Origin of the sequence: Staphylococcus sp. GDY8P131P (assembly GCF_017891975.1) — a bacterium.
Taxonomy (GTDB): domain Bacteria; phylum Bacillota; class Bacilli; order Staphylococcales; family Staphylococcaceae; genus Staphylococcus; species Staphylococcus nepalensis.
Map to the genome: position 1 here is coordinate 115,343 of NZ_JAESKF010000010.1, position 57,671 is coordinate 173,013.

Consider the following 57,671-nt stretch of genomic DNA (forward strand, 5'->3'; position numbering starts at 1 on the left):
TCATCCACATGAATTATTTATACCGGCAGTTATTTTAAGTTTATTAATTTTATTTTTCTATCTATTTAGTGATGGATTACGGGATGCATTTGATCCTAAAATGCGTAAATAAAAAAGGGGGCAACATTTATGTCAGAAAGAATATTAGAAGTTAACGATTTGCATGTTTCCTTTGATATTGACGCAGGGGAAGTGCAGGCAGTACGTGGGGTGGATTTCTATCTAGATAAAGGAGAAACGCTTGCAATCGTTGGTGAATCTGGTTCAGGGAAATCAGTGACAACCAAAGCTATTACGAAACTATTCCAAGGTGATTCAGGAAGAATTAAAAAAGGCGCGATCAATTTTTTAGGTGAAGATTTAGCTGAAAAATCAGAAGAAGAATTAATTAAATTACGAGGTAAAGATATTTCTATGATATTTCAAGATCCAATGACTTCGCTCAACCCTACTATGAAAATAGGTAAGCAAGTCATGGAACCTTTGATTAAACACAAACATTACAATAAAGCAAATGCTAAAAAACGAGCATTAGAAATATTAAATTTAGTTGGATTACCCAATGCTGAAAAGCGTTTTAACGCGTACCCACATCAATTCTCAGGTGGACAAAGACAGAGAATTGTTATCGCAACTGCGCTTGCGTGTGAACCAAAGGTTTTAATTGCAGATGAGCCGACAACAGCGCTTGATGTGACAATGCAAGCACAAATATTAGAATTGATGAGAGAATTGCAAAGCAAAATCAGTACTTCGATTATTTTCATTACACACGACTTAGGTGTCGTTGCTAATATAGCAGACAGAGTAGCTGTTATGTATGGTGGACAAATGGTTGAAACAGGGGACGTAGATGAAATATTTTATGATTCTAAACATCCATATACATGGGGATTATTATCATCAATGCCTGATTTGACTACCGGTGTTGAAACAGAATTATTAGCCATTCCAGGCACGCCGCCAGATTTATTACATCCACCGAAGGGTGATGCTTTCGCTGAACGTAGTCAATATGCATTAGATATAGATTTTAAGACACCACCACCATGGTTCAAAGTGTCGGATACACACTTTGTAAAATCATGGTTACTTGACGAACGCGCGCCTTATATTGACCCACCAGAAATGGTGCAAAAACGTTTGCGTAAGATGCCTAATAATTACGATAAACCGCAACAGGTAGAAAGGGTGGCGTTTGATGATGCAAAATAAAGAGATACTCCTGCAAGTAAAAAATGTTAAACAGTATTTTAATGAAGGAAAACGTAACGAAGTACGCGCAATTGAAGATATATCATTTGATATATTTAAAGGGGAAACATTTGGCTTAGTAGGTGAATCGGGTTGTGGTAAATCTACAACCGGTAAAGCAATTATTAAGTTGAATGATATAACAGATGGAGAAATTCTTTACGAAGGGGTGGATATTCAAAAAATAAAAAATCGTAAAGATTCATTAAAATTCAACAAAAAGATGCAAATGATTTTTCAAGATCCATATGCTTCCTTAAACCCAAGATTAAAAGTCATGGATATTGTTGCAGAAGGCATAGATATTCATAAGCTTACAAGTAGCGTAAAAGATCGTAAGAAGAGAGTATATGATTTATTAGAAACAGTAGGACTTAGTAAAGAACATGCTAATCGTTACCCCCATGAATTTTCTGGTGGTCAAAGACAACGTATTGGTATTGCCCGTGCTTTAGCTGTGGAGCCTGAATTTATTATTGCAGATGAGCCTATATCAGCATTAGACGTATCAATTCAAGCCCAAGTTGTCAACTTATTATTGAAATTGCAGCAAGAACACAACATCACTTTTCTATTTATTGCCCATGACCTTTCCATGGTTAAGTATATTTCAGATAGAATCGCAGTTATGCACTTTGGTAAGATTGTTGAATTGGGTTCTGCAGATGAAATATATAACAATCCAATGCATCCATACACTAAATCTTTACTTTCAGCTGTGCCACAACCAGATCCTGAAAGCGAACGTTCACGTAAAAGAACAGTGTACAAAGAAGATATTTCAAACAATGATAAACGTTCATTAAATGAAATACAACCAGGACATTATGTATTTACAACAGATGAAGAAGCAGAGACGTTAAAATCTGAAACACACGCACCATCTGTTTAGGGAAGGGGGATTCATATGAAGAGGATTAAGCTATTGATAGCGCTACTGGCTTTAGCCGTAATTGCTGCGGGATGTAGTAGCGCTGAAGGTATTTATTCAGACAAAGGACAGGTATTTAGAAAAGTTATTCCACAAGACATTTCTTCTTTAGATACAGCCTTAGCAACAGATACGGTATCGTTTGATTTATATAATCAAGTGTATGAAGGATTATATACATTAGATAAAAATGATAAGGCGCAACCAGGCGTTGCTAAAGAGATGCCTAAGAAAAGTAACGGTGGCAAGACGTTAACTATCAATTTACGTAAAGATGCTAAATGGTCTAACGGAGACCCAGTTACGGCACATGATTTTGAATACGCTTGGAAAAGGGTTGTTGACCCAGATACAGCTGCAGAATATGCTTACATAATGTATGATATTAAAAATGCTGAAGACATTAATATGGGAAAAAAAGATATTGATGACTTAGGGGTAACAGCTTTGGACGATCATACGTTGAAGGTTGAATTAACAAAACCAATTCCATATATTAATGAAATGTTTGCTTTTGGGGCGTTTATGCCACAAAATGAAAAAGTTGTGAAAAAGAACGGCGAACAATATGCAACAACTGCAGATAAAACTGTCTTTAATGGCCCTTTTAAAGTTAAAGATTGGAAAGTGGAAGATAAAATACAACTTGTTAAAAATGAAGATTATTGGGATAAAAAGGCAGTTAAACTAGATCGAGTTAACTACAAAGTGTTAAAAGACCAACAAGCAGGCGCTTCTCTTTATGACACAGCATCTGTTGATGATACGACGATTACCGCTGATCAAGTAGATAAATACCAAGATAATCCAGGATTGAAAAAACGTTTATTAGCTAGTACATTCTATATTAAAATGAACCAAGACAATGTGCCTGAATTTAAAAATAAAGATTTGAGATTAGCCATTGCGCAATCTATCAATAAAGAGGGGTATGTGAATTCAGTAAAAAATAATGGTTCAGAAGCGACAGATGGGTTTACTGCTAAATTAACGGCAGACACACCAGATGGTAAAGATTTTGCTGATTCAATTGATTCACCGCTTACTTATAATCCAAAAGCAGCAAAGCAACATTTTGAAAAAGCGAAAAAGGACTTAGGAATTAAAGAATTAACATTTACGATGAATACTGAAGATACACCAGACGCAAAAATTTCAGCAGAATATATTAAAGCGCAAGTAGAAAGTACCTTACCAGGCGTCACTTTGAAGATTAAACAATTACCATTTAAACAACGTTTAAACCAAGAATCATCTGAAACGTTTGAAGCATCACTATCAGGTTGGGGGCCTGATTACCCAGATCCACTGACATTTTTAAATATTATGACAACGGGTAATGCGCAAAATAATACTGCATGGAGCAGTGAAAAATATGACCAACTCGTTAAAGATGCAAATGGTAAGTTATTGAAAAAACCTGAAGAACGGAACGCAGCGATGAAAGAAGCAGAAGAATTATTACTAAATGATGCCCCAGTTGCACCTGTTTATCAAAAAGGAGAAGCACACTTAACGAATCCACAAGTTAAAGGTTTGATTTATCATCAAATCGGTGGGGACACTTCATTAAAAGATGTGGAAATTGATAAGTCAATTGACCGTGAAACAGGTAAAAAGAAATAGACTGTAGATATCATAAAGACACGCAATCTTAAAAAGTGATTGCGTGTCTTTTCATTTAATTACAAGTTATCTTTTACGACCTAATCCCATAGCTTTTTCCATTTTTTTCAATGTTTTAAATGAAGCTTTTTGGGCTTTATCTCTACCATTATCTAAAATTGTATCTAGTTCATCAGAGTTAAAATAATACTCATATTTTTCTTGGAAATTCGTTAAAAAGTCTTTAACAATAGCTGCTAAATCAGCTTTGAATTCACCGTAATTAGAATCTTTATATTTTGTTTGAAGTGTTTCAATTGATGTATCAGTTAAACTTGAATAGATAGATAGTAGATTAGAAATACCTGGTTTATTATCACGATCAAATTTAATGATACCATCTGAATCAGTTACTGCACTTTTAATTTTTTTAGCGCCCACGTTAGGTTCATCTAATAATGAAATGTAATTTTTTTGGTTATCATCACTTTTACTCATTTTTTTAGTTGGATCTTGTAAGCTCATGACACGCCCGCCAACTTTAGGCATTCGTATTTCAGGCTTGATGAGTACATCGTTATAACGAGAATTAAATCGGTCTACTAAGTTTCTAGTTAATTCAATATGTTGTTTTTGGTCATCTCCAACAGGAACGATGTTTGTATTATAAATAACGATATCCGCTGCCATTAACGGTGGATATGTAAGCAATCCAGCAGGTATACCTTCAGTTTGTTTTACTGCTTTATCTTTAAATTGTGTCATACGTTCTAATTCGCCAATAGATGAGATAGTTGTTAACATCCAACTTGCTTGAACGTGCGCTGGGACCTCAGATTGTATAAACAACGTTGATTTTTCCGGATCAATACCTGAAGCTAGATAAATTGCTGCTAACTGTCTTGTTTGTTTACGTAGTTTTAAGCGATCTTGTGGGATCGTAATTGCATGTTGATCCACGATGCAGAAGAAACAATTGTAATCGTCTTGGACTTCACCAAATTGTTTCAACGCACCAATATAGTTACCAAGCGTTGGAATACCGCTGGGTTGGATACCAGAAAATAAAGTTTCCATTTTTTGATGCCTACCTTTTTAATAATTTAATTTTATATACTTTAGTATTAGTATAACAGTATTTCAATCATTTGTAAGTTATGTTAAACTATATACATATCAATATTTCTAACTAAATTGATTGGGAATTACGCCTATTTGAAATTTTTTTTAAAAAATTAGAGAATTCTCATTTAATTTTAATGTTGAAAGGGTATACTTTAATTGTAAGGTTAAGAGAGCTAAAAATCACTTAGAAGATTCTTAATCATATAAATATTGAAATCTAATGAATTCATATTCATGAAAAATAGGAGAGTGAGATGTATGGTAACATTATTTACTTCACCAAGTTGCACATCTTGCCGTAAAGCGAAAGCATGGTTACAAGAACATGACATTCCGTATACGGAGCGTAACATTTTTTCAGAACACTTAACAATTGATGAAATCAAACAAATTTTAAAAATGACTGAAGATGGAACAGACGAAATTATATCTACTCGTTCTAAAACGTACCAAAAATTAAATGTAGATATCGATGCTTTACCACTTCAAGACTTATATTCAATTATTCAAGATAACCCAGGCTTGCTAAGACGCCCGATTATCTTAGATGATAAGCGTTTACAAGTTGGCTATAACGAAGACGAAATTAGACGTTTTTTACCTAGAAAAGTACGTACCTTCCAATTGCAAGAAGCGCAACGTATGGTTGATTAAATTATAAATAGAACGAAGACGGCCATGAAGTAATGTTGACATAATATTACTTTGTGGTTTTGTTGTATTTACCATAACAGATAGCCATATACTTGCGTCAAACAAAGCGATTATTTAATTGTGAATAATTAGTGACATAAGTCAAACAGCACGCTGTATAAAGTGCTGTTTTTTTGGCTTCTAAAAGGGTATATGTTATTATAAGAGACCAAATAGAAAATAGTAAAAATTAATCAAACAAATCAATTGTAATTCTTACTAGGTTCTAATACAATAATGATTACTATTCATCGACTGTAAGGAGTGAGATGATATGAGAATAGAGCGAGTTGACGATACTACAGTTAAGCTATTTATAACGTATAGTGATATAGAGGCTAGAGGTTTCAAGCGCGAAGATTTATGGACTAACCGAAAGCGTGGGGAAGAATTCTTTTGGAACATGATGGAAGAGGTTAACGAAGAAGAAGATTTTGTTGTAGAAGGTCCATTATGGATTCAAGTACATGCTTTTGAAAAAGGCGTTGAAGTCACAATTTCTAAATCTAAAAATGAAGATCTTATCAATATGTCTGAGGAAGATAATGATCAATTAGATCATCAAGTAAATGACTTGTTATCACAAACATTTGACCAAGATGAAAGTTTAGAAGATTTATTTGAACAGCGTCAAGAACAAAAAGAAAATAATCACGACCAAGAGCGTAACAATCGTAAACCACAAAATATACGTACCGTAATAGTTAAATTTAATGATTTAGAGGAAGTAATTGATTACGCTTATCATAACAACCAAAAAACGGATGAATTTGAAGATTTATTATATAGTCTTGATAATGTCTATTATTATGCTGTTCATTTTGATGAAACTGTTGGACAAGATGCAATTAACGATAGTTATAGTCAATTACTTGAGTTCGCATATCCTACTGATAAATCAGAAGTATATTTAAACGATTATGCTAAAATTATTATGAGTCACAACGTTGCGTCACAAGTACGTCGTTATTTTTCTAATACAGCAGAATAATGAGAAATGACATTAAACTAAAATAAGTTCAATTATGAACAAAAATGTATAATTAATTGCTTTGAGAGAAGTCATAGGTTAATTGGTAACAGTTAACTTATGGCTTTTTTATTTAGACTATCCATATATAGGATAAATACTTTAATAATCATGTAATCATGTAGTAATTAGGTCGACTTCTGCGTGTATATAAACGAGGTGAGGAGCCATGTTATATGCAAGGAATAGTCAAAATCAAAATGTTTGGGCTGGGTCTGCTCTAAAAGGAGACCAATACCGCTGTCCATTTTGTAATTGTGAAGTGCTATTAAAAAATGGGCAAATCATCACGCCACATTTCGCGCATTATAAAAGGAATCATTTATACTGTCAAAAAAGCGAAACTCATGAACATTATAATTTGAAATATTGTATTGCTCAGAAATTGAAAAAATTAAATTACAAAGTAAGCATTGAGCCATACATACCTGATAGTTATCAATATCCAGATTTGATTATTGATGATGCAATAGCAATTGAAATCCAATTTTCTAGTGAAGTGGTAGCACATATTGTAAGACGCAGTAGATCGTTGCAAAATATTGGTTATAAAGTGATTTGGATTATCAAAAATGTGAAATATAATATCAAAACATGCGTACTCTATCTATCAAATTATGAACGTAATTTTATAAATAGCCACAATAGATTGCTATTTTCGTGGGACGCTATTCATGATAAGTTTTATGTATATAGGATAGTTTATTTTTTGGGAGGACAGCGATTTATTGCCAAAAGATATCTACTAGAGATTGATGATTTAATCAATTTTATTCAGAGCGCAGAGGCATTTCAATGCCCAACTCAGTCGATTAAATTAACTCGAAAATCAATATATCATTATATTAACCAATGTCGTAAAGCGCGTTCTGTTTTGGAACCTAGCTTAAGTGTTATGTATAACTTACGCTTAACGGATGAATGGGTTAGTCGTTATTTAGGGATAGTTTTTCCGGAACAAATATTTATTAAATCCCATCCAATATATTGGCAATTACAGCTCATGTATTTTTTACGTAATCATACGCTACAAATTGGGGCATTTCAATCTTTACTGAAATTTAATAGGTTTTATAATGAAGATATAGATACAATGCAAATTACGTATAATGTTGTACAGTCTTTTAAGCAATTCTATGGTATCCATGGGTGTTATAGCGTGCAAAATTGACTATTACGTGAGAAAATTATACTAATGAATTTATAGGAGGTTTACTAGATATTATGACACAACAATTAACAAGAGAAGAGCAAGAACGTAAATATCCTGAATACACTTGGGATTTATCTACTATCTTTGAATCCGATGAAGCTTTTGAAAAAGCATTTAAAGAAGTGGAAGATAATATAGGTCAAGAACAACAATTTGTTGGCCATTTAGCAGATAATTCAACTACACTTTACAATGCTTTAGCACTTGAAGATGCATTAGGTTCTAAATTAGAAAAAGTGTATGTTTACGCGCACTTAAAGCAAGATCAAGATACTGCAAATGATAAATATACAGGTTTTGAGTCACGTGCACATCAATTAATCATAAAATTTAGTTCTGCTTGGAGTTTCCTAGTACCTGAAATTTTACAAATCGATGAAGCAACGATTCAATCATTTATTGAAGAAAATGAAGATTTGAAACGCTATCAATTTGATTTGAAATTAATTAATGAAAAAAGACCTCATGTGCTTAGCGCGGATAAAGAAAAATTATTGACTGAGGCACAAGATGCATTATCTACGCCTGATAATGTTTATGGTATGTTTAGCAATGCAGATTTAGAATTTGAAGATGCAATAGATAAAGATGGCCAGCGCCACGCTCTAACGCAAGGTACATTTATCAAATGTTTAGAATCAGATGATCGCGTTTTACGTCAGTCTGCATATGAAAACCTATATAAAGCATATGGTGCATACAATAATACGCTTAGCGCGACTTTAGCTGGAGAAGTTAAGAAAAATGTATTTAACGCAAAAACGCATCATTACAATACTGCAAGAGAAGCAGCTTTAAGCAATAATCACATTCCAGAAACGGTGTATGATAATTTAGTGAAAACAGTTCATAAATACTTACCTTTACTACATCGTTATACTAAGTTACGCAAAGAACTTTTAGGGTTAGAAGATATGAAAATGTATGACCTTTATACGCCTTTAGTTAAAGATGTTAAGTTTGAAATGCCATATGAAGAAGCTAAAGATTGGATGCTAAAAGCATTACAACCAATGGGCGAAGAATATATGAAAGTTGTTGAAGAAGGGCTAAATAATCGTTGGGTAGATGTATTTGAAAATAAAGGGAAACGTTCTGGCGGCTATTCTTCAGGCGCCCATTTAACGAATCCATTTATTTTATTAAATTGGTCAAATACAGTTTCAGACTTATATACTTTAGTTCATGAATTCGGACATTCTGCACATAGTTATTTCAGTCGCCAAAACCAGCCGTCGAACTTAAGTGACTATACTATTTTTGTAGCAGAAGTCGCGTCGACCTGTAACGAAGCTTTATTGAGTGACTATATGGATAAACACCTAGACGATAAACGTAGATTACTGTTATTAAATCAAGAACTTGAACGTTTCCGTGCGACATTATTTAGACAGACAATGTTTGCAGAATTTGAACATAAAATTCACCAAATAGAAGAAGCTGGAGAACCATTAACTGCAAACCGTATGAATGAAGTATATGCGGATTTAAATAGAAAATATTTTGGTGATTCCGTTGAAACGGATGAAAATATTAGTAAAGAGTGGTCAAGAATACCGCACTTCTATATGAATTATTATGTGTATCAATATGCAACCGGATACAGTGCAGCACAGAGCTTAAGTCATCAGATTTTAACAGAAGGTAAACCTGCTGTAGAACGTTATATTAATGAATTCTTGAAAAAAGGAAGCTCAGATTATCCAATTGAAATCTTAAAAAATGCAGGTGTAGATATGACGACACCAGAACCAATTGAACAAGCTTGCCAAGTATTTGAACAAAAATTAGACGTCTTTGAAAAACTAATGAAAGCTTAGTATGAATGTATTCGTTTACAATATGACAAGTTTGTGACAAAGTGGATTTATTTAATTTAAAAGGTTGAAAGGTATATATCAGCGTGTTATATTATATACATGAAATTAATCACATAACAAACATACCCCTTTGTTTGAAGTGAAAAATTTCTCCCATCCCCTTTGTTTAGCGCCGTGTAATCAGACACGGCGTTTTTTTTATACCTATTTTTAAAACTGTTACGTTATGTATAAGATATTGAATAACTATTCAGTTATTTTAGCATCACCAAACTGTATTTAATGTTTAAATAAATAAAGTAAAATAGAAGGGGTTAATGTAGTAAAAAGGAGCATTTGCTTATGCTATATTTAGACTTATTTTAACTGTTTAACTTTGCTTAATCATTGAGATCAGATCACAATAAATATTACATACAAAGAAGCACTGTCCATTTTTGGGCAGTGCTTCTTGTATTGGAACTAGGATATCGTGATTGTAAAATTGAAATGGTATTACATTTTTTGTTTTGAATATAAAATGGGATTCAAACTTTAGATTTCCAAAATTTACCATCAGGAGAGTGTAGTTTCTCTATTTTTTGTTGTAATGCTAATTTTTTCAGTTCTTTATTCAATAATTTTTCAGGCCATTCATAAATAGTCAGTAACTCTTCTTTGGTTACTAATTGTTGTTGTTGAATGTAAGATTCTAAACTTGGTGGAAGTTCTTTTTCAATTGGTGTACCAATAAGTTCATTTATGATATACGTATATATATGATAAGGGTATAAGCCTTCAACTTTTAAACCTTCTTCTTGTATATCTTCATTAAAGAAAACAAGGGACGGGGCTTCTTCAATTTCCATTTCTCGAGCAATATGCAAATCAACTTGTAAGCTTTCCTTTAAAGCACTTTTATGTAAGTCTTCTTTAAAGACTTCATAATCAAGACCTGCGTTACTAATGCAATTATTAACCATCTCTTCGGTGATAATATCACGCTTCGGTATAATCTCATTTTGAACAAGGTGTATAAAGCGTTCTGCTCGTATGCGTCCTTGGAGTTCGGCAGCTTTATAAGCTAAAGCAATATTATCTAGATTTGATGTGCTCTGTGCTTGGCATTTCGTCAATACCCTTAAGGAAGGATTCAAAATGTGTCTGATGCTAATATATTGTTTATATTCGAGACGTAATTTTGAAAGTATTGCTGACAATTTAAAGCATTCTTTACTGAATGGATCGAAAAAGGAATAAATTTCTATCTTACTCAAAGGTGAAAGATTTGCATCTTCACGACTATTAGCATTTATTAATTTTAATTCTTCAGCCATGTTTTTTTCACCTACAATTAATTTTCGGAATTAACCATGTGATTCGCTGTTAAACGTAATCGTTCATATAAATAATCCCCGACGCCCGCAGGAAAATGTGCTTGTTGAATTGCTTCGTACATATTTTCAAGCCATGCGTCACGTTCATCAGTTGTTATTACAAATTCTAAATGTCGTTTTTTTAACATTGGATGACCATGTTCTTCTGTGTATAGTTGCGGACCACCTAAAAATTGAGTTAAGAATTGCTTTTGTTTTCTACTTGTTTCTTCAAAATCCCCAGGAAACAAATGATTAATTCTATCATCACGTTCAACCATATAATAAAAATGGTCAATCATTTTAAATAAGGCATCTTGTCCAATAACCTCGTAAGGTGTTTGCGTCATAATATCACCATATTCTGCTAATATAATACTAATATAACATGAATTTTTACATTTGGAAGTAATTCGACTTCTTAATATTGTGCGCAACTAGTTGTTGCTTAATTTATATTTACGATTGAAAAATCTTTGAACTTTATTGTTTGGCATTTCATGTTTTATATTAAATTGATTAAGAATAGATTTGAATTGAATTAACCCTTCATTATAATCATCTACTTCATATTCAAGTTCAAAATCCTCAAAACCAAGATAACGATTTTTATCTAAGACAAGCAAATTGCCATCGATTTCCTTTTCGATGCGTTCAGTGGTTAAATCACCTAAAATGATTAATGAATCAATATCTATACCCATATTTAAAAGTTGATCTAATATATCTTCAGGTAAATCTTGACTTTCAATTTGTTTATTTAGTTTAGGCTCAATATTGGTTTCAAAGTTGTATTCTAGTAAACCAATTTCTGCAGGTACTTTTAAAGTCATTTCATAGGCATTGTTTTTAACTCTGATTCTCAATGCGGATTGATGTGATTTTAAATCGAAGTTTAATGTATCGATGTAATAATTGGTTTGGCTAAATGCTTTTTCATCTAAAAAATATTTGTCATAAATGTCCTGATAGTTTGCTTTAGATAGTAGTTGCTTAAATTCGATTTCGTTGTTCGTTGACACAATACACACTCCTTAAATATTTATGATAATTCATTTTAAAGGACTTGTAAGTTAATTTAAATTGAATTGCATCGCTAGGTGGAAATGATTATATTATATTAAAGTATATTGATGACATTATAATAGACATGTAACGTGTTATGTACGGGATAATTATGTTAAAATGATGAAGAATAAGGAGGAACAAGCATGCGTATTTATGTGAATGAAATTAAAGTAACAAAAGATAGTTTAAATTGTTATACAGAACAATCTACGGAAGGTTTACAAGAAGCAGGACAAATGCTTGTTGACAGTGATAATTATAGTTTTGCATATATCTTAGATGATGGCCAATCCTATTCCTATTTAATATTTGTTCAAGAAACATGGTCAATGTTACATGAAAATAAAAACAAGAAAATAATAATTAATGATCATTTAGAATTAAAACAATTCGGAAGAGAACTTAATTACATATTAGATAATATTCAAGGTAATTCAAACTATGGTAAGGCGTTTGTTTCTGTTGTGGAAGATACTTTCGAATTAGAGTGAAGCGGAGTGAAGCACAATGAATCAATGGGATCAGTTTTTATCTCCATATAGACAAGCAGTTGATGAATTAAAAGTTAAACTAAAAGGCCTAAGAAAGCAATACGATGTAGAAGATAATGCTTCACCGATTGAATTCGTAACAGGCCGCGTTAAGCCAATGACAAGTATTATTGATAAAGCGAATAAAAGACAAATTTCATTTGACCGTTTGCACGAAGAAATGTATGATATTGCAGGTCTGAGATTAATGTGTCAATTTGTAGATGATATTGATATTGTTGTTAATCTTTTGAGACAACGTCAAGATTTTAAAGTGGTAGAAGAGCGTGACTATATTAGTAACACGAAACAAAGTGGTTACCGTTCATATCATGTCATAATTGAATATCCAATCGAAACACTTAATGGCGAAAAATCAATTTTAGCTGAAATACAAATCAGAACATTAGCAATGAACTTTTGGGCAACGATTGAACACACCTTACGTTATAAATATGATGGAGATTATCCTCCAGAAATTCAGCACCGATTAGAACGAGCGGCTGAAGCGGCATTTTTACTTGATGAAGAAATGTCAGAAATTAAAGAAGAAATACAAGAAGCACAAAAATATTATTCTAAAAAACGCGCTAAAAAACATAATAATGATTAGGGGGTGTAATCATGCGATATACGATTTTGTCTAAAGGTGATTCCAAGTCTAACGCTTTAAAGCATAAGATGATTAATCATATGAAAGACTTTAAAATGATTGAAGACGCCGAAAATCCTGAAATTGTCATTTCCGTTGGTGGGGACGGTACATTATTACAAGCATTCCACCAATATAGCCATATGCTATCTCGGTGTGCTTTCGTTGGTGTACATACAGGTCATTTAGGATTTTACGCTGATTGGTTGCCACATGAAGTTGAAAAATTAATTATTGAAATTAATAATTCGGAATTCCAAGTGATAGAATATCCACTATTAGAAATTATTGTACGATACAATAACAATGGGTATGAAACAAGATACTTAGCATTAAATGAAGCAACGATGAAAACAGAGAATGGTTCAACGTTAGTTGTTGATGTCAATATTAGAGGTAATCAATTCGAACGCTTTAGAGGAGATGGACTTTGTGTTTCAACGCCATCAGGTTCAACTGCTTACAACAAGGCTTTAGGGGGCGCTTTGATACATCCATCTTTAGAAGCAATGCAAATTGCTGAAATAGCGTCTATTAACAATAGAGTTTTCAGAACAGTTGGTTCGCCTTTAGTGTTACCGAAGCATCACACATGTCTTATTACACCTGTAAATCATGATACAATTTTAACAACAATCGATCATGTCAGTATAAAACATAAAAATGTTAATGCAATTCAATTTAGAGTAGCGAATGAAAAAATTAGATTCGCTAGATTTAGACCATTTCCATTTTGGAAAAGAGTGCACGATTCGTTTATTTCCAGTGGGGACGACGAGTAATGCAATTCACTTATATTATTGGAAGCACGTGTATGTTAAAAACTTTTTTACAAGAACGTCAGTATTCCAAGAACACAATTAGCGCCATTAAACATAATGGCGCTTTAATAGTTAATGGGCAACCAGAAACCGTTCGAAAACAACTAGAAATAGGAGATATATTAAATGTACAATTAGGTCAAGAAACAGCAAGTTCTAATTTACACCCATTTAATCAACCTTTAAATATTTTATATGAAGATGATTACTTATTAATTGTATCTAAAGAAGCCAATCAAAATTGTGCGCCATCACGAGACCATAAACATTTTAGTTTAGTTGAACAAGCGCTAGGCTATTTTAAAGACACAAACCAATGGTTGGTCCCACATATTGTGACTAGAATTGACCGAAATACCTCAGGAATTGTGATCTTAGCAAAACACGGTTTTCTACATCATCTGATGTCTAAAACAGTAATAGATAAAACCTATTTATGTATATGTTATGGAAAAATAAGGAGTCAAGGCCTGATAGATGCGCCAATCGGTAGAGATCCTTCTAGTATTATTCAGCGACGCGTAGATATTGCTGGAAAACAAGCAAAAACAAAATATAAATGCTTACAATATGAAAATCATTCTAGTTTGTGCGAGATAACGTTACTAACGGGTAGAACACACCAAATACGTGTACATCTCCAACATATAGGGCACCCCATTGTAGGCGATGATTTATATGGTGGAACACATCCGATATATAAACATCAATTATTACGATGCAGTAAAGTGTCCTTTATACACCCAATTTACAACGAAACAATTGAAATTCAAGATAAATATGACGCAATAGAAAATATATTTAAAATGATATAATTTGACTAACCATGGAGGTGGGACTTTTGGCAAATGAAAAAGATCAAATCGTTTTAGAAGATGAACAAGTATATGATCAAGCAATGTTGGATAACTTGCTACATGAAAATCATATAGATGCGTTTAGAGAAGAATTCTTAGCGATGCACACATATGAACAAAGTGAATACTTTGAAGATAGCGACGAAGAGATTAGACAAAAAATATTTGAAGTATTGTCCCCTGAAGAAGTAGCAGATTTCTTCGAACAATTAGAAATTGATGAAGAAGATTATGAAGAGCTCTTTGATACCATGGATGCTACATATGCTAGTAAAGTGTTAGAGGACATGTCATACGATAATGCAGTTGACATTATGAACCAATTGTCTAAACAGAAAATAGTAAGCTTATTAACACTCATGAACCGTGATGAAGCTAAAGAAATTAAAGCTTTACTCCATTATGATGAAGACACTGCCGGCGGTATCATGACGACGGAATATATTTCATTAAAGTCAACTATGCCTGTCAAAGAGGCTTTAATGCATGTTAAAGAACAAGCGCCAGATGCAGAAACTATTTATGTCATATTTGCTGTTAATGAACATAAACAATTAGCTGGTGTCTTGTCTTTAAGAGATTTAATAGTGGCAGAAAATGATGCTTATATTGAAGATATTATGAGCGAACGTGTTATCAGCGCAAACGCAGCTGATGACCAAGAAGATGTAGCTCAAAAAATGCGTGATTATGACTTTATTGCTATGCCAGTTGTCGATTATCAAGATCATTTATTAGGGATTATAACTATTGATGATATTTTAGACGTTATAGATGAAGAAGCTAGTGAAGACTACTCACGTTTAGCAGGGGTTTCAGATGTCGATGCTACCAATGATTCAGTCATTAAAACTGCTAAGAAGCGTCTGCCGTGGCTTATCATTTTAACATTTTTAGGAATGATAACAGCAACGATATTAGGGTCATTTGAAGATACGTTGGGACAAGTTTCATTGTTAGCTGCATTTATTCCGATTATTAGTGGTATGTCTGGTAACTCTGGCACACAATCACTTGCCGTTTCTGTTCGTAATATTTCCACAGGTGAAATAGATGAACAAAGTAATTTTAAAGTGGCATTAAGAGAAGCGGGCAGTGGCTTTTTAAGTGGTTTAGTTTGCGCAATTTTATTATTTATTATTATACTCATCCTTTATGGACAACCTATATTAGCTACAATCGTTGCAAGTAGTTTAACGATTGCCATGACAGTTGGTACATTAGTAGGTTCAATGATACCTTTAGTAATGAATAAATTAAACATTGATCCAGCAGTAGCTAGTGGTCCATTTATAACTACAATTAATGATATTGTGAGTATGCTGATTTACTTTGGGTTAGCAACTTCATTCATGTCTTATTTACTTTAGGGGGATATATGGAATTTTTATCACTTGTCGTCGTTGTATTGGCAGCGTTCTTTACACCGATTTTAATAAATAGATTACGAATTACGTTTTTACCTGTTGTTGTGGCAGAAATATTAATGGGCATCATCATCGGTCATTCATTTTTAGATATTGTTGAACGTGATGCGATGTTAAATATTTTATCAACGCTAGGCTTTATTTTCTTAATGTTTTTAAGTGGTCTAGAAATTGATTTTAAAGCCTTTAAAAAAGAAAAAAACGTAACTAAAGATAAAGAAAAAAGCAAAGAGCCAGGACATTTACAATTAGCGCTCTTTGTATTTATGTTAATCATGATTATCTCAATTGCCCTAGCATATGCTTTCAAATGGTTTGGTTTAATTGACGATATCTTGCTTATGGTTATTATTATTTCAACTATTTCATTAGGCGTTGTTGTACCAACTTTAAAAGAAATGAATATTATGCGTACGACTATAGGTCAATTTATCTTGCTTGTTGCAGTTTTAGCTGACTTAGTTACGATGATATTATTAACTGTATATGGTGCTTTACATGCCTCAGGCGGCACCTCACTTTGGTTAATCGGTAGCTTGGTTGTATTTGCGATTATCTTCTATTTCTTAGGTGGTATATTTAAAAAAGCGCAATTCTTGCAGAAGTTAATGGATGGCACGACGCAAATTGGTATTCGTGCAGTATTTGCACTCATCATTATGTTGGTTGCTTTAGCAGAAGGTGTTGGTGCAGAAAATATTTTAGGTGCCTTCTTAGCTGGTGTAATCGTTTCATTATTAGGTCCAGATGAAGACATGGTAGAGAAATTAGATTCATTTGGTTATGGCTTCTTTATTCCAATCTTTTTTATAATGGTTGGTGTAGATTTAAATATACCTACGTTAATAAAAGAACCATCGTTATTAATCATTATTCCATTTTTAATATTAGCATTTTTAATATCTAAATTAATACCAGTGGTGTATATACGTAGATGGTTTGATATGAAAACAACGATTTCTTCAGCATTTCTATTAACTTCTACATTGTCTTTAGTGATTGCTTCGGCGAAGATTGCAGAACAACTAGGTACAATATCTTCAGAAATATCAGGTATTTTAATTTTAAGCGCAGTGATAACATGTGTTTTTGTACCGATTATATTTAAAAAGATGTTCCCAATGCCAGATGAAGCTACGAGACAAATTGAAGTGAGCTTAATTGGTAAAAACCAATTAACCATACCGATCGCTCAAAATTTAACATCGCAACTTTACCAAGTTTCGCTTTATTATCGAAATGATTTAAGTGATAAACGTAAATTATCCGATGCAATTTCAATGATTGAAATTGCCGACTATGAAGAAGGTTTATTAGAACGCTTAGGTTTATTTGAAAGAGATATCGTGGTTTGCTCTACAAACGACGATGATATTAACCGAAAAGTTGCATTAATGGCTAAAAACCACGGTGTGAACCGAGTTATTTGTAGATTAGAAGCAAGTACAGGTGATGAAGCTTTACAAAGCGAAGGTATCGAAGTGTTTAGTGGATTCATGAGTAACAAGATTCTATTGAAAGGTTTAATAGAAACACCTAATATGCTAAACCTTTTAAGTAACGTGGAAACATCATTATATGAAATTGCAATGTTAAACCATCAGTATGATCAGATTCAATTACGTAATTTCCCATTTGATGGCGACATTATTTTTGTAAGAATTATTAGAAATAATGAATCTATCGTACCTCATGGTGATACACAATTGCGTTATAAAGACCGAGTTATTGTGACAGGTTCAAAAGAATATGTTGATGAATTAAAACGTGAACTAGAATTTTATTATTAATATAAAGGGAGTGGGCAACGAAATCGTATTAGTAAGGTATGATTTCAATCCTACTCCTATTTAATTTAAATAGAAGTTAGTAAAATAAATTGTTTAAATAATGAAACCAATGTTAAAATGAAGTTTGTTAGAATTGGCATTGAGCAAAATGATTAGTGTATTGATTATAAATTCTCGAGCCAATTTAAAATGAAAATTAAAAAAGGAGTTATTTTCATGTTAAATTTAGAAAATAAAACATTCGTCATTATGGGTATTGCAAATAAACGTAGTATCGGTTTTGGTGTAGCTAAAGTATTAGACAAATTAGGTGCGAAATTAGTTTTTACATATCGTAAAGATCGTAGTAGAAAAGAAATGGAAAAACTTGTAGAACAATTGGATCAACAAACGCCACGTATGTACCAAATAGATGTGCAAAACGATGACGATGTAATCGATGGTTTTACCAAAATTGGTGAAGAAGTGGGGCATATTGATGGTGTTTACCATTCAATTGCATTTGCTAATATGGAAGATTTGAGAGGACGTTTTTCAGACACATCTCGAGATGGTTTCTTATTAGCCCAAGATATTAGCTCATATTCATTAACAATCGTTGCAAGAGAAGCTAAAAAAATTATGCCCGAAGGCGGCAGTATCGTTGCTACAACTTATTTAGGTGGCGAATTTGCAGTACAGAATTACAATGTAATGGGCGTAGCAAAAGCGAGTCTAGAAGCCAATGTACGTTATTTAGCATTGGATCTTGGTGAAGATAATATTCGTGTGAATGCAATCTCAGCTGGTCCAATCCGTACGCTAAGCGCTAAAGGCGTTGGTGGATTTAATACGATTATGAAAGAAATTGAAGAACGTGCGCCATTAAAACGTAATGTAGACCAAGAAGAAGTTGGTAAAACAGCAGCATATTTATTAAGTGATTTATCAAGCGGTGTTACAGGAGAAAATATTCATGTAGATAGTGGCTATCATATCGTTAAATAATTCGTGAGTAAACCAATATGATAAAAAATAATATTGCTTTATAATACCAATGTATCTCAACTATTTTCACGTATTAAATGTTTATTAAAATGCAAGATAGAAATTAATGTAGCAATGTTTGAATGCTATCTTGTGTTTGTTATCAAATACTATTTAAAAGCGAACATGTTTGGGATACAAATCCCAACATTCAGCCCCAAAAAGATTTCTAACTTAGAGTATCTTCTTGGGGCTCATTTTATAACAACACTTTGTATTATTTTACGCGCTTCGCGTAGATTTAACTTGAACCTGTAGTTTTAATGTACTGCTTTTGGTTGAAGGCATGTCGCAACTTCTACTACATTTACATATCATTTTAATCAACACCACTTAATTAAATTAACAAGGAAACTTATGATAGGTAATGGTTATAACAAGACATAAGATTACGCTGCAATGGACTTATGAAAGATAAAACCGCATTAGAAATTTAAAAATACTGATACAGATTTGGCACAATAACGCGTTGGATGAATTTAGAACACAATTTACGTAAAGGAACGAAGATTGAACCAAACCAAAAGAATGATTTAAAATTCAGAGCAATGTGGGGGACAAAGACAAACAAAAACTTGTATTTGCCCTAAAATCATACAATGTAAGAAAAATAGTAGCTCAACGAGATAAAATTTCATAAAAACAAGTAAAACGTCCATTGCTATATTATTTCAATAGAAATGGACGTTTATTCTTTAATCAGGCGGCAGAGATATTGATATCCTAGCTTTTTTATTATAGGCAAGACAAGCAACTTTTTATAATTAATTAGATTTACATATTGCTTTTGTTAATGTTTACCAATTATTTTATTCTTTTACATCGCTATTTGCTTTAGCGATAATATCTTGTCGATAACGGAACACGTTGCGAACTACAGTCTTAATTACCGCGTATAGTGGTACAGCTATTAAGATAAGGCCGAATCCACCTAGATTCCCAGCAGCTAAAATGACTACAATAATAGTTAATGGATGAATGCTAAGAGATTTACCCATTACATTAGGCGTAATCACGTTACCTTCAAGTTGTTGTGCAACAAGTGTGATGATACATACCCAAATGAATATAGTAGGACTTTGTATAATAGCAATGACCCCTGCAGGAACAAAAGCCATCCAAGGACCTAAGAAAGGAATCATATTAGCTACACAAGCGAACATAACAAGTAAAAGTGTATAATTTAGACCTACAATGGAATAACCAATATATAAAATAATTCCGAGAATAATACTAACTGTAACTTGCCCTTGAATATAAGATTTAACTGTTTCATTTAAATCCTTCAATAATTCTACAGTAAATACTTTTCTATCTCCTTTAAACAATCTTGCGATAAAAGGTATAAAACGTTCATGATCTTTTAACATATAAATCAAGAAGAACGGAACCATTATTAGTAAGAACAAAGTAGAAATAAATGATGTAAGGTATCCTAACGAGTTGGATAGAATGCCAGCGATGCTATCGCTCATAGACTGAACCATTTTATTAATTCTATCTGTTACGTCATTAGGTAATCTTTCCATCTGGTCTAACGCAAAGTTTATAATGTGTTGAGCTTCATGTTGTAAAGCTGGTATTTGATTTACTAAGTTTTCAATTTGTTCGGCAATTAACGGAGCTAACACGCCAATAACAATACCTATGATTATAATTAATCCTATAAAGATGATTGTGATACTACCCCAGCGCGGGATTTTATTTTTTTCAAGTATTTTTTGAAAAGGTAAACAAATATAAAATAAGAAGCCACTTAGTAACAATGGTAATAACACCGATTGAAGAATAATAATAAAAGGTGTAAAGATAGTGTGTACTTCCATTACTAATTTGACTAGTAAAAACAGGATTAATAAAGCGATTCCTGTTCTAAACCATACCTTGTTAAGCATAGGACGGTTCCTCCTAAAAACTTTATTTGAATTTACTATTCAGTATATCTTAAAAAAAGATAGAACAAAAGATAAAATTGTGAATCTACGCGTAGAAAATATATTTATAATAAAGGATTCGCATAATATGAATATATAAGAAATTTTAATAAATAGTGTGGTATTCGTTTTAATAAATATAATATTTATTAATATACTTTCTATAAAATTTCATAACTTAATATATAAATTGTGAAAATAATAACTAAAAAAATGCGTTGCGCGGAACCTAATATATGTGTATAATATGAAAAAATATCATTTTCTATAATGGTTAAACAAGGGGGATAAGTTATGATAGAAGGTTTTTTAACTTGGCTTTATGACATTGTTTGGAGCAAGCCTTTAGTTTACGGTTTACTTATCACGGGGATTTTATTTTCACTATTTATGAAATTTTTCCAAGTAAGACATTTTAAAGAAATGATAAGGTTGATGTTTCAAGGGGAAAAATCACCAACAGGTATTTCAAGTTTTCAAGCAATTGCATTATCTTTAGCCGGTCGTGTAGGTACTGGTAATATCGTAGGTGTATCTACAGCGATATTTATTGGAGGACCTGGCGCAGTATTTTGGATGTGGGCTACGTCTTTTCTAGGCGCGAGTAGTGCGTTTATTGAATCTACACTTGGCCAAATATATAAACGTGATGAAAAGGGTCAGTACCGAGGCGGGCCAGCTTTTTATATTGAATATGGCATTAAGGGGAAAACAGGGAAAATATATGGTTTGATTTTTGCGATTGTCACTGTTATTTCAGTAGGATTATTGTTGCCCGGTGTTCAATCAAACGCAATATCTAGTTCAATGAAAAATGCATTCCAGTTAAATCCTTGGGTGATTGCTATTTTCTTAGCAATCATTATTGGACTAATTATATTTGGCGGTATCAAGTGGATTGCTAATGCTGCAACTGCAGTGGTACCATTTATGGCAATAATATATATATTAATGGCAGTTATTATTATTATCATTAATATTGAAGCAGTGCCTGCACTCTTTGCATTAATATTTAAATCTGCATTTGGGATGGAAGCGGCGTTTGGTGGCATTGTAGGCGCTATGATTGAAATTGGTGTAAAAAGAGGACTCTATTCCAATGAAGCGGGCCAAGGGACTGGACCACACGCAGCAGCAGCAGCTGAAGTTTCACACCCAGCTAAGCAAGGTTTAGTTCAAGCTTTCTCAGTCTATATAGACACATTATTTGTTTGTACAGCTACTGCACTGATCATTTTACTTTCAGGTACTTACAATGTAACTGACGGTGGCAATACACCGAGTGATAAGGCAAGCTTAATTAAGGATAATGGTATTTTTGTGGAAATGTCTAATGGTGATAAAGATTATTCCGGTACAGCAATGTATGCACAGGCAGGTATAGATAAAGCGTTACAAGGAGGCAGTTACCACTTTGACCCTGCATTCTCTGGATTAGGCTCTTATTTTATAGCTATAGCATTGTTTTTCTTTGCTTTTACTACTATTTTGGCATATTACTATATCGCAGAGACGAATATTGCGTATTTAACAAGAAATGCAAATTTTAGAACTTCTTTTATGTTTATTAATATAACAAGAATTGTCTTGATTTTAGCTACAGTATACGGTGCTGTCAAAACAGCAGATATCGCGTGGTTAATGGGAGATTTAGGCGTAGGAATGATGGCGTGGCTTAATATTATTGCGATTTGGTTATTACACAAGCCTGCCATTAATGCATTAAAAGATTATGAAATGCAGAAAAAACAATTAGGTTCTGGTAAAAAAGCAATATATAAACCAGATCCTGAGGAAGTACCTAACGCTGTATTTTGGTTAAAAGATTACCCGGAACGTTTAAGAAAAGAAAACATAAATGATTAAAACTAAATATGGAAATTAGATGGATTTTAATCGATTTATTTTAAAATAATGCGTCTCTTGGTACAATGTCATTAAGACTACGAGGGGGCGCATTTTTTTATGGATCATTTTCAACCAGGAAGAATAAATAAGATAGATTTTCCTAGTAAAATATTAGATAGAGATGTAACATTGTCTATTTATTTACCTAAAGATTTTACAGAACTGTTTAAATATAAAGTTATCTTTTGTTTTGATGGTTTAGATTTTTTCAGTTTTGGGAAAATTCACAGAACATACGAGAAATTATGGGAAGCAAATGAAATAGAAAGAGCTATCTTTGTAGGATTTCACTATGAAGATGTTGAAAAACGGAGAGCTGAATTTCACCCACGAGGAATTCGCACGCCTTTGACGGTGAAAGCTATGGCTAACGAAATTTTACCGTATATTGATGCTCAGTTTCCAACTTATAAGGTAGGTAATGGTAGGGTAGTGCTAGGTGATAGTCTAGCTGGAAGTGCAGCGTTAATGACAGCATTATCATATCCAAGAATATTTAGTCAAGTCGGCCTTTTAAGTCCTCAACATGATGATGTAATACAAACATTGATTGAGCGTTGTCAATTTCAGGAACAATTGACAATTTGGCATACAGTTGGGTTAGAAGAAGACGATTTTGCTCTGCCAACTACAGGTAAAAGCGCAGATTTTTTAACGCCTAACCGCCAGCTTAGGACAATCATTGAAAATAGTAGCATTACCTACCATTATACAGAGTTCGAAGGCGGACATAGATGGAAATCGTGGAAAAATTTACTAGATGATTTATTAAAATATTTTTTATCAGATAATATTTCTTTTTGATTATCTGAAGGAAATTTAGTTAAAAGTAACGAATTTTTATGAAATTTGATATAATGTAGTTATGTTAAACAAAGGAGGAATTTAAATGATTTTAGGATTAGCATTAATTCCGTCAAAAGCATTTCAAGATGAAGTGAACGCATATCGTAAACGTTATGATGCGCATTATGCAACAATCATGCCACATATTACGATTAAAGAACATTTCAAAATAAACGAAAGTGATCTTGAAGCTGTCAAAGAGACAATCAAATCAAGAATCGAGGGGATACCACCTGTTGAAGTACACGCGACAAAGGCATCTAACTTTGCGCCAATTACAAACGTAATTTATTTTAAAGTAGCAAAAACTGAAACTTTAGAAAAATTATTTAACCAATTTAACAGTGGTGATTTTTATGGTCGTCCGGAACATCCATTTGTGCCACATTTTACAATTGCACAAGGCTTGACGAGTCAAGAGTTCGAAGACATCTTTGGTCAATTGAACTTAGCGGGTATTGACTATAAAGAAGCAATTGAGCAACTTTCTTTAGTTTATTATGACGAAAGTGCTGAAAAATGGAAAGTATTAGAGAATTTCAATTTTGCATAATATTTTAGATGAACTTATATTTCGATGACCGAAAATATAATATTGAAACTAAAAAGGAGTCACTATCAACTTTTAGAGGATGTCTAAAAGGATAGCGACCCCTTTTTACTTGTGAATGGTTTGTTTAAATTAGCTATACTGATGTTTGTTTTTATTTTTAACAAAATATATGCCGTAAAATATTGCTAAAAATAAAAATACTAGTGCTGAAAAATAGAAAGTGTTATTAACTGATTTAGAGAATTCTGTGATTAATCCTCCAACAAGTGGACCAATCATTGATCCAAACCCTTGTACACTGTTAAACACCCCCCAAGTCTCTTCTTGTTCATCCATATGAATATGACTCGCCATAAATGTATTCCATGCAGGTAATAAGATGCCGTACATTAGCCCTATAAATAACGCAAGACCCCAAACGATTTTAATGTCTGTGATAATAGATAATGTAAATATCATTAAAGTGTATAAGACAAATCCGCTAAATATAATGCCATACATAAAAGATGTCCCGTTTTTATCGATAATTTTAGATAAAAATAGCATAGAGACTGTACAACCGATGCCGCCAATAATGATTGCCATTGTATATTCAACGGTTGAAACCCCGACGACTTTTGTTGCATATGTAGGTAGTATGGGCACTAGGGCTGTGATAGATGCACCTTGTAATAAAATACCTGGGAACAAGATGAGATGACGTTTAGTCACATTTACAATTTGGCCTAGTTGTTGTTTAACAGGTCTTGTATTGTAATTTGTAAGCCGTATTTTAACAAAGTAATATAAAATCCATGCTATGAGTACGAAGAGTGACATCATAAAAGCGAATTGTGTTGGATGTATTTTAAATATCAAGTTCATGCCGACCATACCGACTAATAAACCTAAAAGCCACGAGAAATAAACATAGCCCATTTGCTTACCGCGATTTTTTTCATCTACACTTGCTAGCATAATTACCCAAATTGGACTAACGGCAATACCTAATAAGATAGCACTCGTGATTAATACAATGGGTGATGTTGGGAACCAAATCACTAAAAATAAGCTACCAAAAGCTAATAAGAAACCCAGTGTTAACACAAGCTTGGTGCCTAAGCGTTTAAGTAAAAATCCAATGACAAAATTTGTGGACGCATCAGCAATAAAGTGAATAGAAATAGCGATAGATGTAACACCTACCGCAATAGAAGTTGCTGTCGGAAGTAACGCTAAATAACTAAGCACGTACATACCTCTAGCAAACTCCATTAAAAATAAAATGATCAACATAATTATAAAGTTTTTATTTGAGTTATAGTTAATATCATTTAACGAAGAGCTTTGCATATAAAGGAACCTTTCCATATACTTCTTCATATCGAGTAGAATGATCTAGAAGTTCTAATAAGTCTTTGCATAATTTATATGTTGAATAGGGGATGCGTGATTCACTCATTGCTTTAGTCATCTCTTTTAATGAAGTTGAATTATTAGTTAACGATGCGACCTGTTGAATCGCTTCCTTTGGTGTATAAGCGATTTTACCGTAACCTTTTTCTTCAAAGTAAATAGCATTTTCTAATTCCTGTCCTGGTGCAGGATCTAAGAAAATCATTGGTATTTGGCGTGTTAGTGCCTCTGAGATAGTAATGCCTCCAGGTTTTGTAATCATTAATTGACTGGACGCCATCCATTCATTCATTTGTTTTGTGTAACCTAAAATAAGTACGTTATCATAATCTTTAAATTGGTTAGCCAATGTGCGTTTTAACTCTTTATTTTTACCACAAATCATAACCACTTGTGAATGTGGACTTTTAGTTAAAATATCATAAATCATCTGTCCAAATCCTTTAGATACACCAAATGCACCTGCTGACATAAGGATAGTAGGTTTTTCTGGATTTAAATTATTTTGACGTAACCACGAAGTTGTATCTATATCTTTTTCAAATTTGTCAGAAATAGGGATACCTGTGACTTTTAATTGATTTCTAGGAATTCCTATTGCAGCGAACTCGTCTTTTAATTCCTCGGTAGCCAAATAATATTTTTGGGAATGAGGTGTAACCCAGTTCTTTTGCAATCTATAATCTGTCATAACTGTAGCTATTGGAATATTCATATCAAATTGTTCAGTTAATACAGACATAACTGGTGTTGGAAAAGTAAGCAAAATTAAATCCGGCTTTTCTTTTAGTAATAAATTAATTAATTTATTTAAGCCATAATATTTATAGAAGCATTTGTCAATTTGATCTGGTTTGCTATAGTAAAAAGATTTATACATATTTCTAAAATACTTAAAGCTATTGATATACCACTTTTTACATATAGAAGTCAGAATAGGGTGAGCTTCTAAAAACAAATCATGTTCTATAACTGTTAAATTGTCTAGATTCATTTCATTGAATTGGTTTACTATGCTTTGAGTAACCTGTAAATGCCCATTACCAAAAGAACCAGTAATAATCAATATTTTTTTGTTACGAGTAACCATTTTGAGTCACCCTCCAATAGTATAAATTTAGCTCATGCTAAGTTTAACGCATTTTATTGTCTTGCGAAAGAAAAAACACAATGAATAGCGATTATATCATTTTACAAATGTATGGAAAATGATTCATACTAATTTAAAAAATTATATTTTGGTAAATTTAGGTTGTCCTATATATACACAATACCACGCTTTATTTCAAAATAAGCTGAATTTAAGAAATTAAATAAATATACATGAAAAAGAAACATGAAAGAAATAATAGTCAAATAATCATTAATTGGCAATATTAGTTTCTATAAAATCGAATGAAAAAGTGTATAATAGAAGTATTGGAAATAAAGGAGCGATTAATGTTGAATGCAAATGAGTTGTTTAAAAAAATAAGGGTCAAACAAGTAATTGGAACATTAGATAGAAACATTACTGATATAACAACGGACTCGCGTACTGCTGGACAAGGAAGTATCTTTGTTGCTTCTAAAGGTTATACAGTTGATAGTCATAAATTTTGTCAAGATGTCGTAAATCAAGGCTGTGAACTCATTGTAGTAAGCCATGAGCAATTATTGGCAGGAGAAGTAACTCAAATCGTTGTACCCGATACATTGCGCGTTGCAAGTTTACTTGCAAATGTATTGTTTAACTACCCAAGTAAACAACTTACTACATATGGTGTTACCGGAACAAATGGCAAAACTTCTATAGCAACAATGATACATCACATTTATAGAAAACTTAATAAAGGTAGTGCTTATTTAGGTACAAATGGCTTCCAAGTTAATGAAGAGAAGTCTAAAGGTGCAAATACTACACCAGAAACAGTTTCTTTAACCAAAAAAATACATGAAGCAGTAGAAAAAGATGCAGCAGCGATGACACTAGAAGTATCGAGTCATGGCTTGTCATTGGGACGTTTAAGCGGCGTTGATTTTGATGTAGCTATCTTTTCAAATTTGACACAAGATCATTTGGATTTTCACGGCACAATGGAAGCATATGGGCATGCTAAGTCATTATTATTCAGTCAACTAGGAGAAGATTTATCACGAGAAAAATACGTTGTGTTAAATCAAGATGATACTTTTTCAGAGTACTTGGCTTCAGTAACGCCGTTTGAAGTGTTTACTTATGGAATTGAGAATGAAGCGCAATTTATGGCTGAAAATATCAATGAATCTTTACAAGGGGTGACCTTTGATTTCAACACACCAGAAGGCGCTTTCACTGTGAAATCGCCGTACGTTGGGTTATTTAACGTATCTAATATTATGGCAGCAATGATTGCAGTTTGGAGTAAGGGCCCGTCACTCAAAGAAGTTATTCAAGCAGTTGAGCATTTGGAACCAGTTGAAGGAAGACTTGAAGTATTAGACTCATCCTTACCCATTGATTTAATTATTGATTATGCTCATACCGCAGACGGTATGGATAAGCTGATCGATGCAGTGAAACCATTTGCGAAACAACGGTTGATTTTCTTATGTGGTATGGCTGGAGAACGTGATATGGGAAAAACACCTGAAATGGGGCGAGTTGCATGTAGAGCAGATTATGTTATATTCACGCCGGATAATCCGGCCAATGATGACCCAAAAAAATTAACTAGAGGATTAGCTAAAGGGGCTACACACAACAATTATGTAGAGTTTGAGGATCGTGCTGAAGGTATTCGTCACGCTATTGAGATTGCTAACCCTGGAGATACAGTCGTATTAGCTTCAAAAGGACGCGAACCTTATCAAATTATGCCAGGCCATGTAAAAGTACCACATAGAGATGATTTGATTGGTTTAGAAGCTGCTTATAAAAAATTTGGTGGTGGTCCTGTTGAAGATTAAATATATAGAACATGATGGCGTCAATATACGTAGTTATATTTATGAGAATAAAAGCGATGGGTTATACCTGATCGTTATACCAGACTTAAATTGGTCAATAGAAATTGAATCTTCATTAAATGAAGATGATATCAAGGAGGAACTTGTGATACACTTGTTTACGTTACTTGATGAATCAACAGCAGAACAGATTGCTGATGTTATTGGTCAATGGATATTTGAGAATTAAAGGAGAGAACAAATGAGTATAAAGGAAGAAGTAGAATCTAGAAAAACTTTTGCGATTATATCTCACCCTGATGCTGGTAAAACCACTTTAACAGAAAAATTACTATTATTTGGTGGTGCAATTAGAGAAGCAGGGACAGTAAAAGGTAAAAAAAGTGGGAAATTCGCGACAAGTGACTGGATGAAAGTCGAGCAAGAACGTGGTATCTCAGTTACAAGTTCAGTTATGCAATTTGACTATGATCATTATAAAATCAATATTTTAGATACCCCTGGTCACGAAGATTTTTCTGAAGACACATACAGAACCTTAATGGCTGTTGATAGCGCAGTAATGGTTATCGACTGTGCCAAAGGTATTGAACCACAAACTTTAAAATTGTTTAAAGTTTGTAAAATGAGAGGCATACCTATTTTTACCTTTATCAATAAATTAGATAGAGTAGGTAAAGAACCATTTGAATTATTAGATGAAATTGAATCTACATTAGAAATAGAAACTTACCCAATGAATTGGCCAGTAGGTATGGGACAAAATTTCTTCGGCGTTATTGACCGTGGTACACACACAATTGAGCCATTCAGAGATGAACAAAATGTGCTTCATTTAAACGAAGATTATGAACTAGAAGAAGATCACCACATTAAAGATGATAGTGCGTTTACACAAGCAATCGAAGAATTAATGCTTGTAGAAGAAGCGGGAGAAACTTTTGATAACGAAGCATTAAGCACAGGTGATTTAACACCCGTATTCTTTGGTTCAGCATTAGCCAACTTTGGTGTGCAAAATTTCTTGAATGCTTATGTTGATCATGCACCGATGCCAAGCGCACGACAAACTAAAGAAGACATTGAAGTCAGTCCATATGACCAAGATTTTTCAGGCTTTATATTTAAAATACAAGCGAATATGGATCCAAAGCATAGAGATAGAATTGCGTTTATGCGCGTAGTCAGTGGCGCATTTGAACGTGGTATGGACGTCACGTTACAACGTACGAAAAAGAAACAAAAAATAACACGTTCAACTTCGTTTATGGCTGATGATAAAGCGACAGTCAATCATGCAGTAGCTGGAGATATCATAGGATTGTATGATACAGGTAATTATCAAATTGGTGATACCTTGGTAGGAGGAAATCAAAAATTTAGTTTCCAAGAACTACCACAATTCACACCAGAATTATTTATGAAAGTTTCTGCTAAAAACGTGATGAAACAAAAACATTTCCATAAAGGTATAGAACAATTAGTTCAAGAAGGCGCAATTCAGTATTATAAAACATTGCATACCAACCAAATTCTCATTGGTGCAGTAGGACAACTACAATTCGAAGTGTTTGAGCATCGTCTTAAAAATGAATATAATGTAGATGTCGTAATGGAACCTGTAGGTCCAAAAATTGCAAGATGGGTTGAAAACGAAGCAGATATTAAAGATAACATGAGTTCATCGCGTTCTATTTTAGTCAAAGACGTATATGATAATTATGTATTTTTATTTGAAAATGAATTTGCTACGAGATGGTTTGAAGAGAAATTTCCAGAAATTAAATTATACAGTTTGTTATAAAGTGATTAATTGTGTATAATACTATATTATTAATAGAATACCTATGACTTTGTAGTCAGAGGGGAGTAATTCAACTTTTTTAAAGAGATATATGAAGTAGCGACATCGTTTGAACATATCTGTTTTATATATCTTTTTAACATAGTCATTTTATCGTCATTACGAAACATGCAATGTTTCCGGTAAAATGGGCAGAATGATACTGTCGAGTGAGACCTTTGCTATAAATGTTACAAACACCAAAAATTTACAAACATACTAACGTTTTATTATATTTTAGTATGTTTGTATCATTGACGATGTGGGTAGCATTTACTTAGCTTAGGTCTCTATTTTTATGTTGAAAAACTAAAGGAGTTGGCCTATATGGATCCGAGTTTAATATTACCTTATTTATGGGTGCTTGTCGTATTAGTATTTTTAGAAGGTTTATTAGCAGCAGATAATGCTGTTGTAATGGCAGTTATGGTTAAACATTTGCCACCAGAGCAACGTAAAAAAGCCTTATTTTATGGTTTGTTAGGTGCGTTTATTTTCCGTTTCATTTCTTTATTCTTAATAAGTATTATCGCGCATTTTTGGTGGATACAAGCGCTAGGCGCACTTTATCTATTGTACATGTCCATTAAAAATCTCATATCCTTCTTTAAAGAGAAAGAGCATCATGTAGATGATGGTACAGACGATCACCACTTTGATGAATCTGGAGAAGAAATACATGCAAGTCCAAAAGCATTTTGGGGTACTGTGTTAAAAGTAGAATTTGCGGATATCGCGTTTGCAATCGATTCTATGTTAGCAGCACTTGCTATCGCAGTTACTTTACCTACCGTAGGTATACATTTTGGAGGCATGGACTTAGGCCAGTTTGCTGTGATGTTCTTAGGCGGTATGTTAGGTGTAATCATTATGCGTTTCGCAGCAACTTGGTTTGTCAACTTACTTAATAAATATCCTGGCTTAGAAGGTGCAGCATTTGCTATCGTTGGATGGGTAGGTATTAAATTGGTTATTATGGTACTCGCACATCCTGATATTAAAATATTGCCAGAGCATTTCCCACATAGTATTGCATGGCAATCTATCTTCTGGACAGTTATGATTGTACTTGTCATCATTGGTTGGTTGACTTCTGTCAAAAATAATAAAAAAGAAAATAAATAATATATTTAGCTTGTAAACAACGCAATAATAGGGTGTCATATCAAATAGGTGTGAATATCTATACTAAGCATATTTTTAGTTTAGTTAACCACTGGTAAAGACCTTATTTGATACGAAGCTATTTATTCGGAACTGTGTCTGATCAAGTGGACAATTAAATAATTAAAGTTTTTAGCAAGGCTGATTTCATATCATTTATGAGGTCAGCCATTTTTAATATCATGCATCTATAAAGAAAAATAGAACGGTAGTTTTTCTTATCACATATATGTAGTAAAATTAGAATTTTTTGTTACAAGGGTCTATAATCTGTAGTATGCTATTTTTATATGACAAAATAGAGCAGAAAAATGATATATGATATGTCATAATATAGTTATAATAAAGAAGTATTAGGGGGGATTATTGTGACGCAAAATAAAAAACATGTCATCCCAAAAGGGAAATACGGTCGTAAGCGACGCGAATATTTTCATAATGAGGAACGGGAGCAGCGTGTCCAACAAGAGCGTAAAGCTAGAAAACAGCGTGAAGAAAGAGCTGAAATTCTTGCTAAAAACAATGAAGAACGTGTTAAAGAAAACCTGAGAAAGGCACGCATAGAAAAACTTACACAAGAAGAAATTCAGCAACAACAAGCAACTGCTGCTGCGCGTAATTCAACATATTCACAAGGAGAAACCACTGATCAGCAAATCCCTTTAGATGATACATTTAATGAAACATCAAAGCAAATTGACAACGAGGATAAACATGCAACAGATAAACAGCCATCAAAACTTACCGTTGATAATCAAGGCAGTGGTTTGAATCAAGATGAACCGAACATACAAGATACACCGCTAAAAAAAGAACAAGAGGAGCACTTTTATTCAGAAAATGCACAACAGTCTAGAGTTGATCATTATTTAAATGATGATGAAAATAAGACTCAACCTCATAACCCAAAATTAGAGGAATCAGAGCAACTGCATCAATCTAAATCAGAAACTGAAACTAAAGGTGAACAACGTACTACAGAAAAGGTAAGGACGTTTTTTATTGAGCATTGGGCTAAAATTTTAATCGTTGTTGCAATTATTGTGCTATTAATATTAATACAAGCAATATTTAAAAATGTTGATGATAATGGCAGTTCAAATCACAATGCTTTCAATGATACTCAAGATACAGACAAAACATACACAACAACAATGAAAAGTGCAAATAACGCAATTCATTCCGTAGTAACTGTTGAAAATGACACAAGTAATGATACAACCTCTGCTGAAAAAGAGACACAAGAAGCAGGAAAAGAGAATGAATTAGGTTCAGGTGTCGTCTACAAAAAAGTGGGCGACTCTATTTTTATTATGACGAACGCACATGTTGTTGGAGATAAAAAAGAGCAAAAGATTACATATGGCAACGATGATTATTCAATTGGGAAGGTGATTGGAGCAGATAAATACTCAGATATCGCTGTGGTTAAAGCCAAAGTTAAATCAGATAGTGACGTTAAACCAATTAAAATGGGAGATTCTAGTAAATTAGTGTTAGGAGAACCTATTATAGTAGTTGGAAATCCATTAGGTGTAGATTTTAAAGGCAGTATATCAAATGGCATTGTTTCAGGACTAAATCGACATATTCCAGTTGATATTGACAAAGACAATCAATATGATGTATTGATGAGTGCTTTTCAAATGGATGCACCAGTCAACCCAGGTAATTCTGGTGGCGCAGTTATTGATAGAGAGAGTAAATTGGTCGGCATAGCATCTCTGAAAATAGACATGGACAATGTGGAAGGTATAGCCTTTGCGATTCCTATTAATGATGCTGAAAGTATTGCTAAGCAACTAGAAGATAAAGGTGAAGTTAAATATCCTAATACGGGTATCACAATTGCCAATATAGGCGACATTAATGACTCGACAAAACAATCCATTAATCTACCTGATGATGTAAATAAAGGTGTATTTATAGGGGAAGTAAAAAAAGATTCATTAGCTGAAAAATCTGGGTTGCAAAAAAATGATGTCATAGTAGAATTAGATGGTAAAGAATTAGAAGATAATCTTAGATATAGACAAATTATTTTTAGCCATAAAGATGATTTGAAAACATTGCCAGCCAAAATATATAGAGATGGCAAAGAAAAGGATATTAAGATTAAACTGAAATAACGTTGAGGTGATGAAACGTTGTCCATTTTCAATCAATTGTTAAAAAAATCAAGTCCTCAACAAGGGATTGTGATGTATTATATAGTGGCGATTATTGTAGCATTTTTAATGCTTAATTTGCCTTTTGTACATAAATCCAATATAACGGTTGACCCAATTGATTCATTGTTTGTTGCGGTATCTGGCGTGAGTGTAACAGGCTTATCACCTGTTAATATAATCGATACATACACGACATTCGGTCAGATTATTATAATGATTATACTCAATATGGGCGGTATTGGTGTTATGGCTATCGGTACCATGTTGTGGGTTGTATTAGGTAAACATATTGGTATGCGTGAGCGTCAATTAATTATGCTAGATAATAATAAACATACAATGAGTGGAACTGTAAAATTGATTTTAGATATCGTTCGTACAATTCTAATCATAGAACTTGTGGGTGCATCGTTATTAGCATTTTATTTTTACAGAGATACGCCAGATATTCAATATGCAATTATGCAAGGTATGTTTGTATCCGTATCTGCAACAACAAACGGTGGACTTGATATTACTGGGCAATCACTCATACCGTATGCAAATGACTATTTTGTGCAAACAATAGTAATATTTTTAATTATGTTAGGTTCCATAGGCTTTCCAGTCCTATTAGAAGTGAAAGCGTATATTAAAAATAGAATACCAAATTTTAGATTTTCATTATTTGCCAAGATTACAACGGTAACTTATTTTGCGTTATTTATTTTTGGTGTATTAATCATATTATTATTAGAACATAATCAAGCATTTCAAAATATGAGTTGGCATAAGTCATTATTTTACGCATTATTTCAATCAGCAACAACAAGAAGTGCTGGTTTACAGACATTGGATGTAAGTGGATTTGGTGAAGGTACTAATATAGTGATGGGTATCCTAATGTTTATAGGATCTTCACCAAGCTCGGTTGGCGGTGGTATTCGAACTACGACCTTTGCTATTTTAATATTGTTTTTATTAAACTTTAGTAATCAACCAGAAAAAACATCTATCAAAGCCTTTAATCGCGAAATTCATATTACAGATGTTCAGCGTTCCTTTGCTGTATTTATCATGGCTAGTATACTGACATTCGCGAGCATGATATTTATACTCGTTGTAGAAAATGGTAAAGTATCATTTTTACAAGCGTTTTTTGAGGTTATGTCAGCGTTTGGAACATGCGGACTGTCTTTGGGTATCACAGATGATGTTAATGATATGACCAAAGGTGTGTTAATGCTATTAATGTTAATCGGACGCGTTGGTTTAATTAGTTTTATTATTATGATCGGTGGACGTAGAGAACCTGATAAATTTCATTATCCTAAAGAACGTATACAAATCGGCTAATTATAAAAATTATTTTAAAGAGCAAAGTGGATTGTGTCAGTTTGTATAATGATCAGTGCCAGTACATCTCATCATTGATGTATTGGCGCTTTTATATTGTGGGCTAAATTGAAAATTAAACTGCTATATATAACTTGAAAAAATACTAGCATTATTATTTCAAGCTATTTTAGAAACGTGTTAGACTAGTGTTAATGAGGGGAGAGGCGTATGAAAAAAAGTGAAAAAATTGCAATAGATATCATTACTACTTCCGATATGCATAGTTATTTTCAAAGCGGTGAAAATAATTCAAATATTTATAGAGCAGGTTCCTATGTTAAAGATGTAAGAGAAACGAATGAGCATGTCATTTTATTAGATAGTGGCGGTAGTTTAGCCGGCTCATTAGCAGCATTTTATTACGCTATTGTTGCACCTTATAAGCGTCATCCCATGATTAAATTAATGAACGCCATGCAGTATGACGCAAGTGGTATTAGTCCAAATGAATTTAAATTTGGCTTGTCATTCTTTTCAAGAGCCGTATCATTATCTAGATTCCCATGGCTATCTGCAAATATTGAATATAAACGTACGAAAGAACCATACTTCTCCACGCCATATACAATTAAAGAAATAGAAGGCGTTAAGATCGCAATTGTGGGTTTAACTTCAGATGGATTGATGGAACGTGAACATTTTGAGATGGAAAACGATGTACGTATTGAAAAAACATTACGTTCTTCTAAGCGATGGATTCGATTTATTCACGAAACTGAAATGCCTGACTTTTTAGTTGTTATTTATCATGGCGGACTTAATCAACTTAATAAAACATCTAATGAGCGAGAGCAACATGTGAATGAAGCAGAAAAAATTATGCAAACTTTAGGTGTTATTGATTTATTGATAACTGGACATCAACATCAAACATTTATTGGTAGGGATGATCAAACGCTTTACGTTCAAGCAGGGCAGAATGCCGAACAGCTGATTCATGTAATGATTAATTTTAAGAAACGTACGAATTCATATGAACTAGAAGATGTAAATTCCAAAATTGTGGATTTGAATGATTATCCAGAAGATGCAGCTTTATTAGATTTAACATTTTATGATAGAAAAGCAGTTTGTCACTGGAGTGAAGAGGTAATCAACGAAAAGGCAGTATCAGCATCGGTCAATGGATTAGGAGATGTGATTACTAAACCGCATCCATTTACGCAGCTATTACATGATAGTATTCGTTTGGCGTATGACTATGATATATCTTGCGTTCATTTACCTACAAGTGGTGAAAAAGGGCTCAATGGCATTATCACAAATGAAGATTTATTCAATGCGTATCCACATCCTGATGTACCAGTTGATTTAACAATGAAAGGCCAACAAATTCAAGCTATATTAGAATATTGTTATTCTCACATTGAATTCAGTCACGGTGAACTAAGTTTAACAATTGTAGATGAAACGCTATGTACTTTTTGGCAAGGGGTCGATTATACTATCGATATGAATGCCGAACCATTTAACCGCGTGACGTTAAAAAATATAAAATTAGAGCATATGTACCGTGTTAGCATGACTGATTACTGCTATAGGAATTACAAACAATATCTAGAAAATGCAGTAATCCATGAAACAGATGAAATTACCATGGTAGAATTAATCGCTCGAAATTTAAAAAATAATGATTATCAAATACAGCAAAAGCAAACATTCGATGTGAAACTTTGACATGTGAAATGTTTTGTTAATAGACAACGCGTTATGAAATAAAGGAAAATATCCAAAACTTTTAATAAAAAGTAATACATGAATAAAATAAGAGGAGCCTTAAACATTTCAAAATGTCTAAGGCTCCTCTACATCATTATTAATAGACTTGATTATCCAAGTTGGATTAGCCATGGAATATTAATAGAATAACAACTGCAACAATTTGTGCTATTACAGTCGTAGCAATTCTACGTGTATAATAATAGCTTAATGAAAGTATTAATTGAACTATAAATACGAAGAAAACAATCCACATTTTATCTAAATAGAAAAATAATGAAGCAGAACAGATTGCTGTTATTAATACACTTAACCACATAGGAATATTTAATTTTAGTAATTCTTTTTGTAGTACAGTTCTCATATAAAGTTCATGACATGGTATCACAAATAATAGAGTAACTAACATCTGCCATTTAAAGTATACACCCGTACGAGTTAATTCTTTAATCAGTGAAGCGTATTTAATATCTGGCGAGATTGCTGCTATAATAAGCTGTATAATTATAAGTACGATACCTGTAATTATACCCATACCAAGAGAAGTTAATAACCTTTTAGATTCAATATCTCTTTGGTAAAATATATAGCTAATACCTGCTATAAGCATAATGCCCGTATAAAGGTACCAATATTCTTGCTTTTCGCCCCACATAATATACAAAATAATGTGGAATACGATAAAGCTTATGATAAACCAGATTAACGCGTTTGAAATTCTATTCATATAACTATCCTTCTTGTTCGACGATTGTATATCGTTTGTGATTGATGACAGTTTTTTCAGGCAAGTCTAGATCATTAAAATTTTCCATAATTGTTAGGTCTACAATTACTGAATTATCATTAATTTTTTCTACGCGGCCTTTTAAACCGTCATAAAATTCTACTATATTTCCCACTTCTGCAACAGTCATTTTTAGTCCTCCCTAGAAATGCTAACTAGATAGTATTATACAAAAAATCTTAAGACAAATAAACAAATAACCATTAAATATATTGTTATCCTTCTTTTTTTGAAAAATATTGAGAAAATCAGTTAAATGATTGGCATTTTTTATAAAAGTATTGCATAAATAAGGTAAGGGTATATTGAGGAAAAGGAGTGCAGTAAATGAAATTTATAAGTAATCATAATATTACCGATCCCACTTTAAATTTGGCAATGGAAGAATATATTTTAAAAAATATGCCGAATGATGACAGTTATTTTCTTTTTTATATAAATCGACCTTCAATTATTATTGGTAAAAATCAAAATACAATTGAAGAAGTTAATCAACCGTATATTGATGAACACGGTATAGATGTAGTAAGACGTATCTCTGGCGGGGGCGCAGTGTACCATGATACGGGTAATTTAAATTTTAGTTTTATAACCGATGATGACGGTAATAGTTTTCATAATTTTAAAAAATTCACTGAACCTATTGTAGAAGCTTTAAAATCTCTTGGTTTAGATGCTGAAATGAGTGGTAGAAACGATATTCAAGTTGGTAACGCCAAAATATCAGGCAATGCAATGGTCAAAGTAAAAGATAGAATGTTTAGCCACGGTACATTAATGTTGAATAGCGAGCTTAACGAAGTTCAAAATGCTTTAAGAGTAAACCCAGCTAAAATTAAATCTAAAGGCATTAAATCTGTAAGAAGCCGTGTGGCAAACATTTCAGAGTTTTTAGAAGAACCGTTAGATATTGATACATTTAAAGAAATTATTTTAAAAACGATATTCGGTGAAGCTAAGCAAGTTGAAGAATATAAACTCTCGGATAAAGATTGGGAGAATATTGAGAAGTTAAGCAATGAGAAATATCGAACTTGGGAATGGAATTATGGTCGAAACCCGAAATATAATTTCGAACGAGAAGAAAAATTTGAAAAAGGTTTTGTACAAATTAAATTAGATGTTAAAAAAGGTAGAATCGAACATGCTAAAATTTTTGGTGATTTCTTTGGCGTGGGGGATGTTACTGAATTAGAACACGCTTTAGAAGGCACATTACATGATTTTGACAGTATTGAAGAAGCATTAGCAGATTATGATATTTTCCATTATTTCGGTGACATTGACCGACACGAACTGATTAGATTAATGTCATAAATAAATACAACATCGAAAAAAGGTCTATTCTCTAACTTTAAATAATTAGTGAATAGACCTTAATTTAAATGAACTTCTAATAAATTAGCCAACGAGATATTCCTCCAAATTTTTGTATTCTTCAGTATAACGTTTGAAATCATTCTCGTTTTTATTTTTAAGAGCGTTATCTATCAGATTTTCTAGTTGCTGTTTACGTACATTCCTTAATGATTCGTCAATGATTAATTCAATACCTAAGTCGTTAATTGTTGATACAAAAGACTCTAATGTATTGTATTTTACATGTGTATTATGTTTCATTGAAAACACAACCTCTCTATCTATATTTACGTATAGTATACAAGGTTTTGAATCCTAAATCAACGAATATTCTGACTTTTCTGGAAAAATTAGTGTAAAATGCAACTTTCAGTAATTTAAAAATAGAAAAAGTTTCGCACCTAAAATTTAATTGCGGAAAATTTATAAAATATTTTATAATATAAGTTGATTTTAAATTGGTGTTGGTATATTATTTGAGTATCACCAAATTTTGCAAGGAGGTCACAACTATGAATCAACCGTACATTATTAAAAAAGGTGATATGGCATTACAACCTTGCCATCTAGCTATTGGACAATATGAAGGAACGCGCGTACTAAGGTATAAAGAAGATGAAGATGTGATTAAAGAACGTACACATAAAATTATTGATCGTTCCTGTAGATTTTATGGTAGTAGTTATGTGTTTAAGAAAGAAGACACCATTCGGATCACTGGTATTAGCAGTAAACCCCCAATTCTATTTACTCCATTATTTCCCACTTATTTTTTTCCAACTCATTCTGATAGAAAAACACAAAATACATGGATTAACATCCATTATGTTCAAAGTATTAGATCATTAAAAGATAAAAAATGTAGAGTTAACTTTGTTGATAATCAGTCTATCATTGTCAGTATTTCAGCACATAGCATGCATCATCAATATTTAAATGGTATTTATTATTATTATATGATGGACAGAGCAGCTAGGGTTGCAACTTTTGATCCGGAATCTCCAATAGATTATACGAAACCACAACTTAATATATACGAAGCATTAGCTAAATACTCTTTGTTTGAAAGCAAATAGTTAAGAATTATTTAAATTATTAATGTAAAATTAGGATATGCGGAATATTATATTAATTTAGTGTAAATGTTCTGCATATTTTTTTGCAATAGTACTTGAAAATTTGTTATTAATTGATATAATAATATTTGTGCTTGATTAGAGATACAAATTAATCCACAGTAGCTCAGTGGTAGAGCTATCGGCTGTTAACCGATCGGTCGTAGGTTCGAGTCCTACCTGTGGAGCCATTGGAAACGTACTCAAGTTGGCTGAAGAGGCGCCCCTGCTAAGGGTGTAGGTCGCGAGAGCGGCGCGAGGGTTCGAATCCCTCCGTTTCCGTAATAACACAAAATTCTTTAAAATTCTATTTTACAGAATGCCTTAAGAACGTTGATATATCAGCGTTCTTTTTATTTTGTCTAAAATTCTCTATTTGGATGTTTTTAAATTTACTCATTTTAGATCTTAAATTTTTCTGTATTGTTAAGCTTTTCTATTATTTTTATTAAAAGAGATATTTTATGTATTTCTTAGATGTGCTGCACCTCGACCATATATACTAAATAATAAAAAAGGCAGTAAAGACTGCCTTTTTAAAACTATTTAGGGTCTAATTCAAAAATAACTTTTTCATTAGATAAATCTAAAAATTGTTCATATTCTAATTCTATTTTTTCTGGGTTGCCATTAATAGCGAATCCAGATGATCCGTCTATACTTCTTCCAGGCGACAAGCCATCAAGTAACTCATCATCGACAGGGTAAGATTTAGCTTGTTTTCCATCGGTGTAAACTTTTACATCTCCACCAACTGGGATATCGTCACCGCTATTATTTTTAACTGTCATATCAACTTTTAAAATTTTATCTGCTTCAATATCTTCGTCAGCAAATTCGTTTCTTTCATCAGTGTAATATGCATCATTTAAAGTGAATTCTACATCTTTTACTTTAACAGTATCTCCAACATGTTTGATTTCAGTATCATCATCTTTATCTAAGGTATTTTCTTCATTAACATTTTTATCTACTTCATTTACCATGGTTGCTGAACATGCAGCAAAAATAATACCCATAATAATTATGAAAACTAGACAACCGCCACAGCCCCAAAACCATTTCTTTTTCTTGCCTTTCTTCTGCTCCTCTTTGTACTGTTCAAACTGTTGCTGCTGCCTTGCTAATTGCTCTTCCAAAGAAATATCGTTTTGTTCCTTTGCCATTATGTCATTTCCTCCCAAATAATAAATTTATGCTATAAAAACACATTAATATTATTATACGAAAAATAAATAATTATTTGTAGTATGCATAGCAATATATTATTTAACATTTACACAATATTGGGTTTAATATACATAAAATTGAAAAGGTTGTTTAATTAATAACTACCATCATATAAATATAATTTATATTTCATTCTTTAATAGCGTAATGTCTTGAAATTATACTTTACAGAAGAATCAAAGTATTGTTAAATTGATTTTAAATTATATACATTTTGCTGAAAGGCCTTAATGATATGTTAGAAAGAAATGGTTAATTCTAAGACTGAGAATTTCACTTTTAATCCAAGATTGCAATGTGGCATTTAAATTGACTCCGAATATGCTCGTAGATAATTAAAACCAAGTTTGAAAAATTCAATTATAGAAAGATTATTTCTCTGATTATACGTAAAACAACCGCTCGTACCCATATTGATTATGCCAACAGGGTATAAGCGGTTGCCTACATTTGTTCTTGAAGTTTCGTGCAATTTATTTCGTAAATTTATTTTGATTTATTTTTGATTAAATTTCTAATTCCTTTAACAATATAGCCTACAATAAGGGTTCTAAAAATGCGTTTAATAATGTTCATAAGTTTAACCTCCTAGCAAATAAAAAATCACTCATTTATATACAACTACTATACCCTGTTTAAGACAGCGTAAATAAAGATAGGGAATTTTTTAGAAAGTTAAATGCGGGTTACTTTTCAAGCGTGATTAGACCGTTTTCATCTGCTTTGTTGAAGAAAATCGTTAGTATACCGCTAATTATAGCGATAATGTAAGGGATGCCAGTCCAGAAAAATATTAAATGAATAATACCTTGTAGTAATTGATTTGAATAAAATTTGTGTATACCACACCAGCCTAACAAAAATGCGAGTACAACATATATAACTTTATTTACTTTCATTAGTATAATATCCTTTCCTTTAATTGATTGATTTAATTATCTCTTATATCACGCATTAGGACAAATAAAACAATATGAAAAAGTATATAGGGCACCGTTATGATTACTTCGAATTTTCACATGGATTCGTATATAATAGAATTAATAGTTGGATTAACATAAAGGAGAAATTAAAATGATTAGAAAAGCGAAGCCTTATGATAAAAAAGAAATAGCAGAATTATGTTATATCATCTGGAGTCAATTAGATATAGATATGGTAAAGGAAGTAGAAAAGTCTCGCTTACTTAATATAATGAAACAAAGTATGGTCGACGTAAAATATAGGGGGCACATTAGTAATGTTTGGGTATATGAAATAGATGGTCATATTGCAGGGTGTTTGATAGCCTATCCAGGGGATCAAGAATTAGAACTTGAGCAAGCGTGGTTAGAACTAAACGTAGATGAAGATATTAAAGCTTATGGCACGCCTATGCCAATGAAAGAAGCTAATGATGACGAATGGTATATTGAAACTGTCGCAACGTTCCCTCAATATCGTGGAAATGGTGTAGCAACAAAATTAATTAAACATGTATTAGATAATAATCCAAACGAAAAATGGAGTTTAAATTGTGATGTAGAAAATATAGCAGCGTTGCATGTATATGAGAAATTAGGGTTCCAAATCATGAGTGAATTTGATTTATATGGTCATATGCATTATCACTTAGTATATACTCAATCTTAAAATAATTGTAATAAAAAATCGCTCTTCAAATGAATGAAGAACGACTTTGAATTCAAGCTATTCAATTTAGTGTCTTAATATTAGATACCGCCTAGCAATGCGCTAATATAGATACCTAAAGCATAAAGGACACCAAAGAATGTATTGGTTTTTCCTGTTGCTGCCATTGCAGGCATCATTGATGTAGGGGTATCATTCTTTTTAAATCTACGAACTGCTTTTATTGGCATTGGGAAGGATAGTAAAGCAATTAAGAAAAAGATTGAACCGCCTGGTTTAAAGAATGTAATATAGATAACTAGCAAATAAGCGATGATATACATTAATGCTAAAAAGCGCACAGCATTATTTTTTCCTAATAAAATAGGTAAAGTTTTGCGACCACTTTCTTTATCTTTAACGCGGTCACGGATATTGTTTGCTAAATTGATCAGACCAATCGTAATTACAATCGGAATACTTATCCATATCGCTAGACTCTGTACATTTCCAGTTTGGATAAAGAATGAAATTAGGATAATAATCATTCCCATAAACAAACCAGAGAAAATCTCACCAAAAGGTGTCCATGATATTGGAAAAGGGCCGCCCGTATATAAGTAACCTACAGCCATACATATTAAGCCGATTGGTAGCAACCAGTAAGAACTTTGCGTTGCAATAAACAAGCCAAGTATCGCAGCGATAATATAAAAGGCAATAGCTAAATTCATGACGAGTTTTGGACTCATGCCGTTTCTCACAATGGCGCCGCCTATGCCTACCGAAGTGTGGTCATCTAAGCCTTTTTTAAAATCATAATATTCGTTAAACATATTTGTTGCTGCTTGTATAAGTAAGCAAGCAATTAACATAGCCACGAATAAACTAAGTTTTAGATGATCTTCACTGCCTAACAAGAAAATCTTTGCGGTAGCAGTACCTACTAATACTGGTACAACTGCAGCGGTCAACGTATGTGGTCTCATTAAATGCCAGTATTTTCTGACAGTTGAATATTGTTGGTATTGAGATGCCATAATTTTTTACCTCGAATCCTTTTAATGTAATAAATTTTTATCAAATTTATTTTAATAGAAGAAGGGGTAAAGGTCAAATTACGTAAAAATGTCTGTATGAAATAAGCTGAAAAGCGTACATGGATTTTGAAAAGTGGTACAATATTATAATGAGTGTAAACTGATAATGAAAGAAGTGAAATAGATGACTTTAGATGTCAAGGAAAGTGAAATTGTCGAAGCGGTATACGAAAGTAACCAAACTTGGGTTTCTGTAGAAGCAAAATTAGATTATGAATTAGATCCTACAATATTATTTCATGTAACCGAAGATTGTGCAGGAGACCGTTTCTATTTCAAGAAAAATGACAACGAAACTTCATTCTTTGGCTATCATGCTATTAAGAGATTTAAAAATGATTTTGAAAATAAGCAATCTATTTTCCGCGAGTGGGAAAAATATAAGAATGATATTGAATTAATACATCCAAGCTCCGAGAAACATCATTTGAAAATATGTGGTGGTTTTCAATTTTCATCACATAAATCAGGGGATGAATGGCGCGAATTTGGTATTAATCATTTTGTCTTACCAGAAGTGTTGGTGACGATGGAACAAGGAAAAACATTTATCACATATACTGTAGAATCCGAGAACTTTGAAATAGATGCTTTCTTAGCAATTATTGATAAGCTTACTCAAAAAGATATACAGCTAAATGACAAAATAGGAGATATTAAGCGGATCGATGACATTTATAAAGATGAATGGCGTGATCTAGTTAAAGACACAATTGATATTTTAGACGAAAATAAAAAAATTGTACTTGCAAGAAAACGACTGATTATATTTGATAAGAACGTCAATATCTCATACATCTTAAACAGAGCAATACAGGGTGAACATAATAGTTATTTATTTGTATTAGAATCGCAAGATAGTGTGTTCTTTTCACAGACACCTGAACAGTTAATGGAAGTAAGCGATGATGTTTTATCTACAAAAGCAGTTGCTGGTACAATTAAGAGAACACATCAAGAAGAAATAGATAAAGCAAATATAGATGCATTTTTAAATGATGAAAAAAATTTAAATGAACATCGTTTCGTAGTTGAAAGTATTTTAAATGATATTAAACCTTATGTAGAACAAATTACTTTCAATGAAAAACCACAAATTTTAACGAATGATCATTTATATCATTTATACACTAAAATTAAGGGCCGCTTAACCAAGACATCTTATATTGGCTTACTAGATAACTTACATCCTACGCCAGCATTAGGTGGTTACCCTAAGGACGAAGCAATTTCTTATATTGAGCAGTATGAATTTGGTACAAGAGGTCTATATGGTGCGCCAGTTGGCTATATAGATATGTATGATAACTGCGAATTTATTGTAGCTATTAGGTCTATGTTAATTAAAAAGAACCAAGCAACATTATTTGCGGGGTGTGGCATTGTGCATAATTCTGATGCTGATAGTGAAGTAGCAGAAACTGCTGTTAAATTTAGTCCAATGATGAAAGCTTTAGGAGTAGAGAAATATGAATAATCATACAGATGCTTTAACAAAACAAGTTTTCACACTTGTTTCGGAAATATATGCATATGGCATAAGAGAAATCGTAATTAGCCCAGGGTCTCGTTCAACGCCTTTAGCAATCGCAATTGAGGCGCACCCTAAGTTAAAATCTTGGATTCATCCAGACGAACGTAGTGCTGCCTTTTTTGCTATGGGTTTAATGAAAGGCAGTGAAAGACCAGTTGCGGTTTTATGTACATCTGGCACGGCTGCTGCAAATTATACCCCAGCGATTGCAGAAAGTAATTTAAGTCATTTACCTTTAGTAGTTTTAACAAGTGATAGACCACATGAATTAAGGGGTATAGGCGCACCGCAAGCGATTAATCAGACAAATATGTTTGAAAATTATATACATTACCAATTTGATTTTCCTATAGCAGATGCTAATGAAGTGCAAGATTATATGGCTGATACTGTAAAATTTCAAATGCAAAAAGCGAGTCAATATTTATACGGCCCACACCGAGGCCCGATACATTTAAACTTACCATTTAGAGAACCTTTAACGCCTAACTTAGAAAAAGTAGAGTGGCTAACTTCAGATAACAAAATTTTGCCACATTATCAAAAAACAACGAGTATTAATGAGATAAGCACAATTATGCAAAAGCGTAAAGGGCTCATTATTGTTGGTGATATGCAACATCAAGATGTAGACCAAATTCTTACATTTGCTACGATACATGATATGCCAATTTTAGCCGATCCTTTAAGCCAATTGCGTAGGGAACATCATCCTAATGTGGTGACGACGTATGATTTATTGTATAGATCCGGATTATCAATTAATGCTGATTTTATAATACGAGTCGGTAAACCAGTCATTTCTAAAAAAGTAAATCAATGGTTAAAAGCGACTGAAGCATTTCAGATATTAGTGCAAAATAATGATCGTCCAGATGCATTTCCAAAGGTGCCTCATGTATCTTATGAAATGTCTGCTAATGATTTCTTTAGACAACTATCTGAAATACCTGCGGTTGAACGAAAAAATTGGTTGGAAAAATGGCAATCATTAGAAAAACAAGCACATATCAAAATAAAAGACCATTTAAGAACAGCAACTGACGAATCAGCATTTGTAGCTAATGTATTAGATAAATTGACAAAAGATGATGCACTATTTGTAAGTAATAGTATGCCAATCCGTGACGTTGACAATTTATTTATTGATTGTGAAGCGGAAGTTTATTCTAATCGTGGTGCTAATGGTATAGATGGCGTGGTTTCTACTGCGATTGGTATGGCAGCGCATAAACGTGTAACATTATTAATTGGTGATTTAGCATTTTATCATGATATGAATGGATTGCTAATGTCTAAATTAAATGATATTAATTTAAATATTGTCCTGTTAAATAACGATGGTGGAGGTATTTTCTCTTACTTACCACAGAAAACAGCAGCAGATAGTTATTTTGAAAGACTATTTGGTACACCGACAGGCCTGAACTTCGAACACGCTGCGTTACTCTATGATTTTACATTTAAGCGCTTTGAGTCAATAGAAATGTTTAAGTATGCAGAACTATCAAAATTTGGATCTCATATCTATGAGATTATGACAAATCGTGACGAGAATTTAAATCAGCATCAAAATCTTTATACGAAACTGAGTGATATCATTAATGTTACATTATAAGTTTCACCAATCAAAGAAAGATACGAATCAACTATTGATTTTATTGCATGGTTTTATCAGTGACCAAACTACATTTGATGACCATATCAGTCTGTTTACTGAAGAAGTCAATGTATTAACGATTGATTTACCTGGTCACGGCCACGACCAATCAAATCAAAATTATACATGGTGTTTTAAGTTTATTTGTGAAGAAATAAATCATACACTATCGTTATTTAATACGTATCAATTATTTTTACATGGCTATTCCATGGGTGGTAGAATAGCATTATACTATGCACTATATGGAGCATATAAATTAAACGGATTGATTTTAGAAAGTACGTCGCCCGGTATTAAAAAAGAAGAAGATCGTATTGAAAGGATTCAGGTAGACCAAGCACGTGCAAAAGTTTTGGAAATTGCAGGTTTAGAAATTTTTGTCAATGACTGGGAAAAGTTACCTTTATTTCAAACACAATATGATTTGAGCAAAACAAAGCGACAAAAAATGCGTCAGATGAGAATGCAGCAAGCGCCAATGCGTTTAGCAAAAGCATTGCGAGATTATGGAACTGGACAAATGCCCAATTTATGGCCAAAAATAAAGGATATAAACGTGTCCACATGTATCATTGTAGGTGCTTTAGATGAAAAGTTTGTAAGCATTGGTCAGAAAATGAGTCAATTGATACCAAATAACCGTTTGTTCAAAATTGCTGATAGTGGACATACAGTACATGTGGAAGAAATGGCAGAATTTGATAAAATAGTATTAGGCTTTATTTATAAGGAGGAGCAAAATGACTAGACAATGGGAAACAATCAAAGAATATAAAGAGATTAAGTATGAATTTTATAATGGAATCGCTAAAGTAACCATTAATAGACCTGAAGTACGTAACGCATTTACACCGAACACTGTCCAAGAAATGATGGATGCATTTTCAAGAGCGCGCGATGACCAACGTATTTCAGTTATTATTTTAACTGGTGAAGGCGATAAAGCATTTTGTTCAGGCGGAGACCAAAAAGTGCGTGGCCATGGTGGTTATGTAGGCGATGATCAAGTCCCTCGTCTTAATGTATTAGACTTACAAAGACTTATCCGTATCATCCCAAAACCAGTTATTGCTATGGTTAGAGGATACGCAATCGGTGGAGGCAATGTATTGAATGTTGTTTGTGACCTAACAATCGCTGCTGATAATGCCATATTTGGCCAAACCGGTCCAAAAGTAGGATCATTTGATGCTGGTTATGGTTCAGGTTACTTAGCTCGTATTGTAGGACATAAAAAAGCACGTGAAATTTGGTACTTGTGCAGACAATATAATGCTCAAGAAGCTTTAGATATGGGCTTAGTAAATACAGTAGTGCCATTAGATGAAATAGAAGATGAAACTGTTAAATGGTGTGAAGATATCATGCAACATTCACCTACTGCATTAAGATTCTTAAAAGCTGCAATGAATGCGGATACTGACGGTTTAGCTGGGTTACAACAGATGGCCGGGGATGCTACATTACTGTATTATACAACTGACGAAGCTAAAGAAGGTAGAGACGCGTTTAAAGAAAAACGCGACCCTGATTTCGATCAATTTCCTAAATTCCCATAATTGAATCAATAAAGATTTGGTAAACCAAACGACGATTCGTTTGGTTTATTTTTTTACGAAAAATACTTTATAATGAGAAAATTAATTGCAAATCTAAGTTTTGGCACTAAATATATGCGTAATATACTATTAATATTTTTTGGGTTACCTGTAAAACTAGAAAATGATTAGAATAAAATGGGTTTCGGTGACATTACGTTGATAAACGCTAGTATTTTTAAAAGTTTTGAGTAGTTTATTATTATATTTTACAGCAAATAAAAATTCTATTAATATAATTGCGAAAGGTTAGAGGAGCGTATGTATGACATAAAATACAAAGGACCATATAATGAAAGAAATGTGTTTTCTATTTTATGTACCAAGTAAAGAAGTAGTAAACAAGTTTAATAGACATCTAAAGCAGTATGATACTAGCTTTCCGAACTGAGCGGTAATGCTATATATTGAAAATAAAGTTACTGTATATATTAAAACTTTAAGCGACAAACGCTATTTAGCTTCAGGAATAATTAGCACGATTATAAAAGTCTAGGAAAGAAAGGATTGATTGAACGAATAAGAATAGAGGCAGACGAACGTAGCATTAAAGTAAAATGAACAGAAAGAGGCACAGCATTAAAAGATCATTTTAAACAAATTGCAGTGACATGTTACAACAGTTTTATATAAATCCAGAAGATATAGAAATGTTTTATAAATTAATACAAAAATTTGCAGAAAAATATTTATTAACTGTTTATGTATGCGTTTTCTTTTCGTTACAGTTTTCCTTATTAATAAACTATAACAGCGACGCTAAGTTTTAATATACTATAACAAAGCATCACCGTTATACAATTAATATCGTTCTATAAGATACTGCTCTAACCTTCTCATAGCTTCTTTTAAAGCATCGAGTTCATAAGCATATGAAATACGTACATGCCCCTTACCAATATCTGTAAAAGAAGAACCAGGAACCATTGCAACATGGGCTTTTTCAAGCACATCGACACAAAATGTAAAATCATCTTCTGTAAAGTTTTCAATATTGGGGAAGATATAAAATGCACCTTCTGGTTTAGCATCTAACTTAAAGCCGAGAGATTGAAGTTTATCAATTAAAAAATCGCGTCTTTCCATATAGGCTTTATTCATATATTGTGGAGCATCTAGGCCTTCGTTTAAAGCAGCAATACATGCAATTTGAGCAGGCACATTAGCACAAATACAATTATACGCATGCATAAAAGTTAATTTTTCTATTAAATATTCTGGACCAAGTAAAAAGCCAATGCGAATGCCAGTTGCAGAATGCGACTTACTTAAACCATTTACTAGTAACAATTGATCACGAATAGATTCGAATTCGGCAAAGGAAGTATGTTTGTTATTAAACGTATTTTCGGCATAAATTTCATCACTAATGATGAAGATTGCTTCATTTTTTAGTACATTAGTAATCGCTTGAACTTCGTCATAAGTTAGAATTACACCTGTTGGGTTAGTAGGATAGTTTAATAGAATGGCTTTAGTTTTAGATGTTATATGTTTTTTTATGGCATGGGGTGTAATTTTAAAGTTCGTTTCAGTTGTATCAATAAACACAGGTATGCCACCAAGTGTTTTTATCAGTGGTATGTATCCAGCGTAAATAGGGCTAGGGATTAATATTTCATCTCCGTGGTTTATAATGCTTCTTAAAACTGTGTCTAATGCTTCACTCGCCCCATTAGTAATAATAATTTCCTCTGAACTATATTGAAAACCATAACGCTGTTTGAAATATTGACTAACTGCATTTCTTGTTTCAAGTAAGCCTTTATTATGTGAATATTTCGTTTGGTCTTCTTTTATAGCATTAATATAAGCATTTTTCACTACGTCAGGCATAGGAAAGTCTGGTTGACCAATAGTTAAGTTTATACAATCATCAATGTCTTTTATTTTATTTGAAAATTGTCTAATACTTGGCGCTGTTAAAAATTTGGAATTGTCATTTAATGATAGTTTCATCGTTTTCACCTCAAAATAGAAATACCGATTTGTAGTTAAAATAGGTACGGATAGCTTAATTTATCAAATTACTACTATCATAACATATTTGTATGCACTACAAATCGGATTAATATAACATTACTCTTTAAAATTAGAAGGGGCTTGCAAGTTAATCACTGGGTTAGTCCATTTCGAAATAAATTTTGTTGATAACACGTATACAATGATACTTGTTAGCAGGATAAGATATATATAAGTCATCACAGAAATATGCTCTTTAAAAGGATAGACACCAAACCCACGTATAACGCCAATAACGATACCATGTAATAGATAAACATACATTGTTCTTCGTCCAATATAAGTGAAAAATCTTTCTTTCTCTGGAACTAAGTTTAGAAAAGAAAACATCGTTATTAAAATAATAAAGTATAATAGTAAACGTTTTATTGGACTATAAAGGTCAAGTTTACCTTCGAGTGACATATAAGGCGAGTGGCCTAAAAGCCAATCAGAATTAATTGGATGTATAGTATAGATGATGAAAAATATTACAAGTACACCCATAGCGATAGGGGCAAACTTTTTATTTCTTAATGTAAGTGTGTGATTACTTGTAAATAAATAACCTAAATAAAATATAGGGAAGAACATGATTGTCCTTGAAAAACTTAAATAATTGTCAATATTATCAGAATAACCTGCAAATAAAGAAATAATTATAGCAATAGGTAAGACATAATAAGGTTTATAATCTTTTACTATGACTAATATGACATGGAAGAAAAATAAGGTAAGTAAAAACCATAATGCGAACACCGGATCAAAAGGATCAAATGTAACGCTATCTTCCTTTCCAGTGAAATAATAATAAAAAGTAAAAAATACAAAGAAAATAAAATAAGGTACTAATAATTTTTTAGAAACTTTTTCTAAATAACCAGCTTGGCCTGCTTTTTTAGCAAAATAACCTGAAATAAATAAAAAGCACGGCATATGGAAGCTATAAATAGTTAAATAAAGCGATGATAGATATTTACTTTCTTCCGTGTATGGTTGTAATAAATGACCAAATACAACAAGAAATATTAATATCATCCTTGCATTATCAAAGAAAAAGTCTCTTTCTTTTAATTGTGCCATGTGGTTGCTCCTTTTATAATGCAGGTGAAAATATAATCACTGTTACTAATTTATTATAAAACATATGACAAATGCAACAAAATCGACTGATTTGTAGATTATCATTGTATATTAGGAAGAATAACATTATAATATTAGAAAATAAAATAATAAATTTAAATGCTATTGAACATTTTAATTAAAGTAGTGGAGATGAAACAACATGTATAAACAACTTGAGCAATTAATTACACTTACAAGTAACGATTTAAATTTAGTTAGCAGAAGGTTTGGGCAGCGCACTGATCTGACATCAGAACAATTAGAAATGTTACGTATTTTACACCATTACAACATGTTATCGCAATATGATTTAACTATGAAAATTAATAAAGAACAGTCTATTGTCTCTCGATGGATTAAAAAACTTTGTCAGATGGGCTATATTACGAGTAAACAATCAAGCAAAGATTTAAGATGTAAAGATTTAATGGTTACAGAAAAAACCAAAGCGCTTGTGCAACAAATCAATGAAGTAAGGGTAGCTTTAATTGAAGCGAGATGTCAAAATTTAACCTCAACGGATATTGAGTGTTTAAATAACTTATTACATAAACTAAATAATCGGCATACCTACGTCCAATAGAAAAGATTCAAAATCATACACTTAGAATTATTCACTAATATAAATCAACTTTATGAGTAGTATTTCGCTATCTTGATTTATATATGAACGAAAGGGAATGAACTAGTTCGATAATAGTTTAAGCTTATTCTAATCAACTTCTGCCAATATTATAAAGGTTGTAGACACTTTCTATGGCTAAGGCTTTTTAAGATTCTATATTAAACAGGGCTGATATAAAAGTCAGACCTGTTTTTTATATATACTGCATATCATATTAATTCCGAGACTTGACGCTTCTTCGATCAAAAAAAGAGATTAAACAACTTAGGTTGCTTAATCTCAAAATTTTGTATCAGTTCTCTTTGACAAAGAGCCAATTAAATTGAATTATTTATACGTATCTACGTCGAAATATTTACCTAATTTATCCATTGAATCATAGAAACCTTTGATACGTGTAGCATTATGAGATGCCCATGCAACATCTGTTGCATATTGATGTACCCCTGGGTTGTCCGGATTCCAACGCATTTTATATAAAGTGTTTTGCCCTTGATTGATGTACGAATTTGCAATAAATTTAGCGCCGCCTACAATTGCTTTTTTAACAGTATCCCAACCATTGTTTTTAGCTGTGACAAAGCCTTGTTTAACAGCGTCACTATCAACTGCACCTATACCGAACATGTTATAGTATTTTTTCGATCCATCAGTAACAACTTTATTATTTACAACATCGCCGCCATTAGCAAGCGTTGAAGTGCCGTTACCTGTTTCAAGAAGTGCATGTGAAACTAAGTAAACTTCATTAATGTTATAAGCTTGTGCAGCTTCACTAAATGCTTCCCCTTGACCTTCTAAAATTCCTTTACCAACAAGTAATTTATCTAAATCCATTCCAGAAATATTTTGTGCTTTGTCTAAGCGTAAAAATTGATATTTTTGAGTTGGATCTTTAGCAAGTTTATTACTATCCATAGCGTTTTTAATTTCATTAGCTGTAGCATCTTCCCATTTTCCAGGTGTACGCTGAATTTGAGGCTTGAATTTTAAACCATGTTGTAATGCTACTGCCTGATCTAAAGTTAAATTAGATTTATAGTATTTCACAAGTTCTTTGCGTAAATCATTTTCTTTAATCCAAACGACCTTGCCGTTAGATAATTTACCATGATACCAAGTTACACCATTAATGATTTGTTTTTCAAAAACCGTGAAGATACTTTCATGGAAATCTTTTAATGAGCCAGCTGCTTTTGTAGAATTTGGATCAAGATAGTAACTTCCATTAGCGTTGTAAATGATATAATCGAATTTTTGTGGTGTGATATCCGATTGCGATTGAACTGCATTTAAATCTTTAGCAGAAACCCAACCTGTTTTATTATTAACGTTGCCGTAAAGGTATTCATCTTTATCAACGAATACAGATTTAGAGGCATTGAAGTTGTTATGCTTAATATTATTTTGGGTATCTAATTGCTGTGCTTTAGTTCCCCATGGGATTGCATATAAGCCATTATTAGTTCCTTTCACTGTGTATTGTCCATTTGTAGCTTTAGTTTTACTTAAATTACGAGTATTAATGTCTTTGGTATTGACCCAACCAATAGGCGTATTCTGTTTCGAATTTTGGATTAAAACATACGTGTTGTTGCCTTGAGTACGTTGCTTTGTAACTGTAAATGTACGTCCAGCAAATTTAGATGCATCTTTACCTTTTTGATCGTAAACAGTCGTTTTGATGCCTGCATTATTTGTATTTAATTGACCAATCTTACTAACTGATTTAGTCGGCGTTGAAGTAGCTTGTGTAGCTGCCTCTTTAACTGTGATATCTCGTGTCTGCATCCAACCTAAGTTTGTATTTGTTTTATTATCAGTAATTAAATAGAATGAATTATTTCCTAACGTAGCTTTCTTACTTAATTTGTAAGTATTGCCATTAACATAAGATTTTTGAACACCTTGTTTATCATACACAGATGTATAAACGCCATGATTCGATTTAGCTACAGTACCTTGTTTGTTTGTAAGTGTATTTACAGTCAATTGTCCTGTGTTTGTAGTAGGGGAGGTAGCTGTATTATTTGTTGAAGATAACTTGCTCACGCTTACCCAACCAGATAAATTGTTAACTGTACCGTAAACGTAATTTGTTTTACCTATTTGTTGCTGTTTTGTTGCTTTAAAAGTTTGGTTAGAAGTACCAGAAACTGTGCCTGCTTTTTGAGAACTTGTGCCCCAAGGTACTGTGTAAACAACTTCACCAGGTTTTATTTTATAAGTTTGATTATGCTTTGTAACTGTTTTAGCTGTATTATAATCCACATCAGCTTGGTGCACCCAACCAATTAAATTACCATTATTGTAATCAGAAACTAAATAGAAGTTTTTATCTCCTAGAGTAGCTGATTTTGTAACTTTTAATGTTTGGTTTGTACGATTCGTTTTCTTACCATTTTGATCATAAACTGTCGTATATAAACCATTATTATTAGTATTTATACGTCCAACACCATCATTTTTAGATACAGTTAATTTACCAGTGTTTGGTTTCGTCGTAGAATTATTTGATTCATTTTTACTGCCACTTGTACTTCCTGATGAACTTGAGCCCCAAGCAGCTGCCTGGCCAGTTTTAATTAAATATTTTTCATAAATTAAATCGTAAAGTTCGTCATAACTATAATTGTGGTTTGCCAAATAACCATGAGGATCAGTATGGTCAGATCCTCCTAAATATTTGCTGACTGCTTGATGCGTCCAAACAGTACCAACACCATCGTACTCAGCACTATCAGGTGCGAGACCATAATATTGTAAATTTGTAGCTGCATAATCAGCATAGTTATTGATTGAACGTGCAAATGAATCGTAATCATGCGTATGAACTAACTCAACGTGTATAAAACGGTCGTTTGCAGCTGGGCCAGCGCCCCATGCTAAATAATCAGTATTTGCTGTTTCAATAATACGGTTACCATCTACGTAGGCATGTACAAATGCACTATTATAATTATTTTTCATATAATTAATTTCGCCAGTAATTGTTGAATTATCGTTGGCTGTATCATGCATAACGATACCTTCAGGTTTGCCATAACGATACTGATATTTTGGTAAATAACTTGCAATATCTTGCTCATAATTTGGCGCTTGGAAATTATTATTACGAATATAATTATTAATAGATGAATTTACTTTTGGTGTATATTTTGGTAATGCACTTTTAGTTGCAGATTTAGTGCTAACAGCAGACCTTGTTGCTGTTGTTGGGCTGCTACTTACAGATCTTGCCATTCTTAGTTTTGGCGCAGATGCATTACTGTATACATGTGCAATTTCCTGTGATGTATTATTATCTGAGTTTGTTGAATCATTTTCTTCTATATCTGTACTGACAGATGGAGAAGGTGTAGATACTTTATCAGATTTTGTTTCAACCTTATCGTTAGAAAATTTGCTGTCTGCTACATTAGTTGTTTTGTTATTAACTGCTTGTATATGTTTAGTATCGCTTGTATCTTCTTTTTGAGAATCCACTTCATCAGATTTTGCTTCAGTTTCATCATTAGCAGCATCATTATCTTTAGCGACAGTAGTAGGATCATCCGTTTCTACGTCGTCACTGTTATCATTGTCTACTAATTGATTAGACGGAGTTGTGTCCTCAGATTGAGTTTCTGCATCGTTAGAAGTGTTGTTGTCTTTTACGTTAGTTGTTGTGTCATTGTTTTGCGCATGTTTAGCATCGTTCGTATCTTCTTTTTGAGAAGCCACTTCATCAGATTTTGCCTCAGTTTCATCATTAGCAGCATCATTATCTTTAGCGACAGTAGTAGGGTCATCCGTTTCTACCTCATTACTGTTATCATTGTCTACTAATTGATTAGACGGAGTTGTGTCCTCAGATTGAGTTTCTGCATCGTTAGAAGTGTTGTTGTCTTTTACGTTAGTTGTTGTGTCATTGTTTTGCGCATGTTTAGCATCGCTTGTATCTTCTTTTTGAGAATCCACTTCATCAGATTTTGCTTCAGTTTCATCATTAGCAGCATCATTATCTTTAGCGACAGTAGTAGGATCATCCGTTTCTACGTCGTCACTGTTATCATTGTCTACTAATTGATTAGACGGAGTTGTGTCCTCAGATTGAGTTTCTGCATCGTTAGAAGTGTTGTTGTCTTTTACGTTAGTTGTTGTGTCATTGTCTTGCGCATGTTTAGCATCGTTCGTATCTTCTTTTTGAGAAGCCACTTCATCAGATTTTGCCTCAGTTTCATCATTAGCAGTATCATTATCTTTAGCGACAGTAGTAGAATCATCCGTTTCCACTTCGCCACTGTTATCATTGTTTACTGATTGATTAGACGGAGTTGTGTCCTCAGATTGAGTTTCTGCATCATTATTAGAAGCGTTGCTATTTGCTACACTAGCTGTGTTTCCATTAACTTGAGCATCGTTAATATTTCCCGTTTTGGTAGATGTTTTGTCAGATTCTGTTTCAGTATTTTCATGAGAAGCGTTATTGTCTTCTGTACCAGTTGTAATATTATCCACTTGGTCATATTGAGTATCGCTCGTTTTTTCTGCTTGAGTAGCAGTTTCATTTTCAGAAGTAGGTTCAACTAGATCTTGTTGAATTTGTTCAGCAGTAGTTGAAGTTTTCTCTAATGATTGTTTTGAAGTTTCATTAGTTTCAGTTTCTTTTTGCTCTGAATTAATTTGTTCTTCTTGATTTTGAGCATTATATGTATTTTGACTTGATGTGTTTTTATCTAGTTCATCTAACTGAGCGTCATAATTTTCAGGTTCATCTGTTGAAAGTGCTTGAACTTGCGTAGGGTCATTATAAATTTGAGTGCCTGAAATATTGGTTGTTGGTTTGCTAATTTCAGACTTTATTTCTTCGCCTTGTTTTAAAGTATTTCCATCGTCTAACACATTC

50 protein-coding genes and 2 tRNA genes (2 of these 52 running past the window's edge) are annotated in these 57,671 nt (G+C 32.7%); 35 read left to right on the plus strand and 17 right to left on the minus strand.

From position 1 onward, the window contains the following. The 4 genes in view from opp3C to KA894_RS10010 are tightly spaced (at most 17 nt apart) and all read left to right on the plus strand, a layout consistent with a single transcriptional unit that may run on beyond the window. Positions 1–112, plus strand: the 3' end of a protein-coding gene (opp3C, locus tag KA894_RS09995; RefSeq protein WP_107644298.1) for an oligopeptide ABC transporter permease. The gene continues 956 nt to the left of window position 1, outside the view; the window shows 112 of its 1,068 coding nt (coding positions 957–1,068); its start codon lies off the left edge, out of view; it ends in the stop codon at positions 110–112. Positions 113–129: 17 nt separating this feature from the next. Further along, a complete protein-coding gene (locus KA894_RS10000) occupies positions 130–1,215 on the plus strand; it encodes an ABC transporter ATP-binding protein (protein ID WP_119488072.1) in 1,086 nt (361 codons plus the stop codon). After that, positions 1,205–2,146: an ABC transporter ATP-binding protein gene (locus tag KA894_RS10005; RefSeq protein WP_182478047.1), complete on the plus strand. Its 942-nt coding sequence runs from the start codon at positions 1,205–1,207 to the stop codon at positions 2,144–2,146. Before KA894_RS10000 ends, KA894_RS10005 begins: the two co-directional genes overlap by 11 nt. 15 nt (positions 2,147–2,161) lie before the next feature. Continuing rightward, complete coding sequence (locus KA894_RS10010) at positions 2,162–3,811, plus strand: peptide ABC transporter substrate-binding protein (protein WP_115342317.1); 1,650 nt, start codon at positions 2,162–2,164, stop codon at positions 3,809–3,811. 66 nt (positions 3,812–3,877) lie between these two features. Here KA894_RS10010 and trpS read toward each other — a convergent pair whose 3' ends face one another. Then, positions 3,878–4,867, minus strand: coding sequence for a tryptophan--tRNA ligase (gene trpS / locus KA894_RS10015; protein ID WP_096810480.1), 990 nt, complete (start codon positions 4,865–4,867; stop codon positions 3,878–3,880). Between the two features lie 306 nt (positions 4,868–5,173). On the opposite strand from trpS, the gene spxA reads away from it, so the two are divergent. The 4 genes from spxA (at position 5,174) to pepF (ending at position 9,671) form a co-directional block, all read left to right on the plus strand. Further along, positions 5,174–5,569 (plus strand): transcriptional regulator SpxA, encoded by a 396-nt coding sequence (gene spxA / locus KA894_RS10020; RefSeq protein WP_040030144.1) that lies wholly within the window; start codon positions 5,174–5,176, stop codon positions 5,567–5,569. A gap of 313 nt (positions 5,570–5,882) precedes the next feature. Beyond that, the gene (mecA, locus tag KA894_RS10025) at positions 5,883–6,599 is read left to right on the plus strand and encodes an adaptor protein MecA (RefSeq protein ID WP_096810479.1); all 717 of its coding nucleotides are present in this window, start codon (positions 5,883–5,885) and stop codon (positions 6,597–6,599) included. Positions 6,600–6,807: 208 nt separating this feature from the next. Further along, complete coding sequence (locus tag KA894_RS10030; RefSeq protein WP_096823896.1) at positions 6,808–7,809, plus strand: competence protein CoiA; 1,002 nt, start codon at positions 6,808–6,810, stop codon at positions 7,807–7,809. A gap of 53 nt (positions 7,810–7,862) precedes the next feature. After that, positions 7,863–9,671: an oligoendopeptidase F gene (gene pepF / locus KA894_RS10035; RefSeq protein ID WP_210133931.1), complete on the plus strand. Its 1,809-nt coding sequence runs from the start codon at positions 7,863–7,865 to the stop codon at positions 9,669–9,671. A 527-nt stretch (positions 9,672–10,198) separates the two neighbouring features. On the opposite strand, the gene yjbH is transcribed toward pepF, so the two are convergent. The 3 genes from yjbH to KA894_RS10050 all read right to left on the minus strand — a co-directional run bounded on the left by yjbH (position 10,199) and on the right by KA894_RS10050 (position 12,048). Next, positions 10,199–10,987 (minus strand): protease adaptor protein YjbH, encoded by a 789-nt coding sequence (gene yjbH / locus KA894_RS10040; RefSeq protein WP_096810475.1) that lies wholly within the window; start codon positions 10,985–10,987, stop codon positions 10,199–10,201. A gap of 17 nt (positions 10,988–11,004) precedes the next feature. Continuing rightward, entirely contained in the window at positions 11,005–11,376 is a 372-nt protein-coding gene (locus KA894_RS10045; protein ID WP_096810474.1) for a truncated hemoglobin YjbI, read from the minus strand. Between the two features lie 87 nt (positions 11,377–11,463). Continuing rightward, positions 11,464–12,048, minus strand: coding sequence for a CYTH domain-containing protein (locus tag KA894_RS10050; protein WP_096810473.1), 585 nt, complete (start codon positions 12,046–12,048; stop codon positions 11,464–11,466). A 189-nt stretch (positions 12,049–12,237) separates the two neighbouring features. Here KA894_RS10050 and KA894_RS10055 point away from each other — a divergent pair, with 189 nt between their 5' ends. The 7 genes from KA894_RS10055 to fabI all read left to right on the plus strand — a co-directional run bounded on the left by KA894_RS10055 (position 12,238) and on the right by fabI (position 19,158). Further along, positions 12,238–12,585 carry a UPF0738 family protein gene (locus KA894_RS10055; protein ID WP_096810472.1) on the plus strand — a complete coding sequence of 116 codons (348 nt, stop codon included), beginning with the start codon at positions 12,238–12,240 and terminating at the stop codon, positions 12,583–12,585. A gap of 16 nt (positions 12,586–12,601) precedes the next feature. Continuing rightward, on the plus strand, positions 12,602–13,237 hold the full coding sequence (gene yjbM, locus KA894_RS10060) for a GTP diphosphokinase (protein WP_096810471.1): 636 nt from the start codon (positions 12,602–12,604) through the stop codon (positions 13,235–13,237). A gap of 11 nt (positions 13,238–13,248) precedes the next feature. Continuing rightward, entirely contained in the window at positions 13,249–14,058 is an 810-nt protein-coding gene (locus tag KA894_RS10065) for an NAD kinase (protein ID WP_096810470.1), read from the plus strand. Further along, on the plus strand, positions 14,058–14,912 hold the full coding sequence (locus KA894_RS10070; RefSeq protein WP_103373249.1) for an RluA family pseudouridine synthase: 855 nt from the start codon (positions 14,058–14,060) through the stop codon (positions 14,910–14,912). Before KA894_RS10065 ends, KA894_RS10070 begins: the two co-directional genes overlap by 1 nt. An 83-nt stretch (positions 14,913–14,995) precedes the next feature. Continuing rightward, the gene (gene mgtE, locus KA894_RS10075) at positions 14,996–16,324 is read left to right on the plus strand and encodes a magnesium transporter (RefSeq protein WP_481906336.1); all 1,329 of its coding nucleotides are present in this window, start codon (positions 14,996–14,998) and stop codon (positions 16,322–16,324) included. An 8-nt stretch (positions 16,325–16,332) separates the two neighbouring features. Continuing rightward, entirely contained in the window at positions 16,333–18,171 is a 1,839-nt protein-coding gene (locus KA894_RS10080; protein ID WP_096810467.1) for a monovalent cation:proton antiporter family protein, read from the plus strand. Positions 18,172–18,387: 216 nt separating this feature from the next. Next, a complete protein-coding gene (fabI, locus tag KA894_RS10085) occupies positions 18,388–19,158 on the plus strand; it encodes an enoyl-ACP reductase FabI (protein ID WP_096810466.1) in 771 nt (256 codons plus the stop codon). Positions 19,159–20,006: 848 nt separating this feature from the next. Here the strand turns inward: fabI and cozEa are convergent. Next, on the minus strand, positions 20,007–21,092 hold the full coding sequence (cozEa, locus tag KA894_RS10090) for a lipoteichoic acid biosynthesis protein CozEa (protein WP_103373248.1): 1,086 nt from the start codon (positions 21,090–21,092) through the stop codon (positions 20,007–20,009). 333 nt (positions 21,093–21,425) lie between these two features. Here cozEa and KA894_RS10095 point away from each other — a divergent pair, with 333 nt between their 5' ends. The 3 genes from KA894_RS10095 (at position 21,426) to KA894_RS10105 (ending at position 24,438) form a co-directional block, all read left to right on the plus strand. Further along, positions 21,426–22,997, plus strand: a complete 1,572-nt coding sequence (locus tag KA894_RS10095) for an alanine/glycine:cation symporter family protein (protein WP_115342316.1) — start codon at positions 21,426–21,428, stop codon at positions 22,995–22,997. Between the two features lie 99 nt (positions 22,998–23,096). Beyond that, a complete protein-coding gene (locus tag KA894_RS10100) occupies positions 23,097–23,843 on the plus strand; it encodes an esterase family protein (RefSeq protein WP_096810463.1) in 747 nt (248 codons plus the stop codon). An 85-nt stretch (positions 23,844–23,928) separates the two neighbouring features. Further along, positions 23,929–24,438 carry a YjcG family protein gene (locus KA894_RS10105; RefSeq protein WP_096810462.1) on the plus strand — a complete coding sequence of 170 codons (510 nt, stop codon included), beginning with the start codon at positions 23,929–23,931 and terminating at the stop codon, positions 24,436–24,438. A 129-nt stretch (positions 24,439–24,567) separates the two neighbouring features. On the opposite strand, the gene ltaA is transcribed toward KA894_RS10105, so the two are convergent. Together ltaA and KA894_RS10115 are read right to left on the minus strand one after the other, a co-directional pair. After that, positions 24,568–25,770: a lipoteichoic acid biosynthesis MFS flippase LtaA gene (ltaA, locus tag KA894_RS10110; protein ID WP_182478052.1), complete on the minus strand. Its 1,203-nt coding sequence runs from the start codon at positions 25,768–25,770 to the stop codon at positions 24,568–24,570. Further along, the gene (locus tag KA894_RS10115; protein ID WP_115342314.1) at positions 25,748–26,923 is read right to left on the minus strand and encodes a diglucosyl diacylglycerol synthase; all 1,176 of its coding nucleotides are present in this window, start codon (positions 26,921–26,923) and stop codon (positions 25,748–25,750) included. The genes ltaA and KA894_RS10115 overlap by 23 nt, the downstream gene beginning before the upstream one ends. A 353-nt stretch (positions 26,924–27,276) precedes the next feature. Between KA894_RS10115 and KA894_RS10120 the strand changes: the two genes are divergently transcribed. From KA894_RS10120 to KA894_RS10150, 7 genes are all read left to right on the plus strand, one after another. Continuing rightward, on the plus strand, positions 27,277–28,761 hold the full coding sequence (locus tag KA894_RS10120; RefSeq protein ID WP_115342525.1) for a UDP-N-acetylmuramoyl-L-alanyl-D-glutamate--L-lysine ligase: 1,485 nt from the start codon (positions 27,277–27,279) through the stop codon (positions 28,759–28,761). Continuing rightward, a complete protein-coding gene (locus tag KA894_RS10125; RefSeq protein WP_261793498.1) occupies positions 28,742–28,990 on the plus strand; it encodes a YueH family protein in 249 nt (82 codons plus the stop codon). Before KA894_RS10120 ends, KA894_RS10125 begins: the two co-directional genes overlap by 20 nt. A gap of 12 nt (positions 28,991–29,002) precedes the next feature. Next, positions 29,003–30,565, plus strand: coding sequence for a peptide chain release factor 3 (locus KA894_RS10130; protein ID WP_115342313.1), 1,563 nt, complete (start codon positions 29,003–29,005; stop codon positions 30,563–30,565). A gap of 366 nt (positions 30,566–30,931) precedes the next feature. After that, positions 30,932–31,729 carry a TerC family protein gene (locus tag KA894_RS10135; protein WP_096810457.1) on the plus strand — a complete coding sequence of 266 codons (798 nt, stop codon included), beginning with the start codon at positions 30,932–30,934 and terminating at the stop codon, positions 31,727–31,729. A 407-nt stretch (positions 31,730–32,136) separates the two neighbouring features. Then, on the plus strand, positions 32,137–33,897 hold the full coding sequence (locus tag KA894_RS10140; RefSeq protein ID WP_096810456.1) for a S1C family serine protease: 1,761 nt from the start codon (positions 32,137–32,139) through the stop codon (positions 33,895–33,897). Positions 33,898–33,915: 18 nt separating this feature from the next. Continuing rightward, positions 33,916–35,274: a TrkH family potassium uptake protein gene (locus KA894_RS10145; protein ID WP_119488130.1), complete on the plus strand. Its 1,359-nt coding sequence runs from the start codon at positions 33,916–33,918 to the stop codon at positions 35,272–35,274. Positions 35,275–35,484: 210 nt separating this feature from the next. After that, positions 35,485–36,993, plus strand: coding sequence for a bifunctional metallophosphatase/5'-nucleotidase (locus KA894_RS10150; protein WP_119488129.1), 1,509 nt, complete (start codon positions 35,485–35,487; stop codon positions 36,991–36,993). 166 nt (positions 36,994–37,159) lie between these two features. On the opposite strand, the gene KA894_RS10155 is transcribed toward KA894_RS10150, so the two are convergent. Further along, positions 37,160–37,762: a CPBP family glutamic-type intramembrane protease gene (locus tag KA894_RS10155; protein ID WP_210133933.1), complete on the minus strand. Its 603-nt coding sequence runs from the start codon at positions 37,760–37,762 to the stop codon at positions 37,160–37,162. A gap of 4 nt (positions 37,763–37,766) precedes the next feature. After that, a complete protein-coding gene (locus KA894_RS10160; RefSeq protein ID WP_002508073.1) occupies positions 37,767–37,952 on the minus strand; it encodes a YkvS family protein in 186 nt (61 codons plus the stop codon). Positions 37,953–38,149: 197 nt separating this feature from the next. On the opposite strand from KA894_RS10160, the gene lplA reads away from it, so the two are divergent. Continuing rightward, entirely contained in the window at positions 38,150–39,139 is a 990-nt protein-coding gene (gene lplA, locus KA894_RS10165) for a lipoate--protein ligase (protein ID WP_115342310.1), read from the plus strand. 84 nt (positions 39,140–39,223) lie between these two features. Here lplA and KA894_RS10170 read toward each other — a convergent pair whose 3' ends face one another. Further along, positions 39,224–39,442: an IDEAL domain-containing protein gene (locus KA894_RS10170; RefSeq protein ID WP_096810451.1), complete on the minus strand. Its 219-nt coding sequence runs from the start codon at positions 39,440–39,442 to the stop codon at positions 39,224–39,226. A gap of 251 nt (positions 39,443–39,693) precedes the next feature. Between KA894_RS10170 and KA894_RS10175 the strand changes: the two genes are divergently transcribed. The 3 genes from KA894_RS10175 to KA894_RS10185 all read left to right on the plus strand — a co-directional run bounded on the left by KA894_RS10175 (position 39,694) and on the right by KA894_RS10185 (position 40,578). Continuing rightward, a complete protein-coding gene (locus KA894_RS10175) occupies positions 39,694–40,257 on the plus strand; it encodes a competence protein ComK (protein WP_096810450.1) in 564 nt (187 codons plus the stop codon). 155 nt (positions 40,258–40,412) lie between these two features. Beyond that, positions 40,413–40,487, plus strand: a tRNA-Asn gene (locus KA894_RS10180). A gap of 2 nt (positions 40,488–40,489) precedes the next feature. Then, a tRNA-Ser gene (locus KA894_RS10185) sits at positions 40,490–40,578 on the plus strand. Positions 40,579–40,838: 260 nt separating this feature from the next. Here the strand turns inward: KA894_RS10185 and KA894_RS10190 are convergent. From KA894_RS10190 to KA894_RS10195, 3 genes are all read right to left on the minus strand, one after another. After that, positions 40,839–41,462, minus strand: coding sequence for a DUF4352 domain-containing protein (locus KA894_RS10190; protein ID WP_103373396.1), 624 nt, complete (start codon positions 41,460–41,462; stop codon positions 40,839–40,841). 550 nt (positions 41,463–42,012) lie between these two features. After that, a complete protein-coding gene (locus KA894_RS14800; protein ID WP_249776154.1) occupies positions 42,013–42,102 on the minus strand; it encodes an SAR1012 family small protein in 90 nt (29 codons plus the stop codon). 110 nt (positions 42,103–42,212) lie between these two features. Further along, positions 42,213–42,425, minus strand: a complete 213-nt coding sequence (locus KA894_RS10195) for a TM2 domain-containing protein (protein ID WP_046208085.1) — start codon at positions 42,423–42,425, stop codon at positions 42,213–42,215. Positions 42,426–42,600: 175 nt separating this feature from the next. Between KA894_RS10195 and KA894_RS10200 the strand changes: the two genes are divergently transcribed. Then, positions 42,601–43,158 (plus strand): GNAT family N-acetyltransferase, encoded by a 558-nt coding sequence (locus tag KA894_RS10200; protein ID WP_096810447.1) that lies wholly within the window; start codon positions 42,601–42,603, stop codon positions 43,156–43,158. Between the two features lie 80 nt (positions 43,159–43,238). Here KA894_RS10200 and KA894_RS10205 read toward each other — a convergent pair whose 3' ends face one another. Then, positions 43,239–44,177, minus strand: coding sequence for a 1,4-dihydroxy-2-naphthoate polyprenyltransferase (locus KA894_RS10205; protein ID WP_103373398.1), 939 nt, complete (start codon positions 44,175–44,177; stop codon positions 43,239–43,241). A gap of 184 nt (positions 44,178–44,361) precedes the next feature. Between KA894_RS10205 and KA894_RS10210 the strand changes: the two genes are divergently transcribed. The 4 genes from KA894_RS10210 to menB are packed head-to-tail and all read left to right on the plus strand — an operon-like array spanning position 44,362 to position 48,993. Next, on the plus strand, positions 44,362–45,714 hold the full coding sequence (locus KA894_RS10210) for an isochorismate synthase (protein WP_103373399.1): 1,353 nt from the start codon (positions 44,362–44,364) through the stop codon (positions 45,712–45,714). Beyond that, positions 45,707–47,389 carry a 2-succinyl-5-enolpyruvyl-6-hydroxy-3-cyclohexene-1-carboxylic-acid synthase gene (menD, locus tag KA894_RS10215; protein ID WP_096810444.1) on the plus strand — a complete coding sequence of 561 codons (1,683 nt, stop codon included), beginning with the start codon at positions 45,707–45,709 and terminating at the stop codon, positions 47,387–47,389. The genes KA894_RS10210 and menD overlap by 8 nt, the downstream gene beginning before the upstream one ends. After that, entirely contained in the window at positions 47,376–48,182 is an 807-nt protein-coding gene (gene menH, locus KA894_RS10220; protein WP_210133935.1) for a 2-succinyl-6-hydroxy-2,4-cyclohexadiene-1-carboxylate synthase, read from the plus strand. Before menD ends, menH begins: the two co-directional genes overlap by 14 nt. After that, on the plus strand, positions 48,175–48,993 hold the full coding sequence (gene menB, locus KA894_RS10225; protein ID WP_096810442.1) for a 1,4-dihydroxy-2-naphthoyl-CoA synthase: 819 nt from the start codon (positions 48,175–48,177) through the stop codon (positions 48,991–48,993). The genes menH and menB overlap by 8 nt, the downstream gene beginning before the upstream one ends. Positions 48,994–49,833: 840 nt before the next feature. Here menB and KA894_RS10230 read toward each other — a convergent pair. Together KA894_RS10230 and KA894_RS10235 are read right to left on the minus strand one after the other, a co-directional pair. After that, positions 49,834–50,991, minus strand: coding sequence for an aminotransferase class I/II-fold pyridoxal phosphate-dependent enzyme (locus KA894_RS10230; RefSeq protein WP_096810441.1), 1,158 nt, complete (start codon positions 50,989–50,991; stop codon positions 49,834–49,836). 120 nt (positions 50,992–51,111) lie between these two features. After that, entirely contained in the window at positions 51,112–52,116 is a 1,005-nt protein-coding gene (locus KA894_RS10235) for an acyltransferase family protein (RefSeq protein ID WP_096810440.1), read from the minus strand. 202 nt (positions 52,117–52,318) lie between these two features. On the opposite strand from KA894_RS10235, the gene KA894_RS10240 reads away from it, so the two are divergent. Continuing rightward, a complete protein-coding gene (locus tag KA894_RS10240) occupies positions 52,319–52,741 on the plus strand; it encodes a MarR family transcriptional regulator (protein ID WP_096810439.1) in 423 nt (140 codons plus the stop codon). A gap of 369 nt (positions 52,742–53,110) precedes the next feature. On the opposite strand, the gene KA894_RS10245 is transcribed toward KA894_RS10240, so the two are convergent. Then, positions 53,111–57,671, minus strand: partial view of a glucosaminidase domain-containing protein gene (locus KA894_RS10245; RefSeq protein WP_210133938.1) — the 3' portion only. Its footprint extends 122 nt past the window's final position; only the last 4,561 of its 4,683 coding nucleotides appear in the window; the start codon falls outside the window, past its right edge; the stop codon is at positions 53,111–53,113.

What these genes read in the sequence shown, in the direction of transcription:
- KA894_RS10000 (WP_119488072.1), top strand. Translation starts at nt 130, where the DNA reads ATGTCAGAAAGAATATTAGAAGTTAACGATTTGCATGTTTCCTTTGAT.
- KA894_RS10005 (WP_182478047.1), top strand. Translation starts at nt 1,205, where the DNA reads ATGCAAAATAAAGAGATACTCCTGCAAGTAAAAAATGTTAAACAGTAT.
- KA894_RS10010 (WP_115342317.1), top strand. Translation starts at nt 2,162, where the DNA reads ATGAAGAGGATTAAGCTATTGATAGCGCTACTGGCTTTAGCCGTAATT.
- trpS (WP_096810480.1), bottom strand. Translation starts at nt 4,867, where the DNA reads ATGGAAACTTTATTTTCTGGTATCCAACCCAGCGGTATTCCAACGCTT.
- spxA (WP_040030144.1), top strand. Translation starts at nt 5,174, where the DNA reads ATGGTAACATTATTTACTTCACCAAGTTGCACATCTTGCCGTAAAGCG.
- mecA (WP_096810479.1), top strand. Translation starts at nt 5,883, where the DNA reads ATGAGAATAGAGCGAGTTGACGATACTACAGTTAAGCTATTTATAACG.
- KA894_RS10030 (WP_096823896.1), top strand. Translation starts at nt 6,808, where the DNA reads ATGTTATATGCAAGGAATAGTCAAAATCAAAATGTTTGGGCTGGGTCT.
- pepF (WP_210133931.1), top strand. Translation starts at nt 7,863, where the DNA reads ATGACACAACAATTAACAAGAGAAGAGCAAGAACGTAAATATCCTGAA.
- yjbH (WP_096810475.1), bottom strand. Translation starts at nt 10,987, where the DNA reads ATGGCTGAAGAATTAAAATTAATAAATGCTAATAGTCGTGAAGATGCA.
- KA894_RS10045 (WP_096810474.1), bottom strand. Translation starts at nt 11,376, where the DNA reads ATGACGCAAACACCTTACGAGGTTATTGGACAAGATGCCTTATTTAAA.
- KA894_RS10055 (WP_096810472.1), top strand. Translation starts at nt 12,238, where the DNA reads ATGCGTATTTATGTGAATGAAATTAAAGTAACAAAAGATAGTTTAAAT.
- yjbM (WP_096810471.1), top strand. Translation starts at nt 12,602, where the DNA reads ATGAATCAATGGGATCAGTTTTTATCTCCATATAGACAAGCAGTTGAT.
- KA894_RS10065 (WP_096810470.1), top strand. Translation starts at nt 13,249, where the DNA reads ATGCGATATACGATTTTGTCTAAAGGTGATTCCAAGTCTAACGCTTTA.
- KA894_RS10070 (WP_103373249.1), top strand. Translation starts at nt 14,058, where the DNA reads ATGCAATTCACTTATATTATTGGAAGCACGTGTATGTTAAAAACTTTT.
- mgtE (WP_481906336.1), top strand. Translation starts at nt 14,996, where the DNA reads ATGTTGGATAACTTGCTACATGAAAATCATATAGATGCGTTTAGAGAA.
- KA894_RS10080 (WP_096810467.1), top strand. Translation starts at nt 16,333, where the DNA reads ATGGAATTTTTATCACTTGTCGTCGTTGTATTGGCAGCGTTCTTTACA.
- fabI (WP_096810466.1), top strand. Translation starts at nt 18,388, where the DNA reads ATGTTAAATTTAGAAAATAAAACATTCGTCATTATGGGTATTGCAAAT.
- cozEa (WP_103373248.1), bottom strand. Translation starts at nt 21,092, where the DNA reads ATGCTTAACAAGGTATGGTTTAGAACAGGAATCGCTTTATTAATCCTG.
- KA894_RS10095 (WP_115342316.1), top strand. Translation starts at nt 21,426, where the DNA reads ATGATAGAAGGTTTTTTAACTTGGCTTTATGACATTGTTTGGAGCAAG.
- KA894_RS10100 (WP_096810463.1), top strand. Translation starts at nt 23,097, where the DNA reads ATGGATCATTTTCAACCAGGAAGAATAAATAAGATAGATTTTCCTAGT.
- KA894_RS10105 (WP_096810462.1), top strand. Translation starts at nt 23,929, where the DNA reads ATGATTTTAGGATTAGCATTAATTCCGTCAAAAGCATTTCAAGATGAA.
- ltaA (WP_182478052.1), bottom strand. Translation starts at nt 25,770, where the DNA reads ATGCAAAGCTCTTCGTTAAATGATATTAACTATAACTCAAATAAAAAC.
- KA894_RS10115 (WP_115342314.1), bottom strand. Translation starts at nt 26,923, where the DNA reads ATGGTTACTCGTAACAAAAAAATATTGATTATTACTGGTTCTTTTGGT.
- KA894_RS10130 (WP_115342313.1), top strand. Translation starts at nt 29,003, where the DNA reads ATGAGTATAAAGGAAGAAGTAGAATCTAGAAAAACTTTTGCGATTATA.
- KA894_RS10135 (WP_096810457.1), top strand. Translation starts at nt 30,932, where the DNA reads ATGGATCCGAGTTTAATATTACCTTATTTATGGGTGCTTGTCGTATTA.
- KA894_RS10150 (WP_119488129.1), top strand. Translation starts at nt 35,485, where the DNA reads ATGAAAAAAAGTGAAAAAATTGCAATAGATATCATTACTACTTCCGAT.
- KA894_RS10155 (WP_210133933.1), bottom strand. Translation starts at nt 37,762, where the DNA reads ATGAATAGAATTTCAAACGCGTTAATCTGGTTTATCATAAGCTTTATC.
- KA894_RS10160 (WP_002508073.1), bottom strand. Translation starts at nt 37,952, where the DNA reads ATGACTGTTGCAGAAGTGGGAAATATAGTAGAATTTTATGACGGTTTA.
- lplA (WP_115342310.1), top strand. Translation starts at nt 38,150, where the DNA reads ATGAAATTTATAAGTAATCATAATATTACCGATCCCACTTTAAATTTG.
- KA894_RS10170 (WP_096810451.1), bottom strand. Translation starts at nt 39,442, where the DNA reads ATGAAACATAATACACATGTAAAATACAATACATTAGAGTCTTTTGTA.
- KA894_RS10175 (WP_096810450.1), top strand. Translation starts at nt 39,694, where the DNA reads ATGAATCAACCGTACATTATTAAAAAAGGTGATATGGCATTACAACCT.
- KA894_RS10190 (WP_103373396.1), bottom strand. Translation starts at nt 41,462, where the DNA reads ATGGCAAAGGAACAAAACGATATTTCTTTGGAAGAGCAATTAGCAAGG.
- KA894_RS14800 (WP_249776154.1), bottom strand. Translation starts at nt 42,102, where the DNA reads ATGAACATTATTAAACGCATTTTTAGAACCCTTATTGTAGGCTATATT.
- KA894_RS10195 (WP_046208085.1), bottom strand. Translation starts at nt 42,425, where the DNA reads ATGAAAGTAAATAAAGTTATATATGTTGTACTCGCATTTTTGTTAGGC.
- KA894_RS10200 (WP_096810447.1), top strand. Translation starts at nt 42,601, where the DNA reads ATGATTAGAAAAGCGAAGCCTTATGATAAAAAAGAAATAGCAGAATTA.
- KA894_RS10205 (WP_103373398.1), bottom strand. Translation starts at nt 44,177, where the DNA reads ATGGCATCTCAATACCAACAATATTCAACTGTCAGAAAATACTGGCAT.
- KA894_RS10210 (WP_103373399.1), top strand. Translation starts at nt 44,362, where the DNA reads ATGACTTTAGATGTCAAGGAAAGTGAAATTGTCGAAGCGGTATACGAA.
- menD (WP_096810444.1), top strand. Translation starts at nt 45,707, where the DNA reads ATGAATAATCATACAGATGCTTTAACAAAACAAGTTTTCACACTTGTT.
- menH (WP_210133935.1), top strand. Translation starts at nt 47,376, where the DNA reads ATGTTACATTATAAGTTTCACCAATCAAAGAAAGATACGAATCAACTA.
- menB (WP_096810442.1), top strand. Translation starts at nt 48,175, where the DNA reads ATGACTAGACAATGGGAAACAATCAAAGAATATAAAGAGATTAAGTAT.
- KA894_RS10230 (WP_096810441.1), bottom strand. Translation starts at nt 50,991, where the DNA reads ATGAAACTATCATTAAATGACAATTCCAAATTTTTAACAGCGCCAAGT.
- KA894_RS10235 (WP_096810440.1), bottom strand. Translation starts at nt 52,116, where the DNA reads ATGGCACAATTAAAAGAAAGAGACTTTTTCTTTGATAATGCAAGGATG.
- KA894_RS10240 (WP_096810439.1), top strand. Translation starts at nt 52,319, where the DNA reads ATGTATAAACAACTTGAGCAATTAATTACACTTACAAGTAACGATTTA.